The organism is Pedobacter sp. Bi27, assembly GCF_918698255.1.
GTDB lineage: Bacteria > Bacteroidota > Bacteroidia > Sphingobacteriales > Sphingobacteriaceae > Pedobacter.
In genome coordinates this window covers 1,211,101-1,268,771 of sequence record NZ_CAKKMW010000001.1, presented here as the reverse complement: position 1 = coordinate 1,268,771, position 57,671 = coordinate 1,211,101, and the positions used below count along the sequence as shown (strand labels likewise).

45 protein-coding genes and 1 tRNA gene (1 of these 46 running past the window's edge) are annotated in these 57,671 nt (G+C 40.2%); 35 read left to right on the top strand and 11 right to left on the bottom strand.

Annotated elements, in window-relative coordinates:
- From LQ227_RS05100 to LQ227_RS05085, 4 genes are all read left to right on the top strand, one after another.
- Nucleotides 1-1,047, top strand: the 3' portion of a protein-coding gene (locus tag LQ227_RS05100; RefSeq protein WP_230148514.1) for a glycoside hydrolase family 88 protein. 138 nt of this gene lie to the left of the window's left edge; 1,047 of the gene's 1,185 nt are visible here — the last part of the coding sequence; the start codon falls outside the window, past its left edge; the stop codon is at nucleotides 1,045-1,047.
- Nucleotides 1,048-1,420: 373 nt separating this feature from the next.
- Nucleotides 1,421-2,644 carry a DUF2264 domain-containing protein gene (locus LQ227_RS05095; RefSeq protein WP_230148512.1) on the top strand — a complete coding sequence of 408 codons (1,224 nt, stop codon included), beginning with the start codon at nucleotides 1,421-1,423 and terminating at the stop codon, nucleotides 2,642-2,644.
- 86 nt (nucleotides 2,645-2,730) lie between these two features.
- Nucleotides 2,731-3,570 (top strand): 5-dehydro-4-deoxy-D-glucuronate isomerase, encoded by an 840-nt coding sequence (gene kduI, locus LQ227_RS05090; protein ID WP_230145690.1) that lies wholly within the window; start codon nucleotides 2,731-2,733, stop codon nucleotides 3,568-3,570.
- A gap of 81 nt (nucleotides 3,571-3,651) precedes the next feature.
- A complete protein-coding gene (locus LQ227_RS05085) occupies nucleotides 3,652-4,416 on the top strand; it encodes an SDR family NAD(P)-dependent oxidoreductase (protein ID WP_230148510.1) in 765 nt (254 codons plus the stop codon).
- 167 nt (nucleotides 4,417-4,583) lie between these two features.
- Here LQ227_RS05085 and LQ227_RS05080 read toward each other — a convergent pair whose 3' ends face one another.
- From LQ227_RS05080 to LQ227_RS05065, 4 genes are all read right to left on the bottom strand, one after another.
- Nucleotides 4,584-5,210 (bottom strand): carbonic anhydrase, encoded by a 627-nt coding sequence (locus LQ227_RS05080; RefSeq protein WP_230145687.1) that lies wholly within the window; start codon nucleotides 5,208-5,210, stop codon nucleotides 4,584-4,586.
- 148 nt (nucleotides 5,211-5,358) lie between these two features.
- Nucleotides 5,359-6,018 carry a hypothetical protein gene (locus LQ227_RS05075; protein WP_230145685.1) on the bottom strand — a complete coding sequence of 220 codons (660 nt, stop codon included), beginning with the start codon at nucleotides 6,016-6,018 and terminating at the stop codon, nucleotides 5,359-5,361.
- 144 nt (nucleotides 6,019-6,162) lie between these two features.
- The gene (locus tag LQ227_RS05070) at nucleotides 6,163-6,771 is read right to left on the bottom strand and encodes a hypothetical protein (protein ID WP_230148508.1); all 609 of its coding nucleotides are present in this window, start codon (nucleotides 6,769-6,771) and stop codon (nucleotides 6,163-6,165) included.
- A 323-nt stretch (nucleotides 6,772-7,094) separates the two neighbouring features.
- A complete protein-coding gene (locus tag LQ227_RS05065) occupies nucleotides 7,095-7,736 on the bottom strand; it encodes a Crp/Fnr family transcriptional regulator (RefSeq protein WP_230145683.1) in 642 nt (213 codons plus the stop codon).
- A 78-nt stretch (nucleotides 7,737-7,814) separates the two neighbouring features.
- Here LQ227_RS05065 and LQ227_RS05060 point away from each other — a divergent pair, with 78 nt between their 5' ends.
- From LQ227_RS05060 to LQ227_RS05020, 9 genes are all read left to right on the top strand, one after another.
- Nucleotides 7,815-8,510 (top strand): HAD family hydrolase, encoded by a 696-nt coding sequence (locus LQ227_RS05060; RefSeq protein WP_230145681.1) that lies wholly within the window; start codon nucleotides 7,815-7,817, stop codon nucleotides 8,508-8,510.
- Nucleotides 8,507-9,151, top strand: a complete 645-nt coding sequence (locus LQ227_RS05055; RefSeq protein WP_230145679.1) for a chloramphenicol acetyltransferase — start codon at nucleotides 8,507-8,509, stop codon at nucleotides 9,149-9,151. The genes LQ227_RS05060 and LQ227_RS05055 overlap by 4 nt, the downstream gene beginning before the upstream one ends.
- 71 nt (nucleotides 9,152-9,222) lie before the next feature.
- Complete coding sequence (locus LQ227_RS05050) at nucleotides 9,223-9,429, top strand: hypothetical protein (RefSeq protein ID WP_230148506.1); 207 nt, start codon at nucleotides 9,223-9,225, stop codon at nucleotides 9,427-9,429.
- Between the two features lie 114 nt (nucleotides 9,430-9,543).
- Nucleotides 9,544-9,617, top strand: a tRNA-Ala gene (locus LQ227_RS05045).
- Nucleotides 9,618-10,186: 569 nt separating this feature from the next.
- Entirely contained in the window at nucleotides 10,187-10,843 is a 657-nt protein-coding gene (locus LQ227_RS05040) for a hypothetical protein (protein ID WP_230145675.1), read from the top strand.
- Between the two features lie 61 nt (nucleotides 10,844-10,904).
- The gene (locus LQ227_RS05035) at nucleotides 10,905-11,549 is read left to right on the top strand and encodes a hypothetical protein (protein WP_230145674.1); all 645 of its coding nucleotides are present in this window, start codon (nucleotides 10,905-10,907) and stop codon (nucleotides 11,547-11,549) included.
- A gap of 625 nt (nucleotides 11,550-12,174) precedes the next feature.
- Nucleotides 12,175-12,372, top strand: a complete 198-nt coding sequence (locus tag LQ227_RS05030) for a hypothetical protein (RefSeq protein ID WP_230145672.1) — start codon at nucleotides 12,175-12,177, stop codon at nucleotides 12,370-12,372.
- Nucleotides 12,373-12,534: 162 nt separating this feature from the next.
- Nucleotides 12,535-12,816 (top strand): hypothetical protein, encoded by a 282-nt coding sequence (locus tag LQ227_RS05025; RefSeq protein WP_230148504.1) that lies wholly within the window; start codon nucleotides 12,535-12,537, stop codon nucleotides 12,814-12,816.
- Between the two features lie 39 nt (nucleotides 12,817-12,855).
- On the top strand, nucleotides 12,856-13,254 hold the full coding sequence (locus LQ227_RS05020) for a hypothetical protein (protein WP_230146608.1): 399 nt from the start codon (nucleotides 12,856-12,858) through the stop codon (nucleotides 13,252-13,254).
- Nucleotides 13,255-13,627: 373 nt separating this feature from the next.
- Here LQ227_RS05020 and LQ227_RS05015 read toward each other — a convergent pair whose 3' ends face one another.
- From LQ227_RS05015 to LQ227_RS05005, 3 genes are read right to left on the bottom strand one after another with little or no spacing between them, the layout of a single operon-like run.
- The gene (locus LQ227_RS05015) at nucleotides 13,628-15,277 is read right to left on the bottom strand and encodes a protein-disulfide reductase DsbD (protein WP_230148503.1); all 1,650 of its coding nucleotides are present in this window, start codon (nucleotides 15,275-15,277) and stop codon (nucleotides 13,628-13,630) included.
- Between the two features lie 16 nt (nucleotides 15,278-15,293).
- Nucleotides 15,294-15,743 (bottom strand): protein-disulfide reductase DsbD domain-containing protein, encoded by a 450-nt coding sequence (locus tag LQ227_RS05010; RefSeq protein WP_230145665.1) that lies wholly within the window; start codon nucleotides 15,741-15,743, stop codon nucleotides 15,294-15,296.
- 28 nt (nucleotides 15,744-15,771) lie between these two features.
- Entirely contained in the window at nucleotides 15,772-16,818 is a 1,047-nt protein-coding gene (locus LQ227_RS05005) for a PLP-dependent cysteine synthase family protein (RefSeq protein ID WP_230148502.1), read from the bottom strand.
- A gap of 200 nt (nucleotides 16,819-17,018) precedes the next feature.
- Here LQ227_RS05005 and LQ227_RS05000 point away from each other — a divergent pair, with 200 nt between their 5' ends.
- The gene (locus LQ227_RS05000; RefSeq protein WP_057933797.1) at nucleotides 17,019-17,486 is read left to right on the top strand and encodes an Lrp/AsnC family transcriptional regulator; all 468 of its coding nucleotides are present in this window, start codon (nucleotides 17,019-17,021) and stop codon (nucleotides 17,484-17,486) included.
- Between the two features lie 176 nt (nucleotides 17,487-17,662).
- On the opposite strand, the gene LQ227_RS04995 is transcribed toward LQ227_RS05000, so the two are convergent.
- Both LQ227_RS04995 and LQ227_RS04990 read right to left on the bottom strand, forming a co-directional pair.
- On the bottom strand, nucleotides 17,663-18,382 hold the full coding sequence (locus tag LQ227_RS04995; RefSeq protein WP_230145663.1) for a response regulator transcription factor: 720 nt from the start codon (nucleotides 18,380-18,382) through the stop codon (nucleotides 17,663-17,665).
- An 8-nt stretch (nucleotides 18,383-18,390) separates the two neighbouring features.
- Complete coding sequence (locus tag LQ227_RS04990; protein WP_230148501.1) at nucleotides 18,391-19,803, bottom strand: sensor histidine kinase KdpD; 1,413 nt, start codon at nucleotides 19,801-19,803, stop codon at nucleotides 18,391-18,393.
- 159 nt (nucleotides 19,804-19,962) lie between these two features.
- On the opposite strand from LQ227_RS04990, the gene LQ227_RS04985 reads away from it, so the two are divergent.
- From LQ227_RS04985 to LQ227_RS04975, 3 genes are read left to right on the top strand one after another with little or no spacing between them, the layout of a single operon-like run.
- Nucleotides 19,963-20,874: an alpha/beta fold hydrolase gene (locus tag LQ227_RS04985; RefSeq protein ID WP_230145661.1), complete on the top strand. Its 912-nt coding sequence runs from the start codon at nucleotides 19,963-19,965 to the stop codon at nucleotides 20,872-20,874.
- 57 nt (nucleotides 20,875-20,931) lie between these two features.
- Entirely contained in the window at nucleotides 20,932-21,360 is a 429-nt protein-coding gene (locus LQ227_RS04980) for a RidA family protein (protein ID WP_230145660.1), read from the top strand.
- A gap of 19 nt (nucleotides 21,361-21,379) precedes the next feature.
- The gene (locus tag LQ227_RS04975) at nucleotides 21,380-21,799 is read left to right on the top strand and encodes a cupin domain-containing protein (protein WP_230148500.1); all 420 of its coding nucleotides are present in this window, start codon (nucleotides 21,380-21,382) and stop codon (nucleotides 21,797-21,799) included.
- A gap of 181 nt (nucleotides 21,800-21,980) precedes the next feature.
- On the opposite strand, the gene LQ227_RS04970 is transcribed toward LQ227_RS04975, so the two are convergent.
- Nucleotides 21,981-22,571 (bottom strand): GIN domain-containing protein, encoded by a 591-nt coding sequence (locus tag LQ227_RS04970; RefSeq protein WP_230145658.1) that lies wholly within the window; start codon nucleotides 22,569-22,571, stop codon nucleotides 21,981-21,983.
- Nucleotides 22,572-23,054: 483 nt separating this feature from the next.
- Between LQ227_RS04970 and LQ227_RS04965 the strand changes: the two genes are divergently transcribed.
- The 17 genes from LQ227_RS04965 (at nucleotide 23,055) to LQ227_RS04885 (ending at nucleotide 55,426) form a co-directional block, all read left to right on the top strand.
- Nucleotides 23,055-24,398 carry a serine/threonine-protein kinase gene (locus tag LQ227_RS04965; protein WP_230145657.1) on the top strand — a complete coding sequence of 448 codons (1,344 nt, stop codon included), beginning with the start codon at nucleotides 23,055-23,057 and terminating at the stop codon, nucleotides 24,396-24,398.
- 49 nt (nucleotides 24,399-24,447) lie between these two features.
- The gene (locus LQ227_RS04960; RefSeq protein WP_230145656.1) at nucleotides 24,448-25,401 is read left to right on the top strand and encodes a hypothetical protein; all 954 of its coding nucleotides are present in this window, start codon (nucleotides 24,448-24,450) and stop codon (nucleotides 25,399-25,401) included.
- A 94-nt stretch (nucleotides 25,402-25,495) separates the two neighbouring features.
- The gene (locus tag LQ227_RS04955) at nucleotides 25,496-26,941 is read left to right on the top strand and encodes a PP2C family serine/threonine-protein phosphatase (protein WP_230145655.1); all 1,446 of its coding nucleotides are present in this window, start codon (nucleotides 25,496-25,498) and stop codon (nucleotides 26,939-26,941) included.
- The gene (locus LQ227_RS04950; protein ID WP_230148499.1) at nucleotides 26,928-31,031 is read left to right on the top strand and encodes an FtsW/RodA/SpoVE family cell cycle protein; all 4,104 of its coding nucleotides are present in this window, start codon (nucleotides 26,928-26,930) and stop codon (nucleotides 31,029-31,031) included. Before LQ227_RS04955 ends, LQ227_RS04950 begins: the two co-directional genes overlap by 14 nt.
- Before the next feature lie 127 nt (nucleotides 31,032-31,158).
- Nucleotides 31,159-31,959: an FHA domain-containing protein gene (locus LQ227_RS04945; RefSeq protein WP_230145653.1), complete on the top strand. Its 801-nt coding sequence runs from the start codon at nucleotides 31,159-31,161 to the stop codon at nucleotides 31,957-31,959.
- On the top strand, nucleotides 31,952-33,340 hold the full coding sequence (locus LQ227_RS04940; protein WP_230148498.1) for a serine/threonine-protein kinase: 1,389 nt from the start codon (nucleotides 31,952-31,954) through the stop codon (nucleotides 33,338-33,340). Before LQ227_RS04945 ends, LQ227_RS04940 begins: the two co-directional genes overlap by 8 nt.
- Before the next feature lie 255 nt (nucleotides 33,341-33,595).
- Nucleotides 33,596-35,872, top strand: a complete 2,277-nt coding sequence (katG, locus tag LQ227_RS04935; protein WP_256450234.1) for a catalase/peroxidase HPI — start codon at nucleotides 33,596-33,598, stop codon at nucleotides 35,870-35,872.
- 480 nt (nucleotides 35,873-36,352) lie between these two features.
- Complete coding sequence (locus LQ227_RS04930) at nucleotides 36,353-37,078, top strand: hypothetical protein (protein ID WP_230145651.1); 726 nt, start codon at nucleotides 36,353-36,355, stop codon at nucleotides 37,076-37,078.
- A gap of 713 nt (nucleotides 37,079-37,791) precedes the next feature.
- Nucleotides 37,792-40,992, top strand: a complete 3,201-nt coding sequence (locus LQ227_RS04925; protein ID WP_230148496.1) for a TonB-dependent receptor — start codon at nucleotides 37,792-37,794, stop codon at nucleotides 40,990-40,992.
- Nucleotides 40,993-41,024: 32 nt separating this feature from the next.
- Nucleotides 41,025-42,575, top strand: coding sequence for a RagB/SusD family nutrient uptake outer membrane protein (locus LQ227_RS04920; protein ID WP_230148494.1), 1,551 nt, complete (start codon nucleotides 41,025-41,027; stop codon nucleotides 42,573-42,575).
- Between the two features lie 575 nt (nucleotides 42,576-43,150).
- The gene (locus LQ227_RS04915; protein ID WP_230148493.1) at nucleotides 43,151-43,981 is read left to right on the top strand and encodes a FimB/Mfa2 family fimbrial subunit; all 831 of its coding nucleotides are present in this window, start codon (nucleotides 43,151-43,153) and stop codon (nucleotides 43,979-43,981) included.
- A gap of 189 nt (nucleotides 43,982-44,170) precedes the next feature.
- Nucleotides 44,171-44,668, top strand: coding sequence for a phosphoheptose isomerase (locus LQ227_RS04910; RefSeq protein ID WP_025142534.1), 498 nt, complete (start codon nucleotides 44,171-44,173; stop codon nucleotides 44,666-44,668).
- Between the two features lie 136 nt (nucleotides 44,669-44,804).
- Nucleotides 44,805-45,533 (top strand): acyl-CoA desaturase, encoded by a 729-nt coding sequence (locus LQ227_RS04905; protein ID WP_215131673.1) that lies wholly within the window; start codon nucleotides 44,805-44,807, stop codon nucleotides 45,531-45,533.
- Nucleotides 45,534-45,921: 388 nt separating this feature from the next.
- Nucleotides 45,922-48,354, top strand: coding sequence for an outer membrane beta-barrel family protein (locus tag LQ227_RS04900; RefSeq protein WP_230148492.1), 2,433 nt, complete (start codon nucleotides 45,922-45,924; stop codon nucleotides 48,352-48,354).
- Nucleotides 48,355-48,676: 322 nt separating this feature from the next.
- Nucleotides 48,677-51,811, top strand: a complete 3,135-nt coding sequence (locus LQ227_RS04895; RefSeq protein WP_230148491.1) for a SusC/RagA family TonB-linked outer membrane protein — start codon at nucleotides 48,677-48,679, stop codon at nucleotides 51,809-51,811.
- An 11-nt stretch (nucleotides 51,812-51,822) separates the two neighbouring features.
- A complete protein-coding gene (locus tag LQ227_RS04890; protein WP_230148490.1) occupies nucleotides 51,823-53,256 on the top strand; it encodes a SusD/RagB family nutrient-binding outer membrane lipoprotein in 1,434 nt (477 codons plus the stop codon).
- Between the two features lie 85 nt (nucleotides 53,257-53,341).
- Nucleotides 53,342-55,426 carry a prolyl oligopeptidase family serine peptidase gene (locus tag LQ227_RS04885; RefSeq protein WP_230148488.1) on the top strand — a complete coding sequence of 695 codons (2,085 nt, stop codon included), beginning with the start codon at nucleotides 53,342-53,344 and terminating at the stop codon, nucleotides 55,424-55,426.
- A gap of 43 nt (nucleotides 55,427-55,469) precedes the next feature.
- Here the strand turns inward: LQ227_RS04885 and LQ227_RS04880 are convergent, their stop codons facing one another.
- A complete protein-coding gene (locus tag LQ227_RS04880; RefSeq protein WP_230148486.1) occupies nucleotides 55,470-57,104 on the bottom strand; it encodes an ABC transporter substrate-binding protein in 1,635 nt (544 codons plus the stop codon).
- Nucleotides 57,105-57,150: 46 nt separating this feature from the next.
- Between LQ227_RS04880 and LQ227_RS04875 the strand changes: the two genes are divergently transcribed.
- Nucleotides 57,151-57,603 (top strand): hypothetical protein, encoded by a 453-nt coding sequence (locus tag LQ227_RS04875; protein WP_230145637.1) that lies wholly within the window; start codon nucleotides 57,151-57,153, stop codon nucleotides 57,601-57,603.
- Nucleotides 57,604-57,671 lie beyond the last annotated feature (68 nt).

Genomic DNA, 57,671 nt, shown 5'->3' with positions numbered 1-57,671 from the left:
AAAAATATACCAGAAGGTAAAACACCTCAAAGTTTCGACAAAGGTAAACCTATCAACTACGATATTAAATGGTGGTGCAGCGGTTTTTATTCGGGCAGTTTGTGGTACATATACGAACAAACTAAAGATCAGAACATTAAGCGAGAGGCAGAAGCAGCCTTAAAAGTGATAGAACCGAACCAAACTTATACCGGAAACCACGATTTAGGTTTTATGATGTACTGCAGTTTTGGCAATGCTTACCGTTTAACCGGCAAAGCAGAATATAAGGCTGTGATTCAGCGTTCGGCGGAATCTTTGGCTACGCGTTACCGCCCTGTTGTAAAATCTATCCAATCGTGGAATAAAAGTAAAATGTGGGAGTGTCCTGTAATTATTGATAATATGATGAACCTGGAAATGATGAACTGGGCAAGTGATAATGGAGGAGATAAAAAGTATAAAGAAATTTCGGTTATCCATGCCAATACTACTTTAAAAAATCATTTCCGCCTAGATTTCAGTTCTTTCCATGTAGTAGATTATAACCCTCAAACAGGAGCGGTAATTAGGAAGGCAACGTGGCAGGGCGCAGCAGACTGTTCGGCGTGGTCGCGTGGACAGGGTTGGGCTTTGTATGGCTATACTATGATGTACCGATTTACCAAAGATCCGGTCTATTTAAAACAGGCCAAGGGTATTGCGCACTTTATATTGAACCATCCAAATTTACCTGCCGATAAAATTCCTTTCTGGGATTTCGATGCACAGGGGATTCCATTTGCCAAACGCGATGCTTCTGCAGGCGCACTGATGGCTTCGGCATTGTTAGAGCTTGGTCAGTATACTTCAGGGAGCGAAAAAACAGCATTCAAATCTGCAGCCGAAACCATGATCTATTCGCTTTCGAGCAGTGCTTATCATGCTAAATTAGGTGAAAACGGTGGCTTTTTGTTGATGCACAGCACAGGCGCTTATCCATTAAACAGCGAAATAGATGTACCTTTAATTTATGCCGATTATTATTATTTGGAAGCATTGGCCAGGTATAAAAAATGGTATTTATAGAAAATATTAAATAAAGGTTTAAGCGGAATAGCTGTTTTGAATTGACCAGCAGGTATTGAATTTTTGTTTTATTTGGAAACGAGCGTTCGGCAGTGCTTGGGAAACAGCAGTCCCGTTATTCGCTATAGTTCCGATGAAGAATCGGAGGCTGTCGCTACTGCCGGGTTTATGAACTAGGGCTTGTGCAAGGACTGCCAATAATTGTAATGCTTACCGTGCCATCTAGACCCGATTAAAGTGACACGAGCCCGATTTTTCATCGGGAGAAGTAAAACGTAAAACGGGAAGAAACCTGAATCGTAGCACAGAAACCTGCTCTCCAAATAATTAAAAATAACCCGAGTGAGCCATCACACTCACATATATAATGATAATGAAATATAAACTGATTTTTTCTGCCCTGCTGATTTTTTCTCAGTTCGCAAACGCACAAAAGAAACCTACAACAGGTGCCGAAGACCGTGCTTTTTGGGTTAAAACCTTAAACCGTATTGCCTATCCAGTAATCCATAATTTGGCAAACGAAACTTTAAAAAAGAACATGCCGCTAGAAAAAGCCCCAGGCTATGGCTTAAACGTAGCCAAAGTTACGTATCTCGAAGCCCTGGGCCGTACCATTGCAGGAGTTGCACCATGGTTGGCTTTACCTAATGACAACTCTGCTGAAGGTAAGCTTAGAAAAACCATGCGTACCGAGCTTTTAAAAGCGCTGGCCAATTCGGTAAATCCTGCAAGTCCTGATTATATCAGTTACCGCTCCGAAAATCAGCCTATTGTTGATGCTGCTTATGTTGCACATGCTTTTTTGCGTGCACCAAAAGCACTCTGGGAGCCGCTTGATGAAATCACCAAAAAAAGATTTATAGAAGAATTTAAATCGCTGCGCACCAGAAGTGGTGCCTACAATAACTGGTTATTGTTTTCGGGCTTAACTGAAGGGTTTTTATTGAGCATTGGCGAGCAGTACGATCCTGCCCGTGTTCAATTCTCAATTAATAAAATGAAGGAATGGTATGTAGGCGATAGCTGGTACAGTGATGGCGAAAAATTTAGCATGGATTATTACAATTCTTATGTGATTCATCCCATGCTGGTTGATCTTTTAAAGGTATTGGTCGATAAGAAAAGAGCCTCGCAGGCTGATTATGATATAGCCTTGAAAAGAATGGTACGTTATTCTGAATACCTGGAAAGAATTATTTCACCTGAAGGTACTTATCCTGCCTATGGCCGTTCGATCACTTACCGTACAGCAGCCTTTCAGGCCCTGGCACAAACAGCGCTAATGGAAAAACTGCCAGAATATGTAAAGCCATCGCAAGTTCGTGGCGGCTTAACCGCGGTAATGCATAAGCTGTACGATGGAAACCAGAATTTTGATGATAAAGGATGGTTGGTGCTTGGCTTTAACGGTCATCAACCAGAAGTGGCTGATACCTATACTTCTACCGGGAGTTTATACATGGCCACGCTGGGCTTTTTAACCTTGGGTTTACCTGCCAACAATAAATTTTGGACAGATGCACCCGCACCATGGACCAGTTTAAAAGCCTGGAGCGGAGAAACCATAAAAAAGGATTATAAAGTTGAGTATTAATACAAATAATAAGTATCGTATAAATATATTTGCGGATAGGATCTGATATCGGTTCAGGCCTTATCGCAAAACTCAATTTTTAACCAATGAACAAATTCGAAAGCCGTTACGCGCAAAGCCCTAAAGAAGTTAAACAAATGGATACCGCAGCTTTGCGGGATAATTTCCTGATCGAAAACGTATTTGAGGCCAACCAGGTAAACCTAACCTTATCTCATTTTGACAGATATATTGTTGGGGGTGCAATGCCTGTTGATCAGAAAATAGCACTTCCAAACCCTGATGATTTAAAAGCGACCTACTTTTTAGAGCGTAGGGAACTGGGTATTATCAATGTTGGTGGAAAAGCAATCGTTACTGCTGACGGCGAAAAATACGAATTGGATTATAAAGAGGCTTTATACATTGGTAAGGGTACAAAAGAAGTGTTTTTTGAATCTGCCGCGCCAGGTGAGGCAGCTAAATTGTACATCAATTCTGCCCCTGCACACCACACTTATCCTAACAAAAAAGTAAGCAAAGCTGAAGCGGAGATTGTAGAATTGGGGACACCTGAAACCGCAAACCATAGGATTATAAATAAGTTATTGGTGAATAGTGTTTTGCCAACCTGCCAGTTGCAAATGGGTATGACCGAGTTAAAATCGGGCAGTGTCTGGAATACCATGCCTGCGCATACACATGATAGGAGGATGGAAGCTTATTTCTATTTCGAAGTTCCAAAAGGGCAGAGTGTTTGCCATTTTATGGGCCAGCCACAGGAAACCCGTCACATTTGGATGCAGAGTGATCAGGCGGTAATCTCGCCAAACTGGTCTATTCACTCAGGTGCAGGTACAAGCAACTATACCTTTATTTGGGGTATGGCTGGCGAGAATTTAGATTATGGTGATATGGATCACTGTGCCATCACCGAATTGAAATAAACTACATCATCGCAACTACAGCGCTGATTTTTCATCGGTAGCGAAATGGAGCGATTTTAAATGCATCATAGAATAAAGAACATGTCTAACATATTTAATTTAGCAGGTAAAACTGCATTAGTTACCGGTTGTAAAAGAGGAATAGGAAAAGCAATGGCTTTAGCTTTGGCCGAAGCCGGTGCCGATATTATCGGTGTTTCTGCCAGTCTTGAATTACAAGGTAGCACTATAGAAAAAGAAGTTTTAGCACTGGGTAGAAAGTTTTATGCTTACCAGTGCGATTTTGGTAAACGTGAAAATACCCTGGCTTTTGCTGCGCAGGTAAAGGCCGATCATCCCGTTATCGATATTTTGGTCAATAATGCCGGAACTATTTTACGTCAGCCGATTGCTGAACATTCGGATGAGTATTGGGACGAAGTAATTGCGGTAAACCAAACTGCACCATTTATTTTAACCCGAGAAATCGGAAGGGAAATGATTGCAAGAGGAAGCGGAAAAGTGATTTTTACGGCATCCTTACTGTCGTTCCAAGGTGGAATTACGGTTCCTGGTTATGCAGCAAGTAAAGGTGCAATCGCATCTTTAACCAAAGCTTTCGCAAACGAGTGGGCTTCAAAAGGCGTAAATGTAAATGCCATTGCACCTGGTTATATTGCAACCGATAATACTTCTGCTTTACGTGAAGATCAGGATAGAAGCACTTCTATTTTATCGCGTATCCCTGCCGGAAGATGGGGAACGCCAGAAGATTTTAAAGGACCAACTTTATTTTTGGCCTCACCTTCCAGCGATTATGTTCACGGAACAATTTTAACCGTTGATGGCGGTTGGATGGGACGATAGGTTAGTCCTTAGTCTGGAGTCTTTAGTTGATTATTTAAGACGATAAAACCTGTGAGGGTTATACCAAAGAAGTCAAGTTTTGAAAACTTGACTTCTTTATTTTAAATAACCTGCTGGTTTTTTTATTCACTTTGGACTCTAAACGCTCAGCGCCAAGCGCCTGGCTGTTAATAAAGGTTATAAATCTCTTTAATATCTTTCAAAATCTTTTCGAAATCGATCTTCAAGTCAATTAACTTTCCAGTATGGATATCAAATACCCAGCCGTGAACGGTTAATCCGCGATCAGAAATAGCTTCCTGAACTGCTGCTGTTTTTAACAGGTTTACACATTGCTCCTGAACATTAAGCTCTACCAATCTGTTATAACGAAGACTTTCATCTTCAATGGCATTTAGTTCGTCTTTATGGATACGGTATACATCGCGGATGTTTCTTAACCAGGGGTTTAATATGCCCAAATCTGCAGGCTGCATGGCTGCTTTAACGCCTCCACAATTGTAATGGCCGCAAACCACAATATGGTTAACTTTTAAATGGCGAACGGCGTAATTTAAAACCGTCATCACACTCAGATCCACGTTGTTTACCAGGTTGGCCACATTTCGGTGCACAAAAGCCTGCCCTGGTTGTATACCCATTAAATCTTCTGCAGTAACGCGACTATCTGAACAGCCGATGTACAAAAACTCAGGGCTTTGGCCTTTCGATAATTCAGTGAAATAATCAGGGTTGATGGCCAGTTTTTCGGCGATCCATTTTTCGTTGTTCTTAAAAACTTCTTCTACATTCATGCTTTTGCTTTAAATAGAATTTTGGGATATGTTGTATTGATAAATTGGCATTTATTGCGCCATAAAACTAAAAAAAGATTCTCTCATTTCGGTAAGTTCTTCTTCTTCTCTTTCGTTAGCTTAACTAACAACTTTTTCTGTTAAATGTTTAGTGGTTTGAAAGGTATTGTGGAAGGAAACCAGCTATAAATAGTATAAATGTAATAAAGGCGGTGAAAAATAAAAAAGGTTTAATGCCAGCGGTACTGCCACCATTCTTTAATATCAGTTGTCTGGCTACGTCTGAAGTGAGCAATGATACGCAGATTAAAAATACGAAAGCAAGCGCTAAGCCAACACCAATACCAAATATTTCTGTCTCTTTTCTGGTGTAAAATACGTTGAAAAAATCGGATAGGAAGAGTAAGTTCCAGATTACCACTATACCTACGGCAACTGGAATTTTAATCGGGAAACCAGTTTGAGCCTGAAGCTGGCTGATCTCCTGCTCAATGTAACTTGGGGTAGGTTCGGTATCATTAAGAAAACCCGTTTGTGTGATCTCTGCCACCCGCTCCTCTGCATTTCCCAGAAAGGTAAAGAAGATGTCTTTATTGTATTTTTCAACTCGGTGGGTAATCCTGATTGAACTACCTAATATAGAAGTATGGGGAGTAATGGCGATAATATCTGAGCGTTTAAAAACGAAATTGCCCCTGATAGATGCATTAAGTTCGAGTTTAAATTCGCTTACTTTTAATGTGGCAAAAGGCCAGGTTGCCTTAAAACCGCCTATTCTAACGCCACCGGTTTCTTCAAATGTATTCATTTATCGAGCAGTTAATCTGTTCGAATATATTCCATTTAATCTGATTTTTTATAGTCTCGATTAAATTTATCTGAAGAAAAATAAAAGCCAATATCAATCACCGTTATTGTTTAACGCGGATTAACATTGACTTTAAAAATGTTTTTAACTGGCAACAGCTACCGCATTCTTGTTAATGTGGTTAGGCAGTTCTTCAAGCGTATATAAGTTAACCAACGATTCTCTTAATACATTTTTAGCATCATACCACATGTTTTCTTGGGTAAAATGACAAACGCCATTGGTTAGCTCGGTAATAATTGCACCAATTAAGGTTGCAAAATGGTTTTCGAAAACATCGCCAGAATGATATTTTAAAGAAAATACTTTGTTGTAATTTTGAAGCTGAGCTTCAACCTCTGCGCTCAGTTTTATAGGTTTTGCAACCTTTCTTTTTTTCTTTTTAAATAATCCCAATATCTTTTGTACAAAACTCTGCTTGATGATTTTGTCTTTAAAGAGCTTTTTCTTGTATTCCTTAAGGTCGAATGATTTAAGGGATACGCCAAAGTTTAGTTTTAGGTTATTCTCGTTAAATATTTCCAAACTGGGTTTGTCCCATTTAAAAACGATAGGCAAGCTTCCATTCGGGTTTCTAAATGAAAAAGAGGAGTTAATATCCAGAACATTTTCATGCTCATTTAAACGTTTTAAAATTGTTGGGATAAGATCGTCTGTTAATGAATTGGTGTAGATGTTTATATAAGCACTCATGTTTAATTAAGATTAGCTGAAATCAATTATCGCAAATGGGCAATTGCCATAGGCTTTATTAAATGATAGTAAGGATATCATTATATTGTAGAGTGATCCATTTTAAATAGATTCGGCTCTTCAATATTCGATTAACTTGGAAATCTTAAGGTGAATTGGCGGTTGTCGTTTTTCATTTGTATATGTGTTTTTTTGTGTGGCATTATTTTCGGCGGATGCGTTTTTTTAAATTTCAATTACTTAAACGAATCAAAAGACTGAAACGTTACAGTTAAATTTTTTTTAATAGCCCTTGAGCAATAATTATACCACAAATACGTTGACTATTTTAATCTTTCCAGCAGCGTTTTCATGTTGTTTAGCTGTAGGATGTTTTTAAATTCGGGCGTGTCAAAACCACCTTTATCTATCACATGCTTTAAGCTTCTGTTAAAGCTTCTTACGGAGATGCCCAGGTAGGCAGCCATGTCTTCTTTTGAGATGGAGATATGCTCATCGGCCTGTAGTTTGAGCAATTTTAAAAGTGCATATTCCAAGGTATATAGTTGTTGGAAGGATGCCCGTGTACTGGTTTGTATAATTCTGGTAGACAGTTCCTGGAGTAAGATTGTAGTAAATTCACTACTTTTATTGATCAGGGAAAGGAATAAATGGTCAGGGATAACATAGGCTGTAACATCACTTATTGCGGCTACGTTGCACAAACAATAAATCTTTTTTAAAGCTTCTAGTTCGCCAACCACTTCACCTTTGCCTAAAAATTCGATAATAAAGTCCTTGCCGTTTTCCTCAGAGATGAAACACTTGCTTATTCCTTCTTTAATAATGTAGATATTGCTGATTTTTTCTCCCTGTTCAATAAATCTATAGCCCGCTTTAAAGTTTTTAAGTGTAATGGTTCCCCCTTCACTTTCGGTACAGAAACGTTCGATAAAGGATAAGAAAGTAAGATTGGTCCGTAGCATATTTTTCAGTCAGGACAAATGTCCTTTTTTAGCAGTCTTGGTTGCGTTACTTTTGTCGCATTAAAAGTAAGCATAACAATGAAAAATCAAATTACCGTAATTGCTTTTGATGCTGATGATACCCTTTGGGTAAACGAACCATATTTCCGCGAAACGGAAGAACAGTTTGCAGGTCTTTTAGAAGATTTTATGCCTCATCATAGCATTCTGGCCGAACTTTACAAAACTGAGATAGCCAATTTGCCACTTTACGGCTACGGGATTAAAGGTTTTGTTTTGAGTATGATCGAAACAGTTTTGAGGATAACTGAAGGTAAAATAGACCCTATTGTGATTAGTAAAGCGATAACACTAGGACAGGAAATGCTCAATAAACCAGTTGAATTGCTTGATGGGGTAGAAGAGGTACTTAAAGCCCTGCACGGAAAATACAGATTAGTGGTTGCGACGAAAGGCGACCTGCTCGATCAACAGCGCAAACTCACCAAATCAGGACTCGATCACTATTTTCACCATATTGAAATTATGAGCGATAAACAGGAAAAAGATTATCAAAAACTGATCAAACACCTGGATTGTAAACCTGAGGAGTTTTTAATGCTGGGCAACTCCTTAAAATCGGATGTTTTACCAGTACTGAATATTGGCGGACATGCCGTTCACATCCCCTTCCATACCACATGGGTACATGAAAGTATCGATCATACCATTGAACATGTAAATTTTTATCAGATGGAAAATCTATCTGAGGTTTTACCAAAATTAATTGAATGAAAGAAAAAATAGATATAAATACCTGGATCAGAAAAGATCATTTTAAATTTTTTAGCGCCTTTGACGAACCTTTCTTTGGCGTAACCGTAGAAGTAGACTGTACCGCTACCTACGAAGAAGCAAAAGAACATCAAGTTTCTTTTTTCCTGCTTTATCTGCACAAATCGCTGGTTGCTGCAAATCAGGTAGAGCCTTTTAGTTACCGCATTATTGATGGCGAAGTTTGGAAATACGATAGCGTGAATGCTGCAGCTACCATCAACAGACCAAATGGCACATTCGGATTTGGCTATATGGATTTCTACAGGGATTTTGAAGATTTTAGAACATCAGCCAATAAGGAGATCGAAAAGGTACAGGCCAGCACGGGTTTAATCCCTTCCTCATCAGGTGAAAATGTGATCCACTATTCGGCATTACCCTGGTTGAACTTCACATCCTTATCACATGCCCGCAATTTTGCTTATCAGGATAGCTGCCCCAAAATATCTTTTGGCAAGGTTAGGGATGAAAACGGAAGAAAAATAATGTCGGTTTCCATACATGTAAACCATGCTTTGATGGATGGTTATAACGTTGCGCAGTTTGTAGATGCCTATCAGGAGCTATTAAACAAAAAAGAGGTTAGCGCGTATATTTAGCCTAAACCTTTAAGGAATTAAACCTAAAGGATATTTAATGTTCGGTTAATATTAGGAATTTATTTTCGGTGATGTTTATAGCTGCCGTTATTATTCCTTTTTATCTTTTAGCTATTGTAGCCATGTGTTATATGGATACCGTTTTTAAGGCCATTATGTTTTTTGTGCCGTTACTTATTGCCACATTTGTACTTTTTCTGTTCATTAATTATCCTATGCAATCGGTTTTTGCGGTAATCTGTTTAATGGCCATGTTTGCTTTTAAACCTAAAGATTAATTAAAAAATGAATTATGATTTGCATTCGAGAAAGTATTTGCTATTTTTGCTGCTCAGGCAGGAAGCTTGTTTCAATTACCGAATGATTATTTAATTATTAGTAATATTAAAATTGGGGGATTAGCTCATTTGGCTAGAGCGCTTCGCTGGCAGTGAAGAGGTGATCGGTTCGAATCCGATATTCTCCACCCTTATAATTAAGCCCTTAAATTTAATTTAAGGGCTTTTTTGTGCTTTGAAATGGTGGTTTTTCAGCACGAAATAAGCACGATTGATATCTTAAATAAATACATTTAAAGTGATTGAACGAATATGAATGTGGCACAGCATGCGATCTGGCTTTCGCCGCAAGTAAGGCGCTCAGCCCTTACAGTGCAATTATACAAATGAACAAAACTATCTATCAATATTAGCTAAAATTTCCTCATGCTGGTGCACGCCTGTGGCGTGTGAGAAATGAATAGAATTGTAGCAAAGCCTGGCAGCAAAGTTAGGCTTTGCTTGTTTGTAAATACCTCTTCGGTAAACGCAATAGCTTGATATGTAGAATGATAATACTTTGTAGTGGCAAGGAGTTGACTGACGAAATTTTGGAGTACGGATTAAGTGGACAGAAATTAAATGTAAATGGAACATCTCCAAGAGTTGCACAAAAAAATAGAACAAAATATTATAATGACCCTACAGTTTATGGAATCAATCCTCAACGGAGGAAGCGGGCCTGTTAACCAAGTTAGACCACAACCGAAGAAATAACATGTCATTATCACAAATCGACCTAAGAACTAGATATCAGCATAAACATGCGCCAATATTTAATACTCAAAGCTGGTGTATTTCAGAACTGTACTGGTCCTTTTTAAAAAACTATGATGTTGGAAAAGTTAAGAAATGTTTTATTCAGGTGAGTGACGACTGGGGCGATGAAGTAAATAAATATACTAACTGGAATGATTGCAAAGGAATTAATATGTCATTTGCTTTTGAAGAATATTTTGATAAAAGCGACTATCATAAAAAGGAAATGTTGCTTGAGATCGTTCATAGAGGTATGATGGCAATTGCAGGTAAAGAAGGATGGGATTCAGATCCGCTGTTAGATGCATTCAACTCTTGTAGGGCTGCTAATTTAGATTATTCATTTCTGGTTCAGGGTAAATTTAAAAACTCTCCAAGTAGAAAATATAAATTTGGGCTTTGGTGTGAATGGGGTCTTAACGAACTTAAAGTTTTTTGGATTCTTAAAGACAGAAATGAGGAAGAGATAAAGCGGGTTTTGTTAATTAATGAAAGTTTAGCTAAAGGAGAATCGGTTTATTATTTTACCTATAAATGGATGGATAATGAGACTGTAGTGGTAACAGATGATTATAGTAATGTAAACCGATTATGGAAAATAGATATTAATATATAGTAGTCATAAGAGTTAAGCTAAGTTATACTAATGTTGTTTTTTTAATTCTAAGGCACAAATTATGAAAAGCCAAAATAGTATTGGAATAAGGTACAGTAGCATCTCGAAAAAAACCAAATCGGAGATGTTGAGTTTAGGGCCTGAGGTTAAGGGTATTACTGTTGGAAAGTCTGGTAGTTGTTACTATCAGCTCCTTGATGGCAGAGTTATCTATGATGTGATTGGCGTTAAGTATTACTTATTCCAAAATCTTATTGATTTTGAGAGTTTTATTGCGTTGTCACAATCAGAAAAAACTTATGTCACTACTGCTATTTATCCAATAGATGATGAGAATTTTATTGAACACAAGGATGAATATATTAATACTTTTATTAAGCGTTTTACATCTAAAATTGCATTTGAAAGAATGGATGAACTAAAGCGGATCGATGAATTTTTGAGTACTTTGGATAAAGCACAATTATGGGAACTCAGAATCCCTATAATTGCGACTTGTGGGGAATTTTTGATAAATAAATCTAATACCGGCACATGGAAGTATTTAAACACATCTATCAAAGGAGTCAAACAACGGCAGCCTATCTTTATAGTTGAGGGTAAATTGATTAGTCCTTCTTTGATTTTTGACCTGGAGTACGATAAGAAATTGAAAAATAAAAATTATCAGGTCAACTTCTTTGATGGGATATCTTCTAGGCTTTAATAGCACTTGGATTCACAAAAAAAGAAGCAGATGAGATGGCACATTATTCAAGTACATATGCTGATCATCCTACTAATCGATAAGATTTGCTGATTTTATGTGGCATCCACTCGCAACAAAAGTCCATCCTTATCGCTCTGGAATAAATTATAATAAAACTAAAGATTCCCAATTGGAAAAAAAATAATGTTTGACATTCTATGATGAGTGATAAAGAAGCTGAAAGTGGAATGACATGAGAACAAGCAACAGCCAGAGGATTAAAATTTGGATGGGATAATATATTTAGTTCTGATGGAGGTAAAGATCTAGGGAAATTTGAGTAGGGTATTCATACTTTGCAAGACGCAATAGTACATGGAGGAATGACAACTCATGAGCATTTTGGTTCAAATTGGTCATCCGTTAAACAAACTTTATTTAAAGGTATGTTTGGGTCAACTGATGATGCTTCAAATCTTACAAGATCCGCGGGAATAGTTACCCGGCTAATGGCAGGAAAAGATGTTAAATTTAAAAAAAAATGAAGAATTGAATTTCAGAGGGATGTCGAATAATCGGGTGTCGTTAATGATTGGATTGTTGTTAAAGCAAGGGTTTTCGGGCACTATAAAGATGAATTGATATGAAAGTAATTATTTTAGTTTTGAAAATTGTTGTAATAGGCTTTTTATGTTTGGATTTATTATACTGGGGTGCTATTTATGGTTCAGGTCATAAAATTCCTAAAGATACTGAGTGGTTCTTGGCGAAATGGGCTATAATTTTAGCTTTTACTTTACTTTCAGTTGTTTTACTTTCAAAGAGGCTTGTAAAGAAATAGCAATTATTTCAAATTAGATGCTTAATGATTTTTAATACTTTACTATCAATATAAGATCCAAAGCCTAGCAGAAATGTTGGGCTTTGTTATTTCTTTAGGAGTTCAAGTTTAAGCAATCTCAGAATCAGTCGACCCAGTAAACAGATTTTAGATGGGACATCTTTGGGAGCAGGAGCTGTGGAAACTATTACCTCTGGTATAGCTACCTTTGCAAAGGATCCGACAACTCGAGAAGTTGCAGAAAAGGCTGGGAAATATTTAGGTGTCCCTGGAAAGGTACTCGGTGTAGCTGCCCTTAAAAATGATGTTAATAATATATATCAAAAAGGGCTTTCTAAAATGACCTTTGCAGATGGAGCGAAGCTGGGCTTATCAATTGCTCAACTAGCGCTTAAGGTTAATCGTATCTTTGGCGTATGGAATAATGGATGCCATGGGTTATAATCCTGGTGATATGATCGCAGATTATTAAAATGACAAATAATGAAAAAAGAGATACGACATATATATTTTAGGCTCTATAAATACTATGACAATGATAGGTCAATTCCATTAGTATCTATATTTTGTGTAATATTTGCAATAATGGTTTTTATGGCTTTTGGGCTATTTAATGTCATGAAAATATTTTTTGGAAAGGGACTATTCACTTTTCCTGTAGCTAAGGCTGGAACAATTATGTATCTGTGGCCATTATTGTTGTTTTTTCCATTATACTTCATTTTTAAGTATTTGATGCAAAAAGAAAGACTACATGATTCGATCATGAATGAATTTGAAAATGAATCTGAAAAGGAGAGAAGAAATAGTATTTTTATAACATTATGTGTGGTTATATTTCCCTTAGTCTTCTTCTTTTTGACACTTTACATAAGAGGATAGTTTCCGAATACGTCTGGTTGTAGCGTTTTGCTACCGCCTATTCAAACAATCCCCTTGCAGGTGTATCGTGTGTTTAATCGGTTCGCTATTTACATGCTCCTTTTGCATTGTCTAAGCAGGAGCTCGCGGCTTTCTAGAGCTAGGTTTTAAGGAAAAGATGGGATTAAGAATGAAGACAGGAAAAAAAGGATGTAAAAGTAATATAGCGGCAACAAAAATTTTAAGTTTTATGGTTAGGTATTAAGGTGGGATAGGTGTGTTTCTTATCACACGCATCTGGTGGTGAAAATGGGCATGCCATCCGGCAATGCCCAGATCGTCGTCTTAACTATCACTAACTGCTGGCCATACTTCTACAATGACCAGTATGTTTTTATTTATTATGAAAAGCGTTTACCCCGTTTTCTAAGAATTTTTTATAATTTGTTATATCATAATCTGCACCCTGTGGTTGTCCCAGTATTGCTTCTGTTTTGGGATCGAGCAGTACATAAAAAGGCTGTGAGTTAGACTGGAATTTCCTGGCCTGCAGATCACTCCATTTTTTACCAATGGTATTGAGTTTTCTTCCCTCGGGTGTAATTACTACATCAGCTGGTGCCAGTTCCGATTTATCATCTACATATAACTGGATCAGTACATAATCATCGTTGATCATTTTGTACACATCCTTGTCTGGCCAAACATTAGCTTCCATTTTTCTACAGTTTACGCAGGCATGGCCAGTAAAATCAATCAGTACGGGTTTGTTTAGTTTTTTGGCTGCAGTTAAACCTTCGCTATAATCGAAATAGGCATTCAGCTTTAATGGTGCATGGAACTTATCCGCATATTTATGTGGGCCATCATTTGTTGACGTTTGTTTTCCTGCAAGTAATCCAGCAGTATAAAGGTCAAAATCTTGTGTTTCCTGTGGCGGAAGAAAAGCCGATACACTGCGTAACGGTGCGCCCCACATGCCAGGGATTAAGTAAACGGTAAAGGCAAGAACTATTGTTGCCAGAAAAAGCCTCGGTACGGAGATAAAAGCCAGCGGACTATCATGGGAAAACTTCAGTTTGCCTAAAAGATACATGCCCATCATCCCGAAAATAACAATCCACAGGCTTAAGAATATTTCCCTGTCAAACCACTCCCAGTGGTAGGCCAGATCTACATTGCTTAAGAATTTTAACGCAAAAGCGAGTTCAAGAAAACCGAGCACAACCTTAACACTGTTTAGCCAACCGCCAGATTTCGGCAGTTTGTTCATTGCCGATGGAAAAAGTGCAAACAGTGCAAAAGGAATGGCCAGGGCCAGAGAAAAACCGAACATGCCTATTGCAGGGCCTAATATAGCCCCTGTTGTGGCTGCCTGCACCAGTAGCGTGCCTATAATGGGGCCTGTGCAGGAGAAAGATACCAGGGCCAAAGTTCCGGCCATGAAAAACAATCCTGCAATGCCGCCTCTATCAGAATTGGCATCCATTTTATTTACCCAGGAAGAGGGCAGGGTAATTTCGAATGCCCCTAAAAACGAAGCTGCAAAAACAACCAGCAATAAGAAGAAAAAAAAGTTAAAAATACCGTTGGTAGACAGGCTGTTCAGGGCATCGGCACCAAAAATTACCGTTACCAAAAGCCCAAGCACCACATAAATAAGGATAATGAAAAAGCCATAGAGTGCCGCACGCCGAAAGGCCTTTCCTTTTTCTGATCCTTTAGTAAAAAAACTTACCGTAAGGGGCAGCATGGGGAAGATACAGGGCATCAGCAAAGCTGCTAAACCGCCAACAAAACCTGCAATAAAAATTCCCCACAAGGTTTTTTGTTCTTCTTTCGGTTGGGCAATAGTTTTTTGAGTAACAGCAGGAGCAGCTATTTTAGCAACAGTATCAGTTGCTTTAATTGTGCTGTCAACCGCTTCTGGCTTAATCTCTGTAAAAGTCAGCTCTTCGGTATTTGTGCTGTCCTGTGCATATCCACTTAAGGATATTGCGCAACAGAACAGCAAACCGAGACAGATTTTCTTTAAGGATATCATATGCTTTGTTACGCTATTATTTTACAGGAATGCTAAAATCTACCTGTTCTGGTGGTAAACATTGTTTGTCATCGCATACCATAAACTCTACATTACCTTTAACGGTTGCGCTTTTGCCTTTTAGCTTTACTTTTTGTTGAAATACTACTGACTTTTCGAAGTAGCTTACATCCATTTTGAAAGTAGATTCGAATTTGGTTATGGCTTTTGGTTCGATGGTTTTTCCAACGAGGGTATAAGCACCTGATGATGGAAAACTAAAGGTTGTTTTAACCGGACCGCCATCTTTAACAAATTGCGAATAGAGGTGCCAGCCCTGATCTATAGTGGCCTTAATGAAAACAGTAGCCGTATTCGGCCCGGTTTTTTTTGCTGCGTAACTCCAGGTTACAGGTTTTAAAATCTGGCTGTATGCGCTAAGGCTGATCAGGCATATGGCGCAGCATAAAATGGTGATTTTTTTCATGTTGTGGTTTATTTGTTGATTGTTTTGATTAATGTAATCTGCTAAAGGCCTGGTAGTCGATAAAGTCTACTTCAGGACTAATGTATCCGGTTTTAACCGCTTCTACCTTCATTAAATCGGTACTTAAATATTTTTTGTTGCTATCTGAAAAGATGGTCACTACACAGCTTTCTGTGCCCATTTTTTTTTGTTGTTTTATGGCGCCGATTACATTAGCGCCCGATGATATACCTACGGCTAAACCAAGTTTCTCGGCCAGTTTTTGCGCCATAAGTATGGCATCGCCATCGTTTACCTGTACCACTTCATCCAGCTCGTTAAGCTTAACAATTTCGGGGATAAATTCATCAGAAATGCCCTGGATTCTATGACTGCCTACTTTATAACCAGTAGTTAAGGTAGGCGATTCGGCAGGCTCCAATGGATGTATCTTAATACCCGGATTTTGCTTTCTTAAGAAATTTCCTACCCCCATAATAGTCCCCCCGGTGCCTACTCCGGCAACAAAAGCATCAGGTGAAAGATTTTTCAAGCGCAACTGCTCCCAGATTTCTTTACCAGTGGTGTGTTCATGTGCTTCCGGATTGGCGATATTCTCGAACTGTTTAGGCAAGAAAATATCCGGATCGCTTGCTGCCATCTGTTCTGCAAGTTTAATGCTGCCGATAAAACCGCCTTCTTCTTTGCTCACCAGAATAATCTCTGCACCTAAACTTTTAATAATATCCATGCGCTCTTTGCTCAACCAATTTGGCATAATGATGGTAACCGGATGGCCCAAAGCTTTACCTATGGCCGCAAATGCAATCCCGGTATTGCCGCTGGTGGCTTCAACAATCCGATCACCAGCTTTGATCTTACCTTCGGCATATGCTTTTTTTAGCGTGTAAAGTGCCATCCGGTCTTTAATGCTGCCAGTTAAGTTGTAATGCTCGCATTTAACATAAATTTTGCCTACACGCCCCTGGTAGGTGTAGGTGAGCTCAAGCATTGGTGTGTTACCAACCAGAAGCGATAAATGTTCGAATTTTCCCTCCATGGCAGAAGTCATTTTATTTGCTGTTATTGTAGTCATAACTGTTGATTACATCGTATAGCAGTGGCTATTTTGATTGATTTTTATTTCGGTAAAATTCAGTATTATAATTTTTTAGGTCAATACATGTTGTTTTTTACAGAAAATTTCTGCTTTTTTGATTATTATTTAGTCTTTATTTCAGTTTTGGCTTGATTTTTTAACTTTCATTATATTTTTTTTCAATTTATTATCGTTCAATGACCCACGGAGATTTAGATCAGGTTGATGTAGAAATACTAAAATTGTTGCAACATGATGCCTCTTTAACCAATAAAGAAGTATCCTTGAAGCTGCATAAATCTATAGCCACTATCCATGAACGGATAAGACGATTAAAGGAACAAGGCTATATTAAAAGGATTGTGGCCATTCTCGACCGGAAAAAGATCAATAGAAACCTGATCGCTTTTTCACATGTACTGTTGAAAGAACATACGGCTAAAACCCTGATCGAATTCGAAACCGAAGTTTCTAAGTTTGGCGAGGTAATGGAATGTTTGCAGATGACCGGTGCCCACGATTTTATTCTCCGTATCGCGACCAGGGATATGGATGATTACCACGAATTTCTGCGGAACAAACTCGCTACACTGCCCAATATCACAACTGTTCAAAGTTATTTTGTACTCTCAGAGCCTAAAAGTGAAACGGCATATCCTATCTGATCCCGTTAGATGGTTTGTGACAAAATTTTTCTGCCTCAAGCAATGTAATCTTGGATACCGCTGCTGGTAATCGGGTTAATGTAATTCTAATTATCAAAAAAATCATCTCTTTAAAGCAAACAATTTTCAATAATTTAGGCCTGCAGGTACCTGAAAGGCGGCGGTGCGAAAACTACTCATGATTGCTCCACTCCAGCCACTGAAAATATAAATCCAACGCCATAAACATTGTTGATTTTTACGTTTGAAGAAACAGCAAGCAATTTCCGTAGTCTGACGATAAAAACATCAAGGCTTCTTCCTAAAAAATAGTCGCTTTCACCCCAGATCTGAACCAGAATCTCTTCCCGCTTGGTGATTACGTTCCGGTTTTTGTTGAGATATTCCAGCAACTCCGCTTCACGCTGTGTTAGCGTTATTGGGGTTTGCCCGGGTATGCTAAGTTCCAGCAAGTCTTTATTGAGGCATAGGTCACCTATGTTCAGTATATTAGTTACTAATTCCTTTTCCCGCTGTGCTTTAGGGATTTGATGCCAGATAATGTTCCGTATTCTTAATACCAGTTCATCAATGTCAAAAGGCTTACAGATATAATCTACCGCACCAAGTGTAAGCCCTTTCACCCTGTCGGGTTTCTCTTTGCGCGCCGTAAGAAAAAGAAAGTATACATCGGGGTTAAGTTCCCTGATTTTTCCAGCCACCCCGAATCCATCAATATCGGGAAGTTGAATATCTATGATAATCAGATTGTAATCAGCGTGATTTTTTTGGTATAGGTTAATCGCTTCTGCTCCAGAACAGCACCAATCCACCGAAAAATCCATCAGTTCAAGGTACTGTCGGGTTACATTACCCAGATCTGTTTCATCCTCCACATAAAGTAGTCTTCTCTTCACGGCCTGCATTAAATCACAATTAAAATTTCGCTTCCCTGTCCGATGCTACTTTGCACTTCCAACTTCCAGTTATGGATCTGGATGCATTGCTGCACATAATACATGCCAAGACCTAAGCCGCTAACATGTTCCCGGCCAGGATTTTTGCCCCTGTAAAACTTGTCGAAGAGATGTTCAACCGTATATTTTTCCATTCCTATTCCATTATCTCTTATGCTGATCCTCAAACCATTCGATGTCCCATCAACGGTGATGTGTATTTCTTTAGGTGTTTTATCACTGTATTTTATAGCGTTGTCGAAGATATTCGATAACATGGTGGTCACCCAGAATCTATTCAGGTATACCTGCGTTCCGTTGTTTATACCCTGAGTGTAAAAATATACATTTTTATCATGCATTTTAACACGGTAGTCTTGTATTACTTCAGTTAAAAGTTGGCAGAAAATAACCTCTTTTTTTTCTATTTCGGTATTTACCAGGGTAATGTCCATTACCTGATTGAATAAGGTCTGTAGCTGTTTGGTTTGCCTTGCAATGATTTCAGTAAATTCAGTAATGCTTTCTTTGCTGTTAAATACTTTTTCATTCTGTATCGCTCTGTTAGCCACCATAATTGTCGAAATAGGAGTGTTGAATTCGTGGGTTATACTGTTTATAAAGTCAGATTTCATGTCTGATATCTTTTTTTGTTTAGACCAGCTTTTAAATGTAAAATAATAAACAAAAAAGACTAACAGTAATGCAAACAGGGTAAGCAATAAAACCGGAATAGCACTTTTAAAGATTTCAGCTTGTCTGTCAATGCGATCGGCAAAGAAAGTGACAGTGATATCATAGGAATATGGACTGGATGGCCCCATAGACATTGAAGTGACTATGTTTTGTGCTTGGGGAGACTTAAGTTTTCCGCTAACGATGTACCCTTGTGGAGACTGTAGGTTTGCTTTTAGAAACGGATATTTTTTCTGATAGTGATATAAAGGGATCGGCTTGTTATCGCTGAACCGCAGGCTGATGCTGTTGATGACAATGAGATATTCAAGTTGATCATCCAGTTTATATTGTTTTTTTATCTCTTGTATGAGGGAGTCAGTTGGATTTCTGGTTTGTAACTCCTCAAACATCATTGCAAGAAGTGAATCAGTGTACTGGTTTTTTATGGAGCCAGATTTAAGATATTCACTTTCTAAGGATTCGATATTTTTAACGAGATAGCTGTCTAGGAGCGAAAACCCTCCAGCATAAATACTTTCCTTGCTGACATTTTTTAAGTAAAACTGTTTCAGCTTTTGTTTCAAATCGACCTGATATTGCTTGTTCTTTAGTTCAAATGTGTTATATATCAGGTACAGCAGCACCCCAACAAGGATGATAAACCCGGTGAAGGCAGTTGTTTGATACTTTTTGAGCTCGGTCATTTTGCGCTAAAATAATAAAAAATTGAAGCGGTCTGGTCCCATTAACATTTCGTTATGATTTCATTAACAGGATTTACAGGAAATGCCGGATAAATTTGCGGATCGATAGCGGCAAACCATGTTGCTGTTATTAACAACTCTTAAATATTATTTATAAAAATGAAAAATTTAACTTTAAAAATCGGATTGCTGATCACATTATTGACCAGCATTACTGCCTACGGACAAACAAACAGGTCTGCAGCTGCGTATGGGCGTGAGGAATACATAGAAGTTGAGAAAAATGTAAAACTTCACGTAACTGATCTGGGTGAAGGGCAGCCGTTAATCTTGATCCATGGCTGGCCGCTAAGCGACGCCATGTACGAATATCAGTACGCTTATTTTGTAGAAAAAGGCTTTAGGGTAATCGGCATTACGCTACGGGGATTTGGCCTGTCAGACAAACCGGGAGGTAAATACAATTACGATGTTTTTGCTGATGATATTAAGGTCATTCTTGATAAATTAAATATCAAAAATGCCACAATCGGTGGATTTTCGATGGGAGGGGCAACAGTGATTCATTATGTAGCCAAGTATAATGGTGCGCATGTATCTAAAATGGCCTTATTCGGCGCAGCTGCACCAATGTGGACAAAAAGAGCCGATTTTAACTTTGGGCTTTGGACAAAAGAAGACGTAGACGGTTTAATCAAATTGAATAATACAGACAGGCCTCAGTTGCTGGCCAATTTTGGGCAGATTTTTCCTGCAAGCCAGACAAGTGTTGCTCCAGGCTATGGTGCTTGGTTGGGTACAATCCAGGCGCAAGCCTCACCTTATGCAATGGCAGAAGGCCTTAAGACTTTAAGAGACGCTGACCTGCGTGCCGACCTGAAAAAAATTCAGTTGCCTACGTTGATTTTACATGGTAGATCAGATAAAATTTGTTCTTATGAGCTGGCGGAACAAATGAGTAAACTACTCAAAAACGCTAAACTGGTCCCTCTTGAAAAAAGCGGCCATGCCCTGTTCATCGAGGAGATGGAAAAATTCAACTCAGAACTTTTGAATTTCATTAAACAATAAAGCCCATTAAACAGATGTATCACTCATGCGATACATCTGTTTTAATATTTAAGAGAAATGAAAATTGTATTTTGGCTGTTTCTTATGGTATCTGTTTGCTCCTGTAAACCATATGCTGGTATAGTAAGGTATACCTTGAGCGAAGAAAAGGTGCCTTATTCAAAAGCTGTCATTGCCAATGGGATTCTATACGCTTCGGGCCAATTAGGTATAAATCCAAAAACAAAATTGCTGCAGCCAGATCTGGCATTGCAAACTAAGCAGATCATGGATAACCTAAAGATTTTGCTGAGACAGCATAATTCGGATACACAGCACATTATTAAAGTAAATATATATTTAAAAGACATTTCACAGTTACAGCAGGTAAATGAAATTTACACCAGCTATCTTTCTGAAAAAATGCCCGCCAGAACTTCTGTTCAAATTAACGCTTTACCTCTGGGTGCTTTAATCGAAATTGATTGTATAGCACTTGTCAAGTAAATCTTTAAACCTCAAAAAAATGAAAATATATCAACGTTACTTCTTACACATCATCGCATTTTTAGGCATGTTTGGCTGCTTAGTGCCAAATAAAGCGATAGCGCAACAGTCTGGTATTAAACGCACAGATCTTCAACGGCATGACCTTTCTGTGCCGGGATACGAAGCGATTCAGGTACGTGTTGATTTTGAGCCAGGCAAGGCCTTTGGCCTGCATTCGCATCCGGGCGAAGAAATTATTAATGTTTTAGAAGGGGAGCTGGAATATGTAATTGAGGGAGAAAAGCCTGTTGTGCTGAAAGCGGGCGGAGTACTTTTCATTCCCGCTGGAAAAAATCATTCTGCCAGGAATATTGGCAAAGTAAAAGCTTCTGAACTGGCAACTTATATCGTAGTAAAAGGAAAACCGCTATTAACATGGAAAGCTGAGAAACCTTAACTATTTGGGGGACATGCTATTGCACGCGGAATTACCATATAGAGATCAATGATAGAATAGATCGGGCGATGAAAGGCATGCATTTTTCTTTTTTTCAGATTGACCCAGAACAGACCTGTATCGATTAAACAAAAAAGGCGGTCCGTAAACAGACCGCCTGAACCAAAATATAAATTTTTTTTTATTTGCTAAGGGAAGCTAGTGCATTTTCAGTGTTTAGGCTTGTTTTTGTATTGGCTGCAACGAATTTATCCATGGTCAGCTTTTGTCCTTTGCCCATTACGAGCATATGGTCGGCAGTTGAACCACTTAAGGTTAAATCAGCATGATCTTCGATCACAGTATACAACCCTTCGGTCTGTGAGTTTAAGTCTAGTGATGCATTTCCGCTTAAGAAAACCTGCAGATATTGCGTATTGATTTTACCCTCTGTTTTTACTTTAGCGTTATCCATTGCATGGATGCGATAGATATCATTTACGTAAATGGTAAGTTTTGCAGTGCTGTTATCCAAAGCGGTAATCTCTAAGCCATCTCCGCTCTGCACAACCTTAGCTTTACCAGTGTTTTCATCTGTATAGCTGATGCCGGTACGTTTTCCCTGTACAATGGTCAATTCTACATTTCCTTTTACTTTGATGCGTTTGAAGCTCAATGCTTTTGCAGTGTGAACAGGTTTGATGGTTTCAGATGCGTTAGCTGATAATACTGCTGAAGTAGATAATACCAATGCTAAAGATGATGCGAATAATGTTTTGAATAAAGTTTTCATATGCTTTGAGTTTTAATTTTTATAATGTTTTTATTGATTGTTCTGATATTAAGACGTGCAACCACTAGAAACGTTTCAGCGCAAATCGCAGCATTATACCAGCCTGGGAAGCTAATCGACCAACGCCAGAAATTCAGAGACAAAAAGATGGTTGTCGCTTGTGAATTTTTCAGGTTTTCTTCCTGAGCGGTGAGTCCACGAAAGTTCGAACTAACTGCTTTTTAATCGCATCAATACCTTGTTGCTTTACCAGCTTGGGTTCTGGCACAATAATGGCTCCGTGAATAAGATATGAAACCGAGGCACGTTATTAGCAATATCAATCATCTTTTTAACCAGCTCATGGTATAAATCGAGGACTGCCGGCAACAGTGGGAATTTCCTCCTGGCGAGGCAAAAAAAAGGAAGGGCTGTGTAAGCCGCCATCACATTTAAATTATTATTTGGCAACAAAAAATCCCTATAATTGTTATTAGGAGAAATATGAGTAAAGTATTTACAATTACAGAAGGACTCGAGAATTTAGGAGCGCTGCGAACGGGCGGGCAAGGATCGGTATATAAAGGGAAACGCATCGGTGCAATTTACTCCGCAGTGAAATTAATCCCTACTCCAATATACACCGAGAACCGCGATGATAAAAATTACCGCAATTTTGAAAACGAGGTTGCAAAGTTGCTAAAGGTAAATGAAAATCCCAGTCCGAATGTTGTAAAAATGCTCAGTTTCGGCATAACCGAAAGCGGGTCCTTCCCATTTATAGAAATGGAATATATAGAAGGGCCTGACCTTTGTGAGCTGCTCCAACCCCCTCATCAAAAGATATTTACGCTAAGCGAAGTCATAAAAGTTGCACAACACCTGGCTGCTGCCCTCGAGCACTGCCATAAACTTGGGGTAAAACATGGCGACGTTAAGAGTAATAACGTTAAATACAATTTGCATACAGCGAACTATGTGCTACTGGATTTTGGACTCGCCATTATGAGTGAGGAGCAGCGTAGAAGTAGCATCAGGCATGCAGGTGCGGTGGAGTTTATGGCGCCCGAACAAAATGAAGGCAAAATGCTTCTGCAAACCGATGTTTACAGTTATGGCATCATCTTATATGAATTACTCGGAGGTCAGGTCCCCTTTCCGCTACCTGGAAATAGTGATACCGGGCGCAATTCGGTAATGATCGGTCATATGGAAAGTGAAGTGCCTGACGTATTGGGTCTGCGCAAAGCAAACTTGCCCACGGGCTGGACTGAGGAACAGAAAACACGGGAGATGCAGGTTCCGGATTGGCTCCTAAAACTGATCGAAAAATGTCTGCAGAAAGATCCTATGTTCAGGTACAGCGATGGAATGGCTTTACATGAAGCGGTGCTTAGCGGAAGCTTATCGGGCAATGTTTTACCCATAGACCATTCAGCTATGGATTCGCTCAAAACGGAGAACGAAGCACTCCGTAAACAGGTATTGGCATTGGAAAGTATAGCCCAGATTCCGCAAAGAAACGGTATACTGTTACCTCATTTTGCGTTTGCCCTTATGATCATCTCAATTATCGGATTGCTTGCTTTCCTGGGCTATTCCCAGTTTCGCAGCGAGCCGCAGGCACAGCAAGCTGTCCAGCCCATAGATTCGATCCCACTGGCAGTTGATACCACAGCACAAGAAAAAAGAAGATTGGCGAATCAGCGCAAGCTGGCTGAAGCAGCAGCAGCAAAGCGGGCGGTGGATAGTGCTATCAACGCAGAGATCAATAAAGCCAGAGATAAAGCTGCCGATAGCACAGAAGACCTTAACCCTGATACTTCAGTTAGCCCTGTACAGTTTTAATTTTAAGAAAAAACAATTGCCCTTAACCGCCGCATAGGCACCCTTACTTATGGAAACAAAATCAAATTTCTGGCAACGTATCGGTATTCAGGATTGGTTTCTAACCGATGAAAACAAGAGCAGTGACCAAAAAGCACCGCAACTCACTCCCGAAACCATCTACAGCTTTATCGTGGATAAATTTAAGGAGTCCATCAGGGAATTATCTTTTGCCGATCGCATCGTTTTTTATCATGAATTCATTATTACCTTCAACGCTGAAGATTACCGTGAATTTATAGACAATAAACAGGGAATTTTGGGCTTGATCGTACAGGAAACAGTCAAAAAATTCTATGCGATTTTAAGAGAACACCGGCAAGCCGGAAAAAATGTAGAACCATCCGGCTCAAAATGGGTATTCCGGTTGGTATCACATCCGGATTACGCAAGGGGCGATAAGGGTTTTATCGGAAAACTGCTGCCAGACAACAATCAGAAATCGGAAAATCTCCGTGTAACATTCATTCCCCGACAAACTGGTATTGCACAGACATTCGATATCAACAACGATATTTTAAAGGGCTTCACTTACTACAGCGAAGGCTATATGGAAATCCCATACGATGCGCAATTGGAATATGTTGATGGTAATACTACCCCGTCCAAGGACCAGGCTGTTCTCGGCCGGCTGGAAGCCATCATACCCGATAAGCAGTTTTCAGGCAAAAAAATAGAGTTCCTGATTAAAACAGAAGATACTATCGTTTCGGGTAACGATGACGAGCGCGAAGGTTCCAATATTTTCAAGATCGCCTCAGAATGGGCCAATTCGCCACACCTACACATCCGCTACAACAAAACAGACGGTAATTTCTATTTGGCTTCTTTCGGCGAACTTACTACTTTGAACGAGGTTTTGGTACAACGCAGCGAAATTAATTCACCACAATGGGTTTCTTTGCCGCTGAACTCCAGGATGTTGCTTAACGGCATAATCGGTATAAATCTATTTAAATCCTAACTTATGTCGCAACTGCTATCAATTTTATTGTTATCACTGGTCGTTGCGCTGATGATCGTTCATTTTAAAGACATTAAAAATTCCCGTAATAAAAATGGATAAACACTTTTTTGGCCTCACAGACACCGGCAAATCCAGAGACAACAACGAGGACAGCTTTATTGTTAAGTCCCTCACCAACGATCAGTTGATTTTAGCAGCTGTAATAGATGGCGTAGGTGGCTATCAAGGTGGCGAAGTAGCAGCAGGTATTGCGACGGAACAGATTTCAATGCAATTTTCAGGTCGTCCGGCCGATCCAATCTCGCAGATGATCAGCGCCTTCAGGAATACAAATGAAGTAATCATTGCCAAAAAGCAAACAGAGGCAGAACTTTCTGAAATGGCCTGCGTGGCCACTATGGTAATTGCGGATATTGAGCATAATCAATTTTATTATGCGCACGTTGGCGATACCAGATTATACCTGTTGCGGGACGGATCGCTGATCAAAATCTCTAAAGACCATTCATTTGTAGGTTTTCTGGAAGACTCGGGAAGATTGGATGAGGCCGCTGCTATGCAGCATCCAAAACGCAATGAAATCAATAAGGCGATCGGTTTCAGCGATCAGATTGCTACCGATGAGAGTTATATTGAAACCGGACAATCTCCTTTCCTGCCGGGCGATCTTCTCTTATTATGCAGTGATGGGCTGACCGATATGGTAAACAGGCAGGATATTACCACCCTGCTTCTACAAGGAGATACACTTGCTAAAAAAGCAGGCAATCTCATCGCGCTTGCCAATGAAAACGGCGGACGAGATAACATCACCGTTGTGCTACTGCAGAACAACAAAGCGCCTCAAAAGGTAATACCAACCAGACCAGATTTTATACAACAGCCTCAGGCAGCCGCAGGAGCAGAAAATAATGAGGCCATACGGACGCCTGAAAATCCAGCACTGGAAACTCATGCAGCGCCCAAAAGAAATTATCGGTTCGCCGCACTGGTTATTTTATGCCTCATCCTCCTTGGCACTACCATATTTATGTACCTGCAGAATCAGCACCCAGCAGCCCCTGTTTCAACACTAAATCCATCACCCAAACAAAAGATGAGAAACAGTCAGGAGCAGTTACTGCAAGATGCATTTGACCATGCCCTGGGTGACACGCTGGTACTATCCGACTCGATTTTTAAAAGTCCGGTCCTGATCAGCGATACGTTACGCCTGCGGAAAGACACCCTGTATGTTATGGCAAAGGGCATTGTGCTGCAAGCGGATAGCGGATACAAAGGTGCAGGGATAGCGATGCTCCCTCAATCCAGTCTATTGAAGCTGGACAGTTTGCAGTTTAAAGGCTTCGCTACGGCCATCGCCATTTCAGACCAGGCACTGTTACTCAAAAATGTCACCTTTACCAATTGTTTGCTTCCCATACAAAATAGCATCCATTTCCCTGACCAGAAACCGGTAAATGTAGAACTGATGAAGATAGGTACACTAAAAGGTAATACCCCTAAAACCGCAGATTCGAAAAATGGAGCAGAATAAAGGACCTGTCAAAGTGAGCCGGGCTCAGGAACGGATCTTCATATTAGCCACCGCAACCGTTCTCGCACTCTTTTTCTATCAGTTATACGCGATCATTCAGCCCAGGTTTGCAGAAGTTGTGCCACGCTTAAAAGCCGGCACCATGGTTAACCTGAATGCGGAAAAACCTGCCGAGCATATCCGTAACCTACTTAAAAAAGGTTATTATTTTGAAGATCAGCGGGACATTGATCTGATAGAAAAAACCATTGCATCTGCAACGCCAAATGCCGGGCAACTCGACAACATTGGCGAAGTGAACAAACGCAGGTACTTTTTACCTGCAGATGAGGCCTATAAAAAAGGGGGGAAATCATTTAAAGCAAGGGTGTTGGCATCACGGGCACTGCTCGGTTATACGGGTGATGATTCGCTTAAATTCGACCAGGAGCAAAGTAATCCCCGTCCATATCCCTCCCAGGTAAATCTCGGCATGGGCGAGTATGATATCAGTGGAAAAATCTTAGAGAATAATAAAGCTGTGCCAGGTGTTTTGGTCCGTTTGGAAATGATATTGCCACAGGACAGTATTTACAACGACGAACCGACAGAAGCCATTAAAAATATAACTGAAAAGGCTAATGGTATTACAAAGGTTTATACTTTGGATACTGCCGGTAAGCGGAAATTATTCCAGCTCACTGCCTACGCCCGTACCGGTACTGCAGGTGAATTCACTTTTGCTAAGTTGCCCGGCAACCAGGCATTCAAGATATTGCCTTTAAAACCAGGTTTTCAGTTTGGCGCCTCAAAGGGCGTCCAAAACCTTGATGAAAATACCGCTTTCACATTTGAACAGCGTCCACATACGATAAAGCTTTTCTCTACCAGAGACTTCAATATCCTCAAAAAGGAAAAATCACTGATTATCAGAACGCCTGAAGAATTCAACAAGTGGTTTATGATCATCTGCGGAAGCCTGATTGGTGGGTTTTTACTTGTCCACTTCATCCTGTCATGGAAATTCAGCACTGCCGATCAGGTCATATTGCCTGTAGTGATGATGCTTACTGGCATATCATTCCTGATGCTGCTGAGTTTGCAGGATCCGCTGCGCGACCGTTTTTTAGCTAAAGATTCCCTTCTATACCTGCTAATGGGTTTTGGGGGCATCTTATTGATGCTATGCATTAAACTGCGCCGTTTTAATACCGATACTTGGCTTTACCGCCTGCTTTTATTTAAGAACATCCGATCAGCCGCGAACGGCTGGCCCTGGGCCCTGGCCGCTATTGGATTGCTGGCACTCACGATCTTATTCGGAACCGGGCCAGAAGGGAGTGGTGTAAAGGTAAACCTGTTCGGATTTCAGCCCAGTGAAGTGGTGAAATATCTGATCATTTTTTTTCTTGCAGGATTTTTTGCCGTAAACGAGAAACTGATCAGTGAATATTTGAGCTGGAAAAAAAGATGGTCATTTTTCTCCTTTGCCCTATTGGCGATACTGTTAACCCTCATGTTATTTCTGATATTGGGAGACCTTGGCCCGGCGATGGTGGTTTGTTTCACCTTTATTATACTATTTTCATTCTCCCGCGGCGATTTTATGTTCATGGCAGGCGCTATCGTGTTGTACGTATTGGCCTCATGGATTTTTGAAAACGTATGGATATCCACCGCAGTTACCTTGCTTTTGGTCGGTATGCTGATGTTTTTCGGGCGCAGGCAGCTCAGTGAGTCCGCCATCATGGTGCTGGTGATCATGTCGGCTTTCTTAACGATTGATCAGATTCCATATCTGGACCGCGTCTTCCCTGGGCCTGTGCAGCGCCTGGGAGATCGCAAAGCAATCTGGCAGGATGCCTGGAACAATGAAGTTTATGGTGGCGATCAGGTGGCCAATGGTCTGTGGGCCATGTCTACAGGCGGTGCAACCGGTCAGGGCGTAGGGCAGGGCTTTGCGAAAACCATTCCTGAAGCACATACCGATATGATCTTACCTTCAATAGGTGAAGAATTTGGATTGACGGGCATATTGTGCATCTTCCTGCTGTTCCTGTTGTACCTACACCGCTCCATTATTATCGGGAGGAGGACCGGATCACCATTTCTCTTTTATTTAAGTGCAGGGGTCGGCGTATCCACCTTCGTACAGTTCCTGCTCATAGCAGGTGGTTCTACCGGAGCGCTACCGCTATCGGGGGTATCCCTGCCCTTTCAAAGTTATGGGGGATCATCACTTGTACTCAATTTTTTAGCCGCCGGATTTTTGATGTCGGTATCTGCGGTCCGAGGCAGCGACGTACAGATGCAGTACATTGCCAAAGCGCAGGATAAAAACCTGGTGCCGGCCTTGATTGCAGCCTGTTTGGGCATCCTGCTATTGGGCGTAAATGTAGCGGGCTATGTGCTAAACAACCGGAAATGGGTGGTACAGCCAGCCTTGGTAGCCGACCGCAGCGGCGCGAGAATGTTCAGTTACAATCCCCGTATCGCGATACTGATGAACCGTTTAAAAGCCGGAACCATACACGACCGCAAGGGAGTTTTAATGGCAACCAGCAACGTAGACAGTGTGAGGGCGCAACACTTCAAACTTATTGGTGCAGGTATCCCAAATTACAATCTCGATTCGGCGGTACATCAACGTTTAGACCGATATTATCCTTTCGAAGAACAACTGTTTTTTTGGACAGGCGACGCAAATTCAGGCATATTTAATGGAAGTGTTAATGGCTATTTTGCAGATTATGAACACGCAGCCGAACTCCGTGGCTTTAAACTGCCGGTAAAGAGCTTTACGGTTCTTGCAAAGCGATATAGTGAAAACCGTTTCCTGGCACGGGGCGTTAAGGAAATGACGGTTGTGAAAAAAGATTACGCCGCGCTTTCTCCATTACTCCTTGCCGGTATCAGTAGCAAAGAAGTTGAAGATTTTAAAAATAAAAACCGTGATGTACAGTTAACCATGGATGCCGGCCTGCAGACTAAGATCCAAAAGTCAATTGCCCGCGACACTTCATTATCGGATAACCGGGTTTCTGTAGTGATCATGGAAGCAAGTTCTGGCGATGTCCTTACTTCAGCCGTATATCCACTACCACCCATACATGATTGGGAACGGTTGACCATGACCAATGCAGAACAGAATCAGCTTTCGGGGTGGATAACGACCGCTGACCTTGGCTTTACCAATTTCACACAGCCAGGCTCAACCGCTAAGCTGATTACCGCCATGGCATCGTTCAATAAACTGGGCATGGCTGCTGCTGAAAAAAAATACCAGGTGGCCTCCTGGGAGCGTATCCGTACAAAAGGTATCGAGCCGGATGAAACGGGATGGATCGATCTGGAACGTGCGGTGGTGAAATCCAACAACGTCTATTTCATCAAACTTGCAAACCAGGAACAGCTGCAGGAAAACATGGGCGAGCTGTACTTAAAAACAGGCATGTTCCTGCATGGGGCAGGAGGATATTATTACAATAAGCCCAGCGAAAACACCGCACAGGAAGAAAAATGGAAACAGCTTTGGCGCAGGACCGAATTCAACACCAAACCAAGGTATGATCCCAACAATATCCGAAAGACCAGGGCAAAGGGAATTTCCGGAATGTCTTGGGGGCAAGGCGCACTTATTGCAACCCCTGCGGCAGTGGCAAGAATGGCTGCGGGGATTGCAAATAATGGAAATATGATTGCAAACAGGTTTGTACTTAAAGTAAGCGATCAGCCACAGGCGATAAAAACTGGTACGAAATTGGTAAACAATCCGTTATACGCCAAACTGATGCAGGAGTACATGATCAAACAGAGCAGTCCAAAAGTGCAAACGCTAGGACTGGCTGTTGCCGGTAAAACCGGTACGCCGGAGCGGATCTGGAAGAAACAGCAGATTAATGATGGCTGGTATGTATTTTTTGCACCGACTGCAACTGGCAATGGTCATATTGTAGTCTGTATCCGCATTGAAGCTACCAAAGGATCATCAGACGCTGTACGATTGGCCGGCAGGCATGTAATTCCGTTCTTAAAAGAGGGTGGCTATATTAAAAGCATTGTGCCTTCGGCCAAAACTGATAACAAGGCAGCTGTATCGGAACTTAATTGAAGAAATGAAACATTTAAACTAAAACCATCAATCAATAGTTTGTATATCTTCACCACATTGAGGAACAACGCAGGTGTTGAACTCGACATATTTTATAACACATTAGCAAAGCACTAACAAAATATAGATGAAAACGATATTCGACCTCTTCAAAAGCGCAAGTGGGGAACATCCCGATGATGTGAAGGGAATCAGGCATGCATTACTACAGTTTGTAAAACAGGAATTACAAAAAGCGGAGGGCGGAGAAGGCGCAAATATCAAAGGTTTGGGTATTTTTATATACTGCAGCCCAGCAGCGCGCCATGTGTATGAAGCTGCTGTGTTTACCGAGGATCCCGACCAATTAAAAAACGAGATACAACGCATCAGTGATGACTATTCCCTGGATCTGCCTTCGGGCTGGTCACTTGAAGTTGCTTTCGACGAAGCTATTCCAGACGATGCGGTCGAAATGCAAAATCTGCCAATAGCACTGTTGGTCAAAACCAAAACCCATTTTGTTAAGCAACAGGCTAAGGCCTACCTGAAAGCACTTAGCGGGAAGACTTTACAGCCAATCTATGAAATAACTTCCGCGGGTGGAAAATACAATATCGGCAGAGATGAAAAGGCACAGTCTGATGAAGGTTATTTCCGCACCAACCACATTGCATTTCCATCAGAAAGTGATGATGAACGAAATAAGTACATCAGCAGACAGCATGCGCACATCGAATGGGATACCAGCATAGCCAAATTTGTAATCTTCGCAGATGAAGGTGGAATACCACCCCGCAATAAGGTTAAACTGCGTTCAGCGCTTACCGAAAAGACAGTAAAACTCCATGCTACCCAGATCGGGCAGGAATTAGCCGAGGGAGATCAGATTATCTTAGGCGAATCTGTCGTATTGGAGTTTAGCTTTAAGCCGCAGCATCATGAGTAAAATTTTTACAATTACAGAAGGGCTACAAAACCTCGGTGCATTAAAAACTGGTGGGCAGGGATCTGTTTACAAAGGAATGCGCATGGGGCCGGTTTATTCTGCCATCAAACTTATTCCTACACCAATCTACGTGGAAGATGACAGCGATAAAAACTACCGGAATTTTCTCAATGAAGTGAATAAGCTGCAGCAGGTAAACATCCATCCCAGCCCGAATGTGGTGAAAATACTCAGTTCAGGGATCACCGATAGCGGGTCCTTTCCTTATATAGAAATGGAATACATCGAAGGCCCCGAACTTAGCGAACTACTATTGCCTCCGCATCAAAAAGTTTTCACCGTTAAAGAACTGTTAAAAGTCGCTGAACAATTGGCTGCGGCACTTGCACATTGTCATCAGTTTGGGGTCAAACACGGCGATGTTAAAAGCAATAATGTAAAGTACAATACACAGACTGCCAATTACGTGCTATTGGATTTTGGCCTGGCCATTATGAGTGAAGAGCAGCGCAGGACAAGCATTCGCCATGCAGGGGCAGTAGAATTTATGGCACCGGAACAGCATGAGGGAAAAATGCTGTTACAGACAGATATTTATAGTTACGGTATCATCCTGTACGAACTCCTGGCCGGGCAGGTACCTTTTCCACTCGATGGCGGAGGCGATACCGCCCGCAATACGGTCATGATTTCACATCTTGAAAAGGAAATCCCAGATGCCATGTCACTGCGTAAAAGCAATCTGGAAGATAAGTTTCAGGACGATATTCTGCATGCGGAAATGCAGGTACCCCAATGGTTGATTGAGCTGATTGGGCGATGCCTGCAAAAAAATCCAGATGATCGGTATGCCAATGGAATGGAACTGCAGAAGGCTGTTACTGCCGGAATATTGTCGGCACCACAAGACAGCAGGCACAGAGAAAACACCATACCCAACGAAGCCCTGCGTTATGCCGCCTTATACGGTGAGACACAGCAAAAGAACGAAAAGCTTGAAAAAGAGCTGGCAACATTAAAACCCCTGGCCCTAAAGGCCGGAATAAAATACAATAGTTCGACTGGTGAATATCATCAGGAAAATTACATCCATGCCCCAAGAAAGGCTTTTTTAGGTTACGCTGCAGTCTGTGCCTTATTTGTTGCCTTTGTAGTTTATAGCTTAACTAAGACAGAAAACCATAATATTACGGCCATGTCGACAACCCCATACCGGTCACCATTTGAAATCGCAAATCAGCAATACAGGCAAGCACTGCAAGAAGCGAGAGAAGACAGTATCCGCAAAGCAAAAATGCAATGGGCGCAGCAAGTAAAAGCAAACGAAAAAGCCAGGAAACAGAACGGTAAAAAGAAGAAGAAATTTCTGGGTATATTCTGAGAAAGCAGTTACACCATACCTTCCGAAATTTAAATACTTAATGTGGCCTTTTATTTTAAAGAAGGATTAACATAAGGTTAAATTTTAATGATCTAAGCCTTTGCATCCTCCTAAATTGCTGATATAGCATAGTAATAGATTCTAACTATTCCATTATAGAATTAAATGATTGTGATTAGTTCTTTCAATTCTCTAAATTTATAATAATCTGGTTAAGTTTTAACAACGGATCGGATTTCACTAACAAATTAATATATGGAAAAAGAATCGAACGATATCAGCAAGTGCCCGTTTCATAACGGCAGCATGAAGAGTAATGTAGGTGGTGGCGGTACCCGAAATGGCGACTGGTGGCCAAAGCAGTTAAAGTTGGGTATTTTACGCCAGCATTCTAACTTATCCAACCCAATGGATGGTGAATTTAGTTATGCCGAAGCTTTTAAAAGTTTAGACTTGGCCGCATTAAAGGCAGACCTTCATGCACTGATGACCGATTCGCAAGATTGGTGGCCGGCAGATTTTGGTCACTATGGAGGTTTATTTATCCGCATGGCATGGCACAGTGCCGGAACCTATAGGGTGGGCGATGGCCGTGGTGGTGCCGGTGCCGGATTACAACGTTTTGCACCGCTGAACAGCTGGCCAGATAATGTGAGCCTTGATAAAGCCCGCAGATTACTTTGGCCGATTAAACAAAAATACGGGCGCAGAATTTCGTGGGCAGATTTAATGATCTTAACAGGAAATATTGCCTTAGAATCGATGGGCTTTAAAACCTTTGGATTTGCCGGTGGGCGTGAGGACGTTTGGGAGGCTGATGAATCGGTATATTGGGGTTCGGAAACAACCTGGTTGGGTGGCGATCTTCGTTATGCACACGGTTCTGATGGCGCACATAAAGCACATGGTGTAGTGGTTACGGATGACGATGCCGATGGAGATGTTCACTCACGTAACTTAGAAAAGCCACTTGCTGCCGTGCAAATGGGCTTAATATATGTAAACCCTGAGGGGCCGGATGGAAACCCAGACCCAATTCTTGCAGCGAAAGATATCCGCGATACCTTTGGCCGGATGGCAATGGATGATGAAGAAACGGTCGCGTTAATTGCTGGTGGGCACACTTTTGGTAAAACCCATGGTGCTGCTTCAGCAGATCACGTGGGCAAAGAGCCTGAAGCCGCGGGTATCGAAAGTCAGGGCTTAGGATGGAACAATAGTTACGCTTCTGGCAAAGGTGCTGATACCATTACGAGTGGATTAGAAGTAATCTGGACCACAACACCTACGCAATGGAGCAATAATTTTTTCGAAAACCTGTTCGGATTTGAATGGGAATTATCGAAGAGCCCTGCCGGTGCACATCAATGGAAAGCTATAAATGCAGATGCCATTATTCCTGATGCGTTTGATGGATCGAAAAAACATCTGCCAACGATGCTTACCACCGATCTTTCTTTAAGGTTCGATCCGGCTTATGAAAAAATATCAAGACGTTTTTTAGAAAATCCAGATCAGTTTGCTGATGCATTTGCCAGGGCATGGTTTAAATTAACCCATCGCGATATGGGGCCTTTGGCACGTTACCTGGGGCCAGATGTGCCACAAGAAGAATTGCTGTGGCAAGATCCAATCCCTGCGGTTAACCATACATTGATCAACGAAACTGATATTGCCGCATTAAAAGTAAAAGTACTCGCTTCGGGACTGAGTGTGGCCGAACTGGTGTCTACTGCATGGGCTTCAGCTTCTACCTTCCGCGGTTCTGATAAACGTGGTGGTGCCAATGGTGCACGGATCCGTTTGGCGCCACAAAAAGATTGGGCAGTTAACAATCCTCTACAACTGCAGAAAGTATTGGGCGTATTAGCAAATATTCAAAATGAATTTAATGCAGCACAAATTGATGGCAAAAAAGTTTCACTGGCCGATTTAATTGTATTGGCAGGTGCTGCTGCGGTAGAAAAAGCTGCTGCTGCTGCGGGCCATTCAGTTACAGTGCCTTTTGCACCAGGGCGAATGGACGCTTCGCAAGAGCAAACCGATGTAGAATCTTTTGGTTATTTAGAGCCAGCTGCTGATGGTTTCCGTAACTACCGTAATTCAAAATCTCCTGTTCCTACAGAAGAATTCCTGATTGATAAAGCCCAGCTGCTCACTTTAACAGCACCTGAATTGACGGTGTTGGTAGGTGGTTTACGTGCGTTGGATACAAATTTTGATGGTTCGAAAAATGGTGTCTTAACCGAAAAACCCGGCCAGTTAACTAACGACTTTTTTGTAAACCTATTGGATATGGAAACCGCATGGAAAGCTGTTGGAGAAGATCAAGAACTCTATATCGGAAGCAGCCGTTCAACTGGTCAGCCAAAATGGACCGCAACCCGTGCCGATCTTGTATTTGGTTCTAATGCAGAGCTTAGGGCAATAGCAGAGGTGTATGCAAGCTCGGATGCACAAGGTAAATTTGTTAAAGACTTTGTGGCCACCTGGAATAAAGTAATGAATTTAGATCGTTTTGATTTAAATTAATCAGAAATACAGCGCAACATTTAAAGGCACCGGAATTCGGTGCCTTTTGTTTTACACTATTTCATTAAAGAAGGTTAGTCACCAAAGATTAATGTTTCTGAGTATAAATCAATTTGATATTTACTTAATGTTTTCGGTCTGAAAAACAAGGTAACTATACTTATTGATAATTTCAGAAATACTAACACTTCAATTAGAATTTCTTCTTTCTTTAAGATCCCGAAAATTTATTAGCTTTGTGACATTCCTGATGAACAATCTTTTTAATGTTTAGGAATTATGACAGCATATATCTACATATCATCCCCTTCAGAAATTGCCTAATAGGCGATAAAATAATGTAATTTGTTTTTGTTTGATTGGTTGCTTCAAGAGCTGTTCAATCTGCTATAACATTTTATTTCCCTTGAAGGGGTATATCCTTGCTCAAGGACGAATTGAGACCCACATTCAAGTTAAAGGAAATTAAATGGAAGTCCGATGGACACATATGAATTGCCATGCAGGATTAGAAGCGCACGGCAGAAAAAGCGGTTGGTAAAAACAGATCGCGACAAACAATTAATCAGGCTGAGTAAAAGAAGATCGGAACTTTGGATACAAAGGCGGGAACTGCCAATGGTACCTCTTGAAAAGCCCTATCAAAGAGGCTGGAAAAGATATTTTGTACTCAGAGCAGATATTGCATTTAGCATAAGAGCCGAGTTTTATACCGCATTATTAGCTAAGATCAATACAGTTGAATACCACCATGATAAAACTTTTAAACGAAAAAAACGCAGTAAAGGAAGGTATGGATACGAAATCAAAAAGCAATTGCTGCGCGAACTCACACCATATTTATGGGAAAGCAGCAATTTAGACCTTACCGAACAGGAAAAAGCGTGTTTTAGCCAGGTTGAAATTTACAATGTTAAAACACGCCAACAGGAAATCAGGTATGTTTTTACCGAACCGTGGAGATATAGGTTAAAAATTGCACCCAATATGGTTACACACAAAAAGTTATTGGATACCGACCTGGTAAGAGAACTGGATCTTATTGACAATCATATTCAACGCAATAATTTGGAGGGACACATACATTCATTAACCAATGGTCGAAAGAGTAACTTTTGGAGGTATCACCGAGGGTTGGCAAAATACAGTATGGTTAAGATTCCGAAATACAGATCCAAGGAAACGTATTTGGAGTTAGATTTTTAAAATTTTATCAATAACTAAAACAATTCTCAAACTTATTTGTCTTTTAGTTTCATTAGTTTGTTTGGTTTAGTTTTATTGGTGGATGCGAATAAGACAAAATAATTGGCCTCATAGCAATATGGGGCTTTCTTGTTTATATACGGCAAGGCCCAAACATAACATTGTGATAGCAATGCTGATCAATGTTACTGATAAGAAACCTGATGTGCTTTCTCTTGAAAAAAACTTAATTTTTTTATCAAATTCTTAAAAATACACTTAAGTAGGTGAGGCATAGTGAATTTAGACTGAGCCATTTTTTGATTTGCCTGAAATACTTATTCAAAAATTTTTGCGCCTGTAAAAGTAATCATACTGTAATCGAATTTATACGATAATGTACTTCTAATGATCAAAATAATATTCTTGATTTCGTGATAAAATATTTAATATTGAATTGATAAATCGATTTATCAATAACCGAATATGATGATGAGCTTAGGAATATTTGCACCCTGTGGTGCAGTATATATCTGTGTAGTTTATTTGTGTGTAGTTTTTAACCCGTTTAAAAATACGATCTCCCATCACACAATTGCTTTTAACTCAAAGCCTTCTGATTAAAGATGATGATTTGCCGTCAATTATTTTTTTATTGAATAATTGATAAAACGTTTTAGCTGCTAGCAGTTGAATTATATATTATTAACTAATCATTTACTAAACCTAAACCAATGAAAATCAATCTACTAAAGATTTCAGGGCTTTCTGTGCTTTTTCTGCTCAATAGTCCTGCTTTTTCGATGAATCCGGTTGCTGAAAAATCCGAGGGGTTTTCCGGGCCAGATATGCCTTTAATGCATATCCAAAACCGAAAAGTAATTACAGGGATCGTATTAGACGAAAAAAACATGCCTATTCCTGGAGTTGGCATCAAAAACATTTCGTCAGGTAAAACCGCTGTAACTGATGAAGCTGGTAAATTCAGCATTGAGGCTAACACAAACGATGTGATCCGTTTTTCTTATGTGGGCTATCAAAACAAAGATATAACAGTTGGCAATGAAGCTAACATTAGCATTAAAATGGCACCTGCCGAAGCCAATAAGTTAGATGAAGTAGTGGTAATTGGTTATGGATCGGTGAAAAAAACAGATCTTACCGGTTCTGTTGGTGTGGTCAAAGCCAGCGAACTTCAGGAACGTCCGTCTTCATCGCTAAACCAGGCACTGGCTGGCCGTATTTCTGGCGTACAGGTAAACACCAACTCGGGTAGACCTGGCGGGCAGACCAATATCAAAATTCGTGGATTTAGTTCAATCAATACGAGTAACAATCCACTTTATGTGGTAGATGGTGTGGCTTTGCCAGTTGGCTCGCAAACACAGAACAGTAACGCTATCGATTACATTAACCCAAGCGATATCGCTTCTGTAGAGGTGCTAAAGGATGCTTCTTCGACGGCCATATACGGTGCAAGGGGTGCAAATGGGGTAATTTTAATCACCACTAAAAAAGGAACAGCAAATGCCCAACGCATTACCTATGATGCAGATTTTGGTATCAATACATTAGCGGCACACCATGTTAAGATGCTCGATGCCTTTGAGTACGTTAAAGTGCAGGATCTGGCTTACGAGAATATTAAAGTTTACGATCCTGTAGGTTGGGCAGCAGGAAGTTACGCATCCAAACCCGTTCCAAAAGCAGCCAGAATTGCTTTACCTCAATTTTTCGATGGTAACGGAAATCCATTATATAATACCGATTGGTTAAAAGAATCTACACAGAACAAGCTTTCGCAAAATCACCAGCTGGGTTTTACAGGTGGAAACGAAAATAGTACTTACGGTGTTTTTGCAGGCTACCGCGATGACCAGGGACTTTTGCTGAACTCTTATTTAAAACGATATTCGGGCAGATTTAATTTTGATAGTAAAATTAAACCATGGTTAAAGGTAGGCGGTAATTTGAGCTACAATAACCAGAATGAAAACATTGTTGATCAGGGAACGGGCGGCTTAAATTCAGTCCGTATGATTACCGAAGCATTTCCTTTTCTACCAATTAAACTGGCAGATGGCAAGTGGGGCGATAATAAACTGATTCCATGGGCAGAAGGAGGCTCTAATCCCGTGCACATCTTAACTGATCAAAAATATGGAATGGTTACCCAAACTGCTTTGGGAAGTATTTATTCTACCATTAGCTTTAGCAAAGATTTGGAATTCCGTACCCAATTAGGGGCGAACATTGTGAGCCGTAACATTAATGAGTACAATGCCAAACAGTTATACGGGATCTCTGATGGACAGAATGGAACGGCGAATGTAACCGACGATCGGGAAACCTTCTGGTCACTGGAAAATTATTTAACCTATAACAAACGTTTTGCCGAATCGCATGCCATTAATGCTTTATTGGGTATCTCCTGGCAGGCCACCAGCTTTTTTAGCAATACCAGCCATGCGGAGAATTTTGTAACCGATTTTTACGGAAACAATAACATGGGCTCTGGAAGTAAATCGATTACGGTTGGTTCTAGCCGTAACAGATCGGCTTTTAACTCTTACTTCGGAAGGTTAAACTATGCTTTTAAAGATAAATACCTGGTTACATTTACGGGTAGGGTAGATGGATCATCCAAATTCGGAGAGAACCATAAATTCGCCTTTTTCCCTTCAGCAGCATTGGCTTGGAAAGCTTCAGACGAAGATTTTCTAAAAGGAAACAAAACCATCTCTAACTTAAAACTAAGAACCAGTTATGGTTTAAGTGGTAACTCAGAGCTCCCTGCGTATCAGTCGCTCGCCACATTGGTTAATAACTCGGCTATTATTAATGATAGTAAGGTAACCGGTATTGGTATCGGCAGGTTGGCCAATCCGGACCTGGTTTGGGAAAAAACAGCACAGGTTGATGCGGGTTTAGAATTAGGCTTGTTTAACAACCGCATTAATTTGGAGGCCGATCTTTATTATAGAAAAACTACCGATATGTTATTGGATGCCCCGGTTCCACGTACCACAGGATACGCGGTGATCAGAAAAAATATCGGGTCTATGCAGAATAAAGGTCTAGATTTAGGGATTAATACGGTAAACGTACAAACCGACAATTTTACCTGGAAAACCAGTTTCAATATCTCACTTAACCGTAACAAGGTACTTTCTTTGGCTACTCCTGATGATATTTTTGGTGTGGGTAACCCAAATTTCACCAATCAGACTGGTATAATCAGGGTAGGTGAGCCTGTGGGTTCATTCTGGGGGCTTGTACGTTTAGGAACCTGGAGCGAGGCCGAAAGGGCAGAAGCAGCCCAATATGTAAGTTACCGGGGTGGTAAAACTTTGCTTCCTGGCGATATTAAATATTTAGATGTAAACGGCGATCATGCCATTACAGATGCCGACCGTCAGATTATTGGTAACGGAACGCCAAAAGGCTGGGGATCGTTTGGCAACTCATTCCGCTATAAAAACTTAGAGCTGATTGTAGAACTTCAATATTCTTATGGAAATGATGTGTTGAATATGACCCATCACTCGGGTGAAGACAGACAGGTACAGGCCAATAGTTTTGCCAGCGTATTAAATGCCTGGACTCCTCAGAATCAAAATACACCGGTCGCCGCAATCAGGGATCAATCTGCCGGATATGTTACCAACGTGGATACCCATTGGTTAGAAGACGGTTCTTTCATCCGTGGAAAAAACCTTTTACTGGGTTATACTTTTGATAAAACACTTGTCGAAAAATTACGCTTAAGCAAGCTGCGTGTTTATGCATCCGTTCAAAATTTCTTCCTGGCAACCAAGTTTACAGGTAACGACCCTGAGGTTACTACCTATGGAAATGCATTTGCACAAGGTCAAACATTTTTCGATTATCCAAAGCCAACCACCTTCATGGTAGGTTTAAACATTGGATTATAAATATTAATTAAAGAAAGGATATCAAAATGAAAATGAACATAAAAAATATCGCTGCTTTGTTGTTGCTAAGCGTCGCTATAATCGGGAACTCAGGATGTAAGAAGTTTTTAGATGAAACAGATCCCACCAATCTTTCGCCCAATAATTTTTATACTTTGCCAGAACATGCTGAGGCAGGTATTGCTGCTGTTTATGCAGAGACCAGGTTTCTTGGAAACGGTGCCGGTATTTATTCCAATAACTGGCAGATGCTTGATGCGCCAACCGGTATACAATCTACCGAAACCGCACAAAACTCCGATCTGAACAATTTGTATTCATTAATTTATGATGGAACAAACCTGCATGTTAACCAAACCTGGAACGGATTTTATAAAGTGATTGCACAAACCAACCTGGTGTTGGATAAAGTTCCGGGCATTAACCCGATGGATAATGCACAGAAAAAAAGGATTTTAGGAGAGGCTGCTTTCATCAGGGCCTGGGCATATTTTTACCTGGTGCGTTTATGGGGCGATGTGCCTTTAATCACCAAGCCGATTACCAGTCCTAACGATCCCAATTTTTCTCCTTCCCGTACACCACAAGAGCAGGTGTACAAACTCATTGTTGATGATCTGGTTGCTGCAGAAGCGGCAGGTTTGCCTTTTATGGATGCAAGTGGACGTGTTTCTACGGCGGCAATTAAATCTGAACTGGCAAAAGTATATTTAACCATGGCCGGACAGCCCCTTAACAAAGGAGCAGCGTATTATAAATTAGCAGCAGATAAGGCCAAAGAGGTAATCGATTATTCAACCGGGAATCCAGCATCACTTGGCTTGTTCCCTGGTTATGGAGCCCTGCACGATGCGAAGAATGACAATAAAGTAGAGCATTTATTCGGAATCCAATATAACGATGCTGCCGGATCTGGTAACCCCTTGCAATCATCTTATTTACCGCTGCACCAGCCATTGGTTTCTAAAATCGATGGCATTGGAACGGCTATTCCAACCGCAGATTTTTATGGTTCTTATGAGGCAGGAGATTTAAGGGCTAAAAACAGAGAAGGTTATTTCTTTACCGATTATTATACCGATGGATTTAAAATGCCGTTGGTTAACCGCGGTAAGCCTTATGTTTTTAAACACTTCGATCTGATTGCAAATGGAACACTAGGTGTAGAAGGTACGAGCAGGAGTGATCTGAATATTCCACAGATCCGTTATGCCGAAACCTTATTAATTTATGCCGAAGCACAGAACAGGGCAGATGGTAGTCCGAATGTTGCTGCCTATACTGCGGTAAATGTAGTACGAAAAAGAGCGCAATTGGCTGATCTTGCAGGTTTGAGCCAAACACAGTTTGAAGAAGCCGTTTGGAGAGAACGCTGGCACGAACTGTGCTATGAGGGCGTTACCTGGTTTGATATGGTGCGGTTACGTAAAGTGTACAATGAAACCACCAATGGTTTTGATAATTTTGTTGGTCATATCAATAAAAGTGTAAACCAACCTTTGCAAACCAAGCATTTATTGTTCCCGATTCCTACTTCAGAAATCAAAAACAACCCTAACCTGACTCAAAACCCAGGTTATTAAATAACAGTATTTTATTATTTCTAATGGATGGTGTCACACCGACCATTAGAAATGTTTTAACAAAAAACGGGTGCCTCATATCGGGCATCCGTTTTTGTTTTGTAATATCCTTATTTTTCAAGATGATTTCATTCAATTATTCTTTGTTAATAAACCTAAAGGAGCTGGCATCCCTATTATTTTCAATCGGGATAAAGCGTATGGCCTATCCGTGTGTACACATCTTTTCGAGGTTGAATTTTTAGGCGTTTTGCTTGCTTACTCGAATAACGCATTACCTTAACTGAAGAACGCAATCAATGCCAAGCGCCAGGGAAATCAAAAAAACAGGTCTAACATAAACCCTTAACCCCGATCCAAACCTAAAACGCAGTGGTTTTGTGCACGTTTTGCAAAATCTTTTACCAGGCACTCGCTGCACAAAACAAAGTGCTTCTAATTTTTAACCTGTTCTGAAAGATAAAAGTTGTACACTTTAATTGCACAGGTTTGCAATTATGGGTACAGTTTTAAAGATAGCTCTATAATGGTTTTTAATTATTTTAAATTTATTATAAAAAAGCCCTATGAAAAAAATGATGCTAACAATAGGTGTTGTAGCGGTGATGCTATCTTCATGTATAAAAGGTCTTGGTGGACAAGTTGAATCTATGAAAAAGAACAAAATAGGCTTCAAACTTGGTGGAGTAAACCACAATGTAGGGGAGCCTAATGTTGGTTTTCCGACCGAGCCACTTAAAAATTTCATTGCGCAGTTAACTATTATAGCTTACAACACAGCAGGTGGCACTGAGGTGGCCAGGCAGACACAACTGGCTACAAGTTCTACATTTGGCCAGATCAACTTTGAGCTGCCTAATGGAACGTATAATTTTGTAGCAATTGGATCGAATAGTGAATTTGGCATCAATCAATTTTACGATGCGGATAAAGATAAGCCTGTTTATTTACCCTATGCAGAGGCGAACTTTCAATATTGGCAACCAACACAGTTTTTTTTGGATAAGTTTTACAAAACATCTGATACATTTTTCGCAAAAAGGGTGGGTATCGCTGTAAATAGTGATCAAACCATTGAGGTGATAATGGAAAGGATTGTAGGATTATTGAATGTTGTGGTAACCGATCTCCCAAATTACATTATTGACCTTCAAAATGATTACACTGCATATAGAATTGAAACCCAAATTTCTTATAATGCAATGGAGAATGATTTTGGATCGGCACTAAAATATAGTAAAGATGGCCCCATAAGTTACTACATCATCAGAACTCATGTTCCTGTAGGCATACGGATTAGGAATGGCAGTACAGAAAAATATGTTGAGGTTAGTGTTCCCAAAAATAAGCGCACAACCTTAACCGGGCAGTTCGCGACGATGAACTTTACATCTGTTACGGAATAGTTATAATCATTTCATACGCCTGGTTATTGCAGTAAATATGACGCTTAAGATCTGAAACAAAAAAATAAAGAGCCCGAATGGGCTTTTTTAATTTATTAGGCTTATTTTTGCGGAAAATTATACAACCACACAGGAGAATAATTAATGCCTGTGAACCTCGACAATCATTAGAAAACTAATATTTTATCAATGACAAACGACAAAAAAGAAATATTCGAAAGCGTAGCACAACGTTTAAAAATTGAAGGTTTTAATGTAGTAAACCGCGATGAAACACGCCCTTGGGGTGGTTTCTTTGTAATAGATGAAGCACAGGCGCAACAATTTGCCGATACTTATTTTGATGGATTAAATGTTGAAGACCTTAAAATTGGCGGTAAATTAAGTCCGAAAATTTTAATCGTTGCACCAAATACGCGCCTTTCGTGGCAATATCACCACCGCAGAGCCGAAATCTGGCAAGTGGTAACCGGTACTGTTGGCATTAAAACCAGCCAAACGGATGAAGAAGGTGAAGTGAAAAAATATGCTCCAAAAGACCAGATCAAATTACAACAAGGCGAACGTCACCGTTTAATCGGTTTAGAAGATTGGGGTGTTGTAGCAGAAATATGGCAACATACCGATGCTTCAAACCCATCAGATGAAAGCGATATCGTACGTGTTCAAGACGATTTCGGCAGATAATAAATAATTTAAAAAAGAATCCTGTTCTATGTATTGGAACAGGATTCTTTTGTCTAAACGCTTAATTTAAGCGGTTTTCTACTCGATTAAAACTAAACGCCCTCAAAATACGTTTATAAAGCATACACATCCTTACATGATTATCTTCATTTTTTTTCTTTGCCATTGGTTTTTGTCCCTGTTTAGCCAAACCTTTTTCCTTCACCGTTACTCGTCGCACAAGATGTTTAAAATGGAGCTTTTTTGGGAGCGGTTTTTCTATCTGATATTGCTGATCTCGCAAGGCTCTTCATTTTTAAACCCCAGGGCTTATGCCATTCTGCACCGGATGCACCATGCTTATAGCGACACAGAGAAAGATCCACACTCGCCACATTTTTTTAAAGATGTTTTCGGGATGATGGTTGCAACGAAGAATATGTACATGAATTATTTGCAATTTAAAATACAGCCAGAGCCAGCTTTCCAAGGGAACTATCCTGAATGGCCAATTGTGGATAAGATTGGAAATTCATGGGCCTGGAGAATTGCATGCGGACTATTTTACATTGGTTTTTATGTTGCTTTTGCCAACCACTGGTGGCTATTTATTTTATTGCCGATCCACTTTTTGATGGGTCCTTTACATGGGGCTATTGTAAACTGGTGTGGTCATAAATATGGCTATTCTAACCATGATAATGATGATCATAGCAAAAACTCATTACCTTGGGATTTCTTATTAATGGGCGAACTTTTTCAGAATAACCACCATAAAAAACCAAACAGTCCTAACTTTGCTACCAAATGGTGGGAATTTGATCCAACCTATCCAGTAATGAAGGTATTGCACTGGATGCGTATTATAAAAATCAGAAAGGTTTAAGGGAAGACTAAAGCCCAAAGCTAGGTGCTCCATCATACTATTCCGAATGTTCGGGATTTATTCCATGGTCTGTGTCCTCACAGACCATTTATTTTTTTCTGTTTGGTTCACTAAACTAGCCATAGCTTTTTTTCGCCACGGAAATACTGAAATCACGGAATTAATCTTTACAATTTGTCATCCTGTCGGAGGACTGTCGCAAGTTTCATTTCATGGTTTCGAGTGTAATCAAAGCGCAATAAGGGGCTTACTGTCATCCATAATTCCTTTTACCGATAAAAGCGTGGTGTTTGCCGGCAAATTGATAGAGTTAGTGTAAAAAGTATAGCTTATAATTGTAACAAAATGCAATTTGCGTAGACTAATTACAAAAGACTAACTCTTTAACATGAAAAAACTTCTACTACTTACCTTCATCCTTGGATTATTTTTTACCGCGCATGCCCAGTTTACTGGCGGCGGCTTGGGTGGAGGACCAAAAAAATCTACCGTTACCGGACGTATTACCGCAACTATACTCGATTCGCTAACTAAAAAACCAATTGATTACGCAACGGTATCGTTGATTACTGCAAAAGATAACAAATCTGTAAACGGTGGTGTAACCGATGGAAAGGGAAAATTAAGCTTACAAAATGTATCGCCTGATTCTTATAAGCTAATGATCGGTTTTATGGGCTACAAAACAAAATCTGTTTTGGTTACCACCACGCCATCAAAACCCGATAATAATATAGGTACAATTTATATTTCATCAAGCGAAAATACGCTGGCCGATGTTCAGGTTCAGGGAACAAAAGCGGTTATCGAAAATAAAATCGATAGAATGGTTTATAACGCGGAAGCTGATGGTACAAATGCCGGCGGTGATGCAACTGATGTGATGCGTAAGGTGCCGATGTTATCGGTTGATATTAATGGCAACGTGCAGTTGCGTGGTGGCGCGGTACGCGTTTTAATTAATGGTAAGCCTTCCGGTACTATGGCCAGCAGCGTTGCTGATGCTTTAAAAATGATCCCTGCAGAGCAGATTAAAAGTGTAGAGGTAATTACCAGTCCATCAGCTAAATACGATGCAGAAGGTTCTGGGGGTATCATCAATATTATTACTAAAAAATCTAATGCACAAGGTGTAAGTGGTTCGGTAAATGCTTCTGCAGGTACACGTCAGAACAACGGTGCATTTAACTTAACTGCAAAAACGGGCCGTTTAAGTGTTAATACTTCATTAGGAGGAAATTTTGCATACGCTCAGAATTCGAGGGTTGTCATCGTTAACAACACCAAACTAAACAATGGAGGTGTTAACAATTTATCACAAGACGGTTTCTCAAAATGGGGCAGAGATGGCTTAAATGGTAGTTTAGGTGTTGATTATGATTTTAATGCATACAATAACATTAGCTCTAATGTAAAGTTTAACCGTTTTTCAAATGGAGGTCCAGGTGAATCGGATTTTATTTATAATAATATCCGTCAAAAAAATATCAGCGATATGGATATGACATTCAGTAACATGGATTGGAATGTCGATTATAAAAAGACCTCTAAAAAAGAAGGTGAAGAGTTTTCTATTTCTGCGCAGCTATCTACCGGCCGTACGCCGCAAAGGTTTAGTAATACACTTATTCCTCAGGATTCTTTAACAGGAGTAACTACTGAAAGAAACAATACCAGTAAAAATAATGAGTACACCGTTCAAACTGATTATACGTACCCATTTTCTAAATCAACAACCTTAGAAGTAGGCGCAAAAGGTATTTTTCGTAAAATTAGAAGCCAGTTCGATTTTTCATCACAAGACTTTGATTATAATCAAGATGTTGCCGCAGCTTATGGTGTAATTAGCTTCAACTTAACCAAAAAATTAAAGTTTAAAGGCGGTTTAAGAACGGAATATACTACAATAAGTTTTAACACCAAGGCTAACGGAATTCAGAAGAATGATTATCTGAATTTGTTCCCTAGTGCAATCATATCTCAAACCTTAAAAGGAAATGCAACATTAAAACTGAGTTATAACCGTCGTTTACAAAGACCTGGTCAAAACTATTTAAATCCTTTCCTTAACGATAGTAACCCAATTAACTTACAGCAGGGAAATCCATATTTAAATCCTGAATTAAGTGATAACTTAGAGTTGGGCTACAGTACCTTTATAAAAGGATCGGTAATTAATGCATCAGTGTTTTACCGCCGTACAGGAGGGATAATCGAAAGTTCACTTACTACAACTGCTGCCAATACACCATTAACCACTTACATTAATGTGGGTACTGGCCAAACTTACGGTTTCAATGTCTTTGGCTCATATAATCCTAAACCAAAATGGACTTTGATGAGTAATTTTGGATTAAATACTTATGAAGTGGATAATAAGGTAGCCAATTTTAATACAGGTACTTTTATAAACTATAATATTTTTGCCCGTTCTGCATATGGTTTTGGTAAAGGTTATAATTTTGAATTATTCGGCGTAGTGAATTCTCCAAGAAGAACGTATCAGGGTAAAACAGATGCGATGATCTTTTATGGTGCATCATTCAAGAAAGATATCTTAAACAAAAAAGGATCAATTGGTGTAAATACTTTGAACCCTTTCACAAAAGATCTTCATATCCAAACTGTTAATAACTCTATAACACCTACCGGAACAGTTTTTCAGAGCCAAAATATTTACTATCCGCTGCGTTCTTTTGGTGTTAACTTTAGTTATTCTTTCGGTAAACTTAAATTTACAGAAAAGAAAAAAATCAAAAACGACGATGTGAAGCAAGATCAGCAACAAGGAGGTGGCATGGGCGGTGGCGTTCAGCAGTAAAACCCAATTTAACATACATTTTAAGCCTTTTCGATTTCTTTCGGAAAGGCTTTTTTTCTTTCATGTCCCTATTTCTTTTTCTGTAAAAGCGTTAAAGCCACGCTAACCCATTTTTAAGTAGTAATATTTTTGCATAATTAAGCTTGTAAGGCGGTTTATGCGTTTTTTGTTGATGTTTTTTGCAATATTTTGCAGGATGAAGGGTGTTTGTGTAAAATTTTGCACGAAATACAGCCTTATTGATCATGTTTTGTGCGTGTTTTTGGTGCTAAAAATGTTATATTGCATATAACTAAAATCCCCTAAACTAAACAATTGTGATATGAGAAAAATCTTTACCTCACTTTTTTTTCTTTTTATTTTACTGATTGGCCTATCCACAATGGCACAGGTAAAAACAATAACAGGAAAAATAACCGCTGTTGATGATGGAGGTCCATTACCAGGAGCAAGTGTAAAAATCAAGGGCAGTACAACAGGTACCTCCACCAATGCCAATGGTAGCTTTACCATTCAGGTGCCATCAGCTAATGCTGTACTGGTTATCAGTCTTATTGGGTATAAAACGCAGGAAATTACTGTTGGCAGTAAAACCACAGTTAATGTAGGGCTGGCTGCGGATGCACAGGAACTGCAGGAAGTAACCATTTCAACCGCACTGGGAATTACCCGACAGGCTAAATCTTTAGGTTATGCTGCACAATCTGTAAAATCCGAAGACCTGAATTATAACCACCAGCCTAACTTGCTTAATGCATTACAAGGTAAGGTTGCAGGTGCAACAATTTCAAGCACTGGCGGTGGCCCAGGCCAGGGCGCAAGTATTCGGATCAGGGGAGTTAACTCTATTGACCCTAACATTTCTGGCGATCCTTTATATGTAATAGATGGCGTGCAGATTGATAACTCTACCTCTACAGTCGGGGCTAATCCCGATGGAACCGCATATGGTTCAAGAGGTGTAACCAATAGGGCTTCAGATATCAATCCAGAGGATATTGAAACCATCAATATTTTAAAGGGAGGTGCCGCTACCGCGCTTTATGGATTAAGAGGCGCAAATGGTGTTGTGGTAATTACCACTAAAAGAGGCAAGCAGAATGGCGTTAGCGTTAATTTTAACAGTAGTTACGGCTATGATGAAGTGTTGAAATCGCCGGATGTACAAACAGAATATACCCAAGGCGTGTTGGGCGTTTATACCAACCCTCCAGGCGGAATTGGACCGGCATGGGGGCCAACCATTGCTGAAGCGAAACTGATTGATCCGACTCACCCTGATCAATTATTCAATAACTACGACCGTGCTTTTGGTACAGGTCAGCAAATTAAAAATTCGATTTCGGTTACTGGCGGAAGTGAAGCGATTAAATTTTTCTCTTCTCTTTCGCAGTTGTACCAAAAAGGGATGATGCCAAATACCGATAACAAAAATTTCTCGGGACGTTTAAATACAGACTTTACCATCAGTCCGAAATTTAAAGCCGCTGTAAATATGAATTTCACCAATTCTGGCGGATATACTTATAGTGCAGACCGTTTTGGCGAAAGTTTGGCTTATTGGTCGCCGCGTTATGATGTGGCAGATTATCAGAATGCAGATGGTTCGCAAAAATACTTCGGTACCAATAATCCAATCTGGGGTACAGCAAACAACAGGCTTAAAGGTGATGTTAACCGGTTTATCGGTGGGGCAAGCCTAAGTTATGATCCCGCAAAGTGGCTTAATTTTTTTTACCGCTTAGGTGTAGATACGTATAATGATAACCGTGTGCGCACTGCCCGCGGACCGATGTATGCTACCGAAGCCATGTATGATAATGCTCAGGGTTATTACGGTGAATACAATACCAAGTTTAGAACTATTAACAGCACTATCGTTGCCACACTTACCTCTAAACTAACGGATGATATTACCGGGACTTTAAGGCTTGGACAAGAGCTTTACGACCGCAAATCGAAAGAGATCGGTACTTTGGGCAGTATCCTCGGCGTGTACAATTTCTTTAATTTGGCTAATGCAGGTGTACTTACCCCAACGCAAACACTGAGACAAAAAAGACTGATCGGTTATTTTGGAGAAGCGACTTTTGATTACAAAAATTACCTTTTCTTAACCGTAACCGGAAGAAATGACATCACGTCTACGCTGCCAAAAGCAAACAGGTCGTTTTTCTATCCTTCAGCAAGTTTAAGTTACGTGTTTTCCGATCAGTTTAAGTTGCCTGCCGTCATTAATCAGGCCAAATTGCGCTTGTCTTATGCAAGGATCGGAAAGGATGCATCCGAATATTCTACGTTTACTGGATATTCGCCTTATACCTCGCTGCCAACCGGAACAGGTGGTTTAACCATTGCTCCAAACCTTGGTAATCCCGATCTTCGTCCCGAGTTTACCAATACCTACGAGGCTGGTTTGGAGATGTCGTTCTTTAAAAACCGTTTAGGTTTCGATTTTACTTACTATTATTCATTAAGCAAAGATCAGATCATCCAAACGCAGATTTCTTCGGCAGTAGGTTATGTAACCAAATCAATCAATGCAGGCGATATCAGGAACAGGGGAGTTGAGCTGGTATTGAATGGTAAACCAATTGTATCAAAAGATTTCAGGTGGGATGTAAATGTTAATTTTTCGGCCAACAGAAATATGGTATTGAGTATGCCTAACGGAATATCGGAAATTGTTTACGGTGCCGCAAGAGGTTATGGCAATGCGGGAGTAACGATGAAACTGATCCAGGGACAGCCATATGGCAATATTTATGGCAGCTATTTTAACCGTTATTATGGAAGTACGCCAGAAGATCCGATTGTACTGGATAAAGATCTTCCATTACTGATTGGAGCAAACGGATTCCCGAGCATTTCTGGTGGCAAACAAAAATTACTGGGTAATTCGCAGCCAAACTATATTATTGGTATGGGCAATACTTTCAAATACAAAAATTTCAGTTTAAATGTATTGTTTGATGCGCGTTTAGGATTTGAGAAATACAACTGGTTAGAAGATTTTTATTCGGCCTTTGGATTGCCTGATTACACAGCAGATAGAAGAACTGTGCGGGTGTTTGACGGCGTTTTGGCCAATGGACAACCGAACACCAAGCCGGTTTATATGGGGCAGCGGATCGGACCAGACGGTGTTGATTATGGTGAAGGGTATTACCGCATTTACTACCGAAACGTTTCTGAGCCTTTTGTAAGCGATGCCTCATGGGTACGTTTACGTTCTGCAAGTTTAACCTATAATTTACCGGAGAACTGGTTGCCTGCAAAATCAATCAAAAATGCTTCACTATCCGTTACCGGAAATAATTTATGGTTATGGACGAAATATTATGGTGTAGATCCAGAATCGAGTTCTTTCGATTCAGGTAGTAACAATGATGGCTCTGCCGGATTTACCTATCCATCTGCCCGTACAATTATGTTTACACTTAATGTTGGTTTTTAAATAGAATTACGATGCAAAAGATTATAAAATATACATGGTGCGCAGCTTTAATTGCAACACTGGGTTTGCAGAGTTGTAAAGACGATTATTTTGATAAATTGTCTGATAATCCGAATCAGGTTCCAACGCCAACACTCAATGCATTGTTGGCTACATCAACTTACAAAATCGGAAATAACAATTTCCTTGCCGGAAGTATTGTTGCCCCTTATGTGCAATATACCGCCAATCCTTCAGCTAATGCGGCCGGAGATACCTATCAGGCAATTGATTTTACTAGCACCTGGGATGCACTTTATTTTGCCATGGCCGATGCTAACGAAATGAAAAAACTGGCAGTTGCACAAGGCTCCAGCGAGTATAAAGGTGTAGCCGATGTAATTATTGCCTATAACCTTACCCTGGTAAATGATTTATGGGGAGATGCGCCGTTTTCGCAAGCTTTCGACATTAACAACCTTAAGCCTAAATATGATAAACAACAGGAGGTATATAACCAAGCCATAGCACTATTGGATGAAGCCATTGTTGAACTTGCCAAAACCAATGCAACAGTTAAACTGGCCCCTACAAGCGATTTAATTTATGGGAAAACTCCTGCCACTGAAAGGGCAAACTGGTTGAAAATGGCTTATGGTTTAAAAGCCAGATTATTGAACAAAATAAGTAAAACAAGTTCTTATAATCCTACAGCAGTATTGGCAGCGCTGAGTAATTCTTTTACCACAAATGCGGACGATGCCGGCATGGCTACTTTTAAAGAGCGTAATCCATGGGCCAACGTGGCACTGTCCAATTCGCAACAATCGCTGGGTGGATGGCTTTCAGAGCAGTTTATTGATGCCTTAAATGGTGCAACTTTTACTGTTTTTGATCCACGAATTGAAAAAATTACCGATAAAACCGTTAACAACACTTACATCGGAACCGTAAATGGGGCAGGTAACAGATTGCCTGGTGCAAACACCACAAAAGATGAGTGTTATATTTCCAGTAATTCTCCGTGGACCAGCAATACTGCTCCAATACTTATTGTTACTTATGCTGAGCTGAAATTTATCGAAGCTGAAGCTTCTTTTGATACCGATAAAACAAAAGCCTATGCAGCTTATTTGGCAGGTATTAGTGCTAATATGGATAAACTTTTGGTTTCGACAACTGCAAGAGATGCTTATTTGGCCAATCCTGTTGTTAATGTTGGTGCTGCGGCCTTAACAAAAGACCTGATTTTTAAAGAGAAATACATTGCAACCTATTTAAATCCTGAGGCCTGGAATGACGCCCGCCGTTTCGATTACAAGTACAAGGATTTCGGTATGCCGGCCAACGCTGTGCTTCCAACTTTTATCCGTCGTTTGGATTATCCACAGGGCGAACGCAGTAAAAACGGAGCAAATGTTCCGGCAGATGTGGCAAGAACAACCAAACTGTGGTGGGATCAGTAACATTCTTATAAAAAACAATAATCAGAGTCCTAACTGCACATCGGTTAGGGCTTTTTTTTATAATTTATTCGCTCAATATCAAGTAATGAAAAAATCGCTGCTTATACTGCTCATACTAATATCTGCCGCTAAAATTTTTGCGCAGAACTTTACACTGAAATCAGTTTTAAGTTATCCTTTTCCCACACAACTGGTAGCCTCGCCCGTTGGCGCTAAAATAGCCTGGGCCGCAAATGAACAGGGGAAAAGAAACATTTATACTGCTGAAGCGCCTGATTATAAAGCAATAAAAAATACAGATTATAATGATGATGATGGGCAGGAATTAACCAGTTTATCTATTTCTGCAAATGGCAAATGGATTGTATTTGTACGTGGCGGCGATCATGGAGGAAGAGATGGCGGACCGGTTAACGCAAATTCATCTCCAATTGCACCAAAAATACAGGTATTTGCTGTTCCTTTTGGCGGTGGAAAAGTTATTGCAATAGGTGAGGGCGATAACCCCATTATTTCACCCAACAGCGAACAGGTGCTGTTTAGCAAAGCAGGTCAGGTGATGGTTGCCCCGATTGATGGATCGTTTCCGGCAAAAAATCTATTTTACGCAAAAGGCATCAACTCAGGTTACAAATGGTCGCCGGATGGGAAGAAGATTGTGTTTGTTTCCAACCGCACAGATCATTCTTTTATAGGTATTTATACCGATCAGCAAACGGCGATACAGTGGTTAGTACCATCTTTTTCTAAAGATAATGTACCGGTTTGGTCACCAGACGGCAATGCGATTGCTTTTATCCGCACAGCAGGAACAGGTATTGAAACGGATTCGATTTTAACGCGAAAACATCAACCCTGGGCCATCTGGACGGTTAATGTAAATACTGGAGAAGGAAAACAGATCTGGAAAGCTCCCGAAACGATCAGGGGTTCTTATCCTTCAATTGATGGTGGTACCAATTTACAATGGGCCGATGGTAAGATAATATTCACTTCATATGAGGACGGTTGGCCGCACTTGTATGCGATTAATCCTGATGGATCTGGCCGTTTATTGCTTACCCCGGGTAATTTTGCTGTTGAAAACGTTAAACTGAGCAACGATAAAAAGACTTTGGTTTTTGCAGCAAACACAGGTAAAGAAGCAGATGATTTAGATAGGAGGCATATTTACAAAGTAGCAGTAAATAAGGCAAACATGGAGGCATTGAGTTTTGGCAAAGGCATCGAAGCCTATCCTGTAATTTCGGGAGATAACCGTACTTTTTTCTGTTTAAGTTCTACAGCAGAACGGCCGCTTTTACCAGCTGTATTAAATGATAAAAAGGCAGTTAAACTCATCGGTGAATCACTTATCCCTAACGATTTTCCCATCAAAGAAATGGTAATTCCAAAACATGTAAACTTTAAGGCACCCGATGGCAATACCGTATATGGACAATTGTTTTCTCCCAAAAAAGCAGATAAAAACAAGCCGGCAATCGTATATGTTCATGGTGGCCCTCAACGGCAAATGTTTTTGGGTTGGAACCCGATGGATTATTATTCAATTGACTATGCTTTAAACCAGTACCTGGTAAATATGGGGTTTACGGTTTTATCTGTAAATTACCGTTTGGGTACTGGTTATGGTTTTGATTTTCATAAACCTTTAAATGCCGGGGCACAGGGAGCAGCAGAATATCAGGATATAAAGGCTGCAGGAGAATGGTTAGCGAACCAGAAGGATATCAATAAACCTAAAATCGGCATTTATGGCGGTTCATATGGTGGCTACTTAACTGCACTGGCGCTTGGAAAAGATTCTAAATTGTTTGCAGCTGGGGTAGATATTCATGGCGTAAATTATAGGTTTAGTAATCCAGGAACCGAAGGAAAGGAGCCTGCCCCAGATGCTGCACTGGCCGCCAGGATAGCCACATTAGCATCTCCGGTGAGTTACATCAACACGTGGACATCGCCAACATTGATTATACATGCTGATGATGACCGCAATGTTGCTTTTAACCAGAGTGTAGATTTGGCCAAAAGGTTTGAAGATAAGAAGTTTGATTTCGAATTTCTGGCCATTCCTGATGATACCCATCATTGGATGAAATTTTCTAACGGGTTAAAGGTGAGTGAGGCAACGGCCGATTTTCTTAAAAGGAAGTTAATAGATAAGAAGTAGCAATGGTTGCTGGTTGAAGACAACGTTTAAGTTGACGATTCTTCTATTTCTTTTTAATCCTTTTCAAAATCATCAAACTCAGTGGATTAAAGGAATAACCTGAAATGTTGTTCTGAAGCATCACTACCGATTGATCGTAGAAAAGCGGAACAACAGGCGCGTAATCCATTACCATCTGATCCATTTTACGGTATAGCTCAAAGCGTTTTTCGTTATCGGTTTCATAATAGCTTTTCTCAAATAGTTGATCGAATTCTTTATTGTAAAAAGCAGTGTAATTTGGTCCATAAGGGACTTTATTTTTTGAGTAAAACATAGAAAGGAAATTCTCTCCATCGCCATAATCGGCCAGCCAGGAGCCACGGAAAAAGTTTACGCTGTTTTTCGACATTAAATCCCTTAAGCTGGCACTTGGACTTACATCAATTTTAACTTTAATACCTATTGCAGTAAGCTCGCCCTGAATAAATTCGATCAGGTCTTTGTAAGTTGTTGTTGTATTTAGGGTTACTTCTCCCATACCTTTACCTTCCGGGAAACCAGCTTCCGCTAAAAGTTTAGCAGCCAGTTTTGGGTTATAGGCATATCCCTTTACAGCAAGGCTATCAAAACCAGGCATGCCTTTAGGAATGAAACCAGATGTTGCTGCTATGCCAATACCATTTCTTAGGTATTTAATCAATCTGTCACGATCGATCGAATAATTAATGGCCTGCCTGATTTTTTTTAAGCGCAATGGCGATTTCTTCACAATCGAAAGATTGGTATCAACCAATATACCTACATACTCGGTACACAGGTATGGGCTTTTGGTTAATGTAAATTTTTCTTTGTACTTCGAGGTCATTTTTCCACTTTTGGTCAGGATATCGTCGCGGTAACTGCCGTCAACATTATAGTAGAAATCCAGGTCCTTTTTCAGGAAACTCATGAAACCACTTTGTTTATCGGTGATGAAACTGGCTTTTACAGCATCAAGGTAGGGTAATGCCATTCCTTTGGCATCTTTTTCAAAATAATGTTCGTTTTTTAAAAGCACTAATATTTCACCTTCTTTCCAGTATTTAAATTTAAAAGGGCCGGTGCCAACAGGATGACTCCTGAAATCCTTACCATAATGTTCTACAACTTCTTTGGGTACAACAGAGCAGTATTGTGTAGTGAGCAAACTCATAAAGGGTGGGAAAGGACGCACCAGTTTGATCTGGAAAGTAGAATCATTTAATGCGATAAAATTATGCTTATCCTTCACTTTATCACTAAAAATCCACCCGCCCGATGAGGCGACCTTTGGATCGATTAAACGATAAAAACTATATACAAAATCACTTGCCGTTACTTTTCGGCCTTTGCCATTTTTAAAAATAGGATCATCATGAAAGTAAACATCATTACGCAGGTTAAAAGTGTAAGTTAACGCATCTTCCGAAACCTGCCAGCTTTTGGCTATACAGGGGAGTGTTTGCAAGGATGAATCGATCTGTACCAAACCATTAAAAATCTGGTTGGTCATCCAGATTGCATTCTGGTTGCGCGCAAAGGCCGGATCAATAGAGGTTAAACCCTGATCGAGATTGATATTGAAGACTTTTTTGTCCTGATGATCAGCATTTTCCTTACATGAAAAGAGTAAGCTTACACAAAAAAACCAAAATATATAATTAAATGAGCCTCGCATGCGATCAGGAATGTTATTTTTGCACAAATTAATAAATTTAATGCAGATGTCTTTTTTAAACGATTTATTTATCGGCCTCGATGCTGCTCACCAGGAAGAATTACAGGAACGTTTAGATTTAGTGGAGCACAAGATTAAGTTTATGGATAAAATGCCTGTAGCCTGCTTAGATACGAGCAACAATCCGGAATATTTTTTATCAGAAGAAATTTCGCTGGCAGGTGGAATGATAGAGACTGACCTACTAAGCGCTGTTTTTATTATTTATTATCAGCCGGGTAAAACTTTAACCGACTTAATGAGAGAAGTACCTGCAGCATTAAATACCGATTGGCAAGCGGTACAAAACAACAGAATCATTTTATTGAATGACGATGTTAACCGCGAAAGAACTGCTGAAAATGCCGTTTCGCTAATAGAAGATATCGCCGAAATGTTACACCCGGGTTCTTTTATCTTTGGCCACGAAGGTGATAAATGGATCAGGTTTGGCGCATAGGGAATGTGAGATGCTAGATATGAGACGTTAGATTGGAGACGAAAAATTTGCAATTTTACAACATTCTA

Bases quoted from the DNA above. Each gene is read 5' to 3' on its own strand.
- LQ227_RS05095 (WP_230148512.1), top strand. From the start codon at position 1,421: ATGAAATATAAACTGATTTTTTCTGCCCTGCTGATTTTTTCTCAGTTC.
- kduI (WP_230145690.1), top strand. From the start codon at position 2,731: ATGAACAAATTCGAAAGCCGTTACGCGCAAAGCCCTAAAGAAGTTAAA.
- LQ227_RS05085 (WP_230148510.1), top strand. From the start codon at position 3,652: ATGTCTAACATATTTAATTTAGCAGGTAAAACTGCATTAGTTACCGGT.
- LQ227_RS05080 (WP_230145687.1), bottom strand. From the start codon at position 5,210: ATGAATGTAGAAGAAGTTTTTAAGAACAACGAAAAATGGATCGCCGAA.
- LQ227_RS05075 (WP_230145685.1), bottom strand. From the start codon at position 6,018: ATGAATACATTTGAAGAAACCGGTGGCGTTAGAATAGGCGGTTTTAAG.
- LQ227_RS05070 (WP_230148508.1), bottom strand. From the start codon at position 6,771: ATGAGTGCTTATATAAACATCTACACCAATTCATTAACAGACGATCTT.
- LQ227_RS05065 (WP_230145683.1), bottom strand. From the start codon at position 7,736: ATGCTACGGACCAATCTTACTTTCTTATCCTTTATCGAACGTTTCTGT.
- LQ227_RS05060 (WP_230145681.1), top strand. From the start codon at position 7,815: ATGAAAAATCAAATTACCGTAATTGCTTTTGATGCTGATGATACCCTT.
- LQ227_RS05055 (WP_230145679.1), top strand. From the start codon at position 8,507: ATGAAAGAAAAAATAGATATAAATACCTGGATCAGAAAAGATCATTTT.
- LQ227_RS05050 (WP_230148506.1), top strand. From the start codon at position 9,223: ATGTTTATAGCTGCCGTTATTATTCCTTTTTATCTTTTAGCTATTGTA.
- LQ227_RS05040 (WP_230145675.1), top strand. From the start codon at position 10,187: ATGTCATTATCACAAATCGACCTAAGAACTAGATATCAGCATAAACAT.
- LQ227_RS05035 (WP_230145674.1), top strand. From the start codon at position 10,905: ATGAAAAGCCAAAATAGTATTGGAATAAGGTACAGTAGCATCTCGAAA.
- LQ227_RS05030 (WP_230145672.1), top strand. From the start codon at position 12,175: ATGAAAGTAATTATTTTAGTTTTGAAAATTGTTGTAATAGGCTTTTTA.
- LQ227_RS05020 (WP_230146608.1), top strand. From the start codon at position 12,856: ATGAAAAAAGAGATACGACATATATATTTTAGGCTCTATAAATACTAT.
- LQ227_RS05015 (WP_230148503.1), bottom strand. From the start codon at position 15,277: ATGATATCCTTAAAGAAAATCTGTCTCGGTTTGCTGTTCTGTTGCGCA.
- LQ227_RS05010 (WP_230145665.1), bottom strand. From the start codon at position 15,743: ATGAAAAAAATCACCATTTTATGCTGCGCCATATGCCTGATCAGCCTT.
- LQ227_RS05005 (WP_230148502.1), bottom strand. From the start codon at position 16,818: ATGACTACAATAACAGCAAATAAAATGACTTCTGCCATGGAGGGAAAA.
- LQ227_RS05000 (WP_057933797.1), top strand. From the start codon at position 17,019: ATGACCCACGGAGATTTAGATCAGGTTGATGTAGAAATACTAAAATTG.
- LQ227_RS04990 (WP_230148501.1), bottom strand. From the start codon at position 19,803: ATGACCGAGCTCAAAAAGTATCAAACAACTGCCTTCACCGGGTTTATC.
- LQ227_RS04985 (WP_230145661.1), top strand. From the start codon at position 19,963: ATGAAAAATTTAACTTTAAAAATCGGATTGCTGATCACATTATTGACC.
- LQ227_RS04980 (WP_230145660.1), top strand. From the start codon at position 20,932: ATGAAAATTGTATTTTGGCTGTTTCTTATGGTATCTGTTTGCTCCTGT.
- LQ227_RS04975 (WP_230148500.1), top strand. From the start codon at position 21,380: ATGAAAATATATCAACGTTACTTCTTACACATCATCGCATTTTTAGGC.
- LQ227_RS04970 (WP_230145658.1), bottom strand. From the start codon at position 22,571: ATGAAAACTTTATTCAAAACATTATTCGCATCATCTTTAGCATTGGTA.
- LQ227_RS04965 (WP_230145657.1), top strand. From the start codon at position 23,055: ATGAGTAAAGTATTTACAATTACAGAAGGACTCGAGAATTTAGGAGCG.
- LQ227_RS04960 (WP_230145656.1), top strand. From the start codon at position 24,448: ATGGAAACAAAATCAAATTTCTGGCAACGTATCGGTATTCAGGATTGG.
- LQ227_RS04955 (WP_230145655.1), top strand. From the start codon at position 25,496: ATGGATAAACACTTTTTTGGCCTCACAGACACCGGCAAATCCAGAGAC.
- LQ227_RS04950 (WP_230148499.1), top strand. From the start codon at position 26,928: ATGGAGCAGAATAAAGGACCTGTCAAAGTGAGCCGGGCTCAGGAACGG.
- LQ227_RS04945 (WP_230145653.1), top strand. From the start codon at position 31,159: ATGAAAACGATATTCGACCTCTTCAAAAGCGCAAGTGGGGAACATCCC.
- LQ227_RS04940 (WP_230148498.1), top strand. From the start codon at position 31,952: ATGAGTAAAATTTTTACAATTACAGAAGGGCTACAAAACCTCGGTGCA.
- katG (WP_256450234.1), top strand. From the start codon at position 33,596: ATGGAAAAAGAATCGAACGATATCAGCAAGTGCCCGTTTCATAACGGC.
- LQ227_RS04930 (WP_230145651.1), top strand. From the start codon at position 36,353: ATGGACACATATGAATTGCCATGCAGGATTAGAAGCGCACGGCAGAAA.
- LQ227_RS04925 (WP_230148496.1), top strand. From the start codon at position 37,792: ATGAAAATCAATCTACTAAAGATTTCAGGGCTTTCTGTGCTTTTTCTG.
- LQ227_RS04920 (WP_230148494.1), top strand. From the start codon at position 41,025: ATGAACATAAAAAATATCGCTGCTTTGTTGTTGCTAAGCGTCGCTATA.
- LQ227_RS04915 (WP_230148493.1), top strand. From the start codon at position 43,151: ATGATGCTAACAATAGGTGTTGTAGCGGTGATGCTATCTTCATGTATA.
- LQ227_RS04910 (WP_025142534.1), top strand. From the start codon at position 44,171: ATGACAAACGACAAAAAAGAAATATTCGAAAGCGTAGCACAACGTTTA.
- LQ227_RS04905 (WP_215131673.1), top strand. From the start codon at position 44,805: ATGATTATCTTCATTTTTTTTCTTTGCCATTGGTTTTTGTCCCTGTTT.
- LQ227_RS04900 (WP_230148492.1), top strand. From the start codon at position 45,922: ATGAAAAAACTTCTACTACTTACCTTCATCCTTGGATTATTTTTTACC.
- LQ227_RS04895 (WP_230148491.1), top strand. From the start codon at position 48,677: ATGAGAAAAATCTTTACCTCACTTTTTTTTCTTTTTATTTTACTGATT.
- LQ227_RS04890 (WP_230148490.1), top strand. From the start codon at position 51,823: ATGCAAAAGATTATAAAATATACATGGTGCGCAGCTTTAATTGCAACA.
- LQ227_RS04885 (WP_230148488.1), top strand. From the start codon at position 53,342: ATGAAAAAATCGCTGCTTATACTGCTCATACTAATATCTGCCGCTAAA.
- LQ227_RS04880 (WP_230148486.1), bottom strand. From the start codon at position 57,104: ATGCGAGGCTCATTTAATTATATATTTTGGTTTTTTTGTGTAAGCTTA.
- LQ227_RS04875 (WP_230145637.1), top strand. From the start codon at position 57,151: ATGTCTTTTTTAAACGATTTATTTATCGGCCTCGATGCTGCTCACCAG.